The 57671-nt window shown below is 68.0% G+C and carries 9 protein-coding genes and 1 pseudogene (2 of these 10 cut by a window edge); 7 read left to right on the top strand and 3 right to left on the bottom strand.

The annotated features are described in order from the left end of the window. The 3 genes and pseudogenes from ACMGG8_RS19745 to ACMGG8_RS19735 all read left to right on the top strand — a co-directional run. A pseudogene (locus ACMGG8_RS19745) lies at positions 1 to 1438 on the top strand (TcdA/TcdB pore-forming domain-containing protein); it begins 7300 nt to the left of the window's first position. Between the two features lie 82 nt (positions 1439 to 1520). Continuing rightward, the gene (locus tag ACMGG8_RS19740; RefSeq protein WP_060839234.1) at positions 1521 to 2966 is read left to right on the top strand and encodes a TolC family outer membrane protein; all 1446 of its coding nucleotides are present in this window, start codon (positions 1521 to 1523) and stop codon (positions 2964 to 2966) included. Positions 2967 to 3044: 78 nt separating this feature from the next. Next, on the top strand, positions 3045 to 6266 hold the full coding sequence (locus ACMGG8_RS19735; RefSeq protein WP_414159958.1) for an ATP-binding protein: 3222 nt from the start codon (positions 3045 to 3047) through the stop codon (positions 6264 to 6266). Here ACMGG8_RS19735 and ACMGG8_RS19730 read toward each other — a convergent pair. From ACMGG8_RS19730 to ACMGG8_RS19720, 3 genes are all read right to left on the bottom strand, one after another. After that, the gene (locus ACMGG8_RS19730; protein WP_060839236.1) at positions 6263 to 7180 is read right to left on the bottom strand and encodes a LysR family transcriptional regulator; all 918 of its coding nucleotides are present in this window, start codon (positions 7178 to 7180) and stop codon (positions 6263 to 6265) included. The genes ACMGG8_RS19735 and ACMGG8_RS19730 overlap by 4 nt on opposite strands. 20 nt (positions 7181 to 7200) lie before the next feature. Next, entirely contained in the window at positions 7201 to 8181 is a 981-nt protein-coding gene (locus ACMGG8_RS19725) for a two-component system response regulator (RefSeq protein WP_414158234.1), read from the bottom strand. Positions 8182 to 8305: 124 nt separating this feature from the next. Beyond that, entirely contained in the window at positions 8306 to 8623 is a 318-nt protein-coding gene (locus ACMGG8_RS19720) for a hypothetical protein (RefSeq protein WP_414158233.1), read from the bottom strand. Positions 8624 to 9363: 740 nt separating this feature from the next. On the opposite strand from ACMGG8_RS19720, the gene ACMGG8_RS19715 reads away from it, so the two are divergent. The 4 genes in view from ACMGG8_RS19715 to ACMGG8_RS19700 are tightly spaced (at most 56 nt apart) and all read left to right on the top strand, a layout consistent with a single transcriptional unit that may run on beyond the window. Continuing rightward, positions 9364 to 29373 (top strand): amino acid adenylation domain-containing protein, encoded by a 20010-nt coding sequence (locus ACMGG8_RS19715; protein WP_414158232.1) that lies wholly within the window; start codon positions 9364 to 9366, stop codon positions 29371 to 29373. Between the two features lie 56 nt (positions 29374 to 29429). Beyond that, a complete protein-coding gene (locus ACMGG8_RS19710; protein WP_414158231.1) occupies positions 29430 to 44315 on the top strand; it encodes an SDR family NAD(P)-dependent oxidoreductase in 14886 nt (4961 codons plus the stop codon). Beyond that, positions 44312 to 56392, top strand: coding sequence for an SDR family NAD(P)-dependent oxidoreductase (locus tag ACMGG8_RS19705; protein WP_414158230.1), 12081 nt, complete (start codon positions 44312 to 44314; stop codon positions 56390 to 56392). Before ACMGG8_RS19710 ends, ACMGG8_RS19705 begins: the two co-directional genes overlap by 4 nt. Continuing rightward, a protein-coding gene (locus ACMGG8_RS19700; protein ID WP_414158229.1) for a cytochrome P450 crosses the window boundary here: on the top strand, positions 56389 to 57671 show its 5' portion. Its footprint extends 127 nt past the window's final position; 1283 of the gene's 1410 nt are visible here — the first part of the coding sequence; the start codon lies at positions 56389 to 56391; its stop codon lies off the right edge, out of view. Before ACMGG8_RS19705 ends, ACMGG8_RS19700 begins: the two co-directional genes overlap by 4 nt.

Genomic DNA, 57671 nt, shown 5'->3' with positions numbered 1-57671 from the left:
GCAAACCCCGGAGCGCTTGGCCGATCCCGGCAGACCTGGTGTTCGCCGGCAGCCTGATGCAGAGCGCTGGCCAGGAAGTGTTCTTCTTCTACAGCCAGCAGCACAAGGCGCTGTTCCGCCAGGAAGGGCCGGGGCAGAAGGTCCTCGACGCCAGCCAGCCGAGCGCCTTGCGCCTGGCCACGCCGACCCTGGCCAATGTGCTGCAGCTCAACGGCCATCTGCTGGCCGTGACCGAGGATGGGCGGGTGGCACGGATCGAGGCCACGGGACGCCTGAGCTATGAAGCGGTCAACGAGCATTGGCTCAAGAACCACGCCAACTGGTGGCAGGAGCTGGCCACTGTCAACGGCCGCAACGCCACCCTGGCGGTGTTCGGGGTCAAGGCCGCGGACGGCAAGACGGCATTGGCGGTGTGGTACCACAACGGCCAGGTGGTGGTGGCCGAGGCTGCGCTGCAAGGCAAGCCGCTGCAGTTCCTCGGCTTCGACAGCACAAGTGGCAGTGCGCGGCTGTTCGAGCCCGAGAGCGGCTCGCTGTACCTGCAGGCGCCGATGAGTCCGCAAGCGCTGGCGTCGGCCTTTGCCGGCGACCAGGTGCTGGAGGCCGCGGCGCAACTGCCGGCGGCCACGCGGCTGATGCCCGAGGTGCCGCTGCGCTCGGCGGTGCAGGTGGATGCTGGCTTGCGCCTGACCACGGTGCAGGGGGAAATCCTCTTGCGCGACCACGACGGCAAGGTGCAACTGGTGGCGCTCGACAAGGGCTGGCAGCAGGCGCACCTGGCCACGCTGCCCCAGGCGCTGGCGGCAGTCGCCGGGCACTGGGGCGCCCAGGGCGTGTTGACCTTGCAGGACCGCGGCGCCCAGGGCTGGTTCGATATCGCCAGCGGCCAGGTGTTCGCCAGCAGCGGCATTGCCAACGCCAGCGAGCTGCGGTTTATCGGCGTTGCCGCTGAGTCGTCGCGCTCGGCCTACGCCTTCAGTCCCACGGAACAGGCGCTGTACAAGGTCAAGGGCGGGGCGGCGCAGAAGCTCGGCCATTACGGCAATGTCCAGCGTATCGGCAGCTCGCTGCTGCTGCAGGGCGGGGGCGGTGCTCGCCGGGATGAACTGGCGCCGCCGTTGCTGGCCGGGGTCGACAGCCTGGTGCTGCACGGCGGCGGCGCTGACGACACCTATCATCGGTGATCAGTGTCGATTATCTGTTGAAGGGCTTTGCCCAGGCGGGGCTGTCCCAGGACGCTGTGTTCGAGCTGTCCTCGCGCGAGCGCCAGCCCGTGCCGGACAAGGCTGCAAACGCCGCGCTGGCGACCGTCGAAGGCCCCCGCCTGGCCAAGCTGAGCGGGGCCATGGCGGCCTTTGCCGACACCGGCGGTGCCCGTGAGCTGCTACCGCATGATCGCCAGGCGGCGCAGGCGGTGCTGGTGCCACCGTTGAGCTGACCGCAGGGGAGTTACCACAGGAGGGGCGCCCAGCCTCTCCTGTCTCCCGGCCTCCGAATCACTTCCCTATGTAGAACCCACCATGATCAACCCGATGATTTCGCGGCAGCGCGCCCTTGCCGGCTGGCTGCCTGTCTTGGTGCTGCTGGCCGTTGCCCCGGCCCAGGCCGTTCAACCGCCGCCCCAGACGCTGCCCAGCGACCTGTGGCGGGTGTACCTGGATACCCGGCAGAACAACAGCGAACTGGCGGCGGCCCGCGCCGACCAGGCCGCCCGCGCCGAGGCGCTGCCCCAGGCCCGGGCCGGGCTGCTGCCGACGCTGTCGGCCAGCGCCGACCTCAACAGCACCAGCACCTCCCTGCAACAACCGCGGCAGGACACCCAGCGCAGCAGCACCAGCTACCAGGCGGTGCTCAACCAGCCGGTCTTTCGCGTCGATCGCTGGTTCACCTTCAAGGCGGCCCAAGCCGAAGACCGGCAGGCCCGGCTGGAGCTGGCCGCGGCCGAGCAGAAACTCATGCTCGACAGCGCCCAGGCCTATTTCGGCCTGCTCAAGGCCCAGGACGCCCTGGCCGCGGCCAAGGCCGAGGAAGCAGCGCTCAAGCGCCAGCAGCAACTGGCCGAGCGAGGCCTGCAACTGGGCCTGTCGGACCGTACCGACGTGCTCCAGGCCCAGGCCGGGCATGACACGGCGCGGGCCAATCGGATCGTCGCGCAAAAGCACACCGACGATGCCTTCGAAGCCCTGGACACCCTGACGCACCAGCAGTACCAGGCGATCCAGGGCGTGCGGCACGACATGCCGGTGCTCTTGCCCGAGCCCAACGAGGCGCGGCGCTGGGTCGACACCGCGGTGCGCCAGAACCTGACCCTGCTGGCCAGCCAGCACGCCCTGGACGCGACCCTGCAGACCCTGCGCGCGCGCAAGGCCGGGCACGCCCCGACCCTGGACGCGGTGGTGCGCTACCAGACCGGCGACAACGACGGCCTGGGCTACGGCAACAGCGACATTCGCGGTAACGGCTATGGCGGCACGGTGCAGCAGCGCAGTGTCGGGCTGCAGTTGAATATTCCGTTGTTCAGTGGCGGCCAGACCCGCTCCCAGGTACGCGAAGCCCACCAGCGGATGAATCAGCGCGAGTACCTCAACGACAACTTGCAGCGTCAGGTGGTGGAGCAGACCCGCAACCTGCATCGCGGCCTCAACAGCGCGGTGGATCAGGTCCAGGCGCGACGCCAGTCGATCATCTCCAACCAGGGCGCGGTGCTGGCCTCGCAGTTGGGTTTTCAGGTCGGCACCCGCAACATCGTCGACGTGCTGGAGGCGCAGCGCCAGCTGTACAACGCCGTGCGCCAGTACAACGACAGCCGCTATGACTACATCCTCGACACCCTGCGGCTCAAGCAAGCGGTGGGCACCCTGTCGCCCCAGGACCTCAAGGCGCTTGGTGATTACCTCAAGGCCGACTACGATCCGGACCGCGATTTTCTGCCGCCGGAGTTTCCACGCCGGTTGGCAAGACGCTGAAGGGGCAGGGCAGCAGGCCGGGCCAGCGTCGACGCACAGGGATTCAGCAGTCAAAGGGGCAAGCGGTTGTACAGGTTATTGGAGTTCTTCGACGGCCACCGACGGTGCTGCTACGCCCTGGGCGTAGTGCTCGCGGTGGCGGCGGCAGTGGCGCTGGGCAACTACTACCGGCTGCAGGTCGAGGACGTCTACCAGGCCAGCCTGCAGTTGCAGACAAGGGAGCGCGCCCAGGACCTGGAACAATGGAAATCCAGCGGTTTTGCCATTGGCGCGCTGTCGATCCTGGGCCGTCACAACCCGGCGCTGAAGCGGGTGGTGCTGGAGCCCCGGCCCTCGGCCGAGCTGATGGAGCGGGCCAGCATTCCCCTCAAGACCCTGTCCATGGTGGTGGGGGCCAACCACGCGTTCGTGCTCAACCGGGACGGGGTGGTGGTGGCGGCCCATGATCATCAGGGGCGCCTGCCGCTGGGGCAGAACGTGGCCTTCCGGCCCTACTTCAAGGTGGCCCTCAAGGGCGGCACCAGTGTCTACGGGGCAATCAGCGTGACCACCGGCACCCGCATGTTCTACATGGCGGTGCCGATCTTCGAGTCGCGCACCCGACAGGACCAGGTGATCGGCGTGCTGGTGGCGCGCTTTGACGGCGAAATGCTCGATGACAGCCTGGGCAAGCCCCACAGCGACGACCTGAAGATGATCCTCTCGCCCAGCGGCGTGGTGCTGGCCGCCAGCGCCCCGGCCCTGGTGCTCAAGTCCGACCGGGCCTGGCCGTGGAACCGCTTCACCGGCGAGATCCGCCGCCAGTTCAGCGACTATCCGTTTGCCAACGGCGTGCCCGAACGGCTGCCCTTCGATGCCCGGCAGCGCGTGGTCACGCTGGACGGCCGGCGCTACGGCCTGTCCCGGGTGGAGTTCGACTGGAACGACCCCAGCGGCCCCTGGAGCCTGATCTCCCTGGGCGACCTGGATGCGCTGTTGCCGGTGGAACAGGTGCTGCTGCTCGAAGCCTTGAGCACCCTGGTGTTCCTGCTGTTGCTCTGGGGCGGCCTGCGGCGGCTGGCCGATGCCCGGCGGCACAAGCGCGACGTGGCGCAGATCGAAGAGAGCGAACAGCGCCTGGACATGGCCCTGCAAAGCGGCGCGCTGGGGCTGTGGGACTGGAACATCAGCCAGGGGACGGTGATCAACAACGATGTGTGGCTGCAGATTCTCGGCTACAGCAAGCAGGAAATGCAGCAGACCTTCGGCCATGGCCTGGAGCGCTGGGTGTGCCTGGTGCATCCGGACGACTATGGGCCGGTCATGGCCCGGCTCCAGGCCCACCTCAACGATGAAGTCGGCGAGTACCGCGCCGAATACCGCATGCGCCACAAGAACGGCCAATGGCTGTGGGTGCTGGACATCGGCAAGATCATGCAGCGTGACGCCCACGGTGCCCCGGCGCGGGTCACCGGGGTGCTGCACGACATCAGCGAGCGCAAGGCCGTGGAAACCCAGATCCAGCAGTCCCGGCGCGACGCCGAGCTGGCGACCCAGGCCAAGTCGGAGTTTCTCGACTGCATGTCCCACGAGATCCGCACCCCGCTGAACGCCATCATCGGCATGGCCCATCTGGCCCTGGACCTGCCGCTGGAACGCCAGCCCCGGGACTACCTGGAGAAGATCGACCGGGCGGCCAAAAAGCTGGTGGGCACCATCAACGGCGTGCTCGACCTGTCGAAGATCGAAGCCGGCAAGCTGAGCCTGGAGCAAGTCGGCTTCAACCTGCGGGAACTGGTGGATGACGTGCTGCTGCTGGTGCGCCAGCGCGCCGCGGACAAGGGCCTGCGCTTGCTGCTGGAGATCCCCCCGGCGCTGCCCAGCCATTACCTTGGTGACCCGCTGCGCCTGGCCCAGGTGCTGACCAACCTGGTGGACAACGCGATCAAGTTCACCGAGGCAGGCCAGGTCTGCATCGGCGTGTGCCTGATGCGCCAGTGGGACGACCGGGTGCTGCTGCGCCTGAGCGTCACCGACACCGGGGTGGGCTTGAGCGACGAGCAGCAGGCCCGGCTGTTCAATGCCTTTGTCCAGGCTGACCGCTCCATCAGCCGACGCTACGGCGGCAGCGGCCTGGGGCTGAACATCGCGAAGAAAATCGTGCAGATGATGCAGGGCGATATCGAGGTCAAGAGCCAGCTGGGGCAGGGCGCGGCGTTCCACTTCACCGTGCAGTTGCAGCTGCCCCAGGCACCGCTGGCCGGTAGCAATGGCGCGCCCAGCCGCGCACCGGGAGCGCGTCCGGTCAGCGAACATGCCCGGCTGCTGGCGGGCAGCCGGGTGCTGGTGGTGGAGGACAACCCGTTGAACCGGGATGTGTTGCAGGGCCTGCTGCGGCAGGTGGGGGTGCAGGCGGTGCTGGCAGCCAACGGCGCCGAGGCCTTGCGCCTGTTGCGCGCCGCGCCGCACTTCGACGCGGTGCTGATGGACTGCCAGATGCCGGTCATGGACGGCTTCGGCACTGCGCAGCAGATCCGCGCTTGTCCGCACTGGCAGGCGCTGCCGATCATTGCCGTGACCGCCTGCAGTCCGGCCGATGTGCAGGGCAGGGCGCTGGCGGCGGGAATGAATGACCTGCTGAGCAAGCCGCTGGACGTCGACGAACTCTATCGCACGCTGGTGCGCTGGATCAGGCAGCTGGACCTGCCGCCGGCGCCCCCCCCGGCCCGCCTGCCCGACAACGGCCCGGGGCGGGTCTACCGAGGCGTCGACCCGGTGCTGGGACTGGCGCTGGTGAACCAGGACCTGGCGCTGCAGCACAAGCTGCTGGCCGGTTTTCGCCACAGCCAGCAGTCGATCATCGAACGCCTGCGGCTTGCCGAGGCGGCCGGGGACTGGCAGGCCATCGGCTTTTTGGCCCACAGCCTGCAAGGGTCGGCCGGCAGCATCGGCGCCACGGCGGTCAGGCACGCCGCCCGGCAACTGGAGGAGCAGTGCGCGGCACGGGCCGACCTTCGACCGCCGATCGAGCACCTGGCGCAGTGCCTGGCACCGCTACTGGCCGACTTGCAGGAGCTGCCGCCGGTTTCCGACGGTCAGCCGGCACCGCCCCATCAGGCGCTGAGCGCCGAGCAACTTCTGCAGGTGGAGCGGCTGGCCAGCGTGCTGCGCGAGCACAATGCCCAGGCCCTGGCGCTGATCGATGCGCTGTGCGCGCAGCACCCGGGCAGCGGCTTGCAGGCGATTCAGGAGCAGATCTACCGGCTGGAGTTCCAGCAGGCCCATGACCTGCTGCTGGACTGGCGCGCTGCCCGGGCCTAGCCCGCGTCCCGGGTCAGGGCCTGATAGCGGGCCATGCGGTCGCTGCAGTGCTCGACCAGGCACTGATGCAAGGCGCGCAGCGACGCGGTGATGTGCGAGCGGTGCGAAACCACCAGGCTCAGCGGCGCGGCATCGGACTGCCAGCCGGGCAACAGCGGGCGCAGGCGACCGGCGAGCAGGTCTTCGACCACATTGAGCAGCGGCAGGTTGACCACGCCCTGGCCGGCCAGCGCCCAGCGCCGCGCCACGTCGCCGTCATCACAGCAGAAGTGTCCCTGCACCGGGACGTCCTCGACGCTGCCGTGGGCATGGAAGCGCCAACGACTTTCCGGCCGGCCGATGCTGTGGCAGATGATGCATTCGTGTTCGCTCAGCTGTTGCGGCGAGGTGGGCGCGCCATGTTCCGCCAGGTAGGCGGGCGCGGCGCAGGCGATGAACGAGTGCTGCTTGAGCACCGGCAACTCCACCAGGTCCAGCGCCAGGCTCTTGCCGTAGCGCAACGCGGCGTCGAAACGGCCCTTGAGCAGGTCTTCTTCCTTGTCGCTCAGCGCCAGCTTGATGTACATCTGCGGCCGCTCCTGCTTGAGCCGGGCCAGCATCTCCAGCAGCAGGTTGCGCCCCAGGTCGGAGGACACCGTGAGTTCCAGCATGCCGTCGTCGTGGCTCAGGGAGCGCTTGCCGGCGGCGAGAATCTTCAGGGCGTGCTGGGCGCTTTCCAGGTAGCGGGCGCCTTCGGGGGTGAGCTTCATGGTCCGGGTCGAGCGGGTGAACAGGCGCACGCCGAGTCGGTTCTCCAGGCGCTTGAGCCCCAGGCTGGCGGCCGCCGGAGTGATCGACAGGACGCGAGCGGCGGGGGACAGGCCCTCCAGCTCGGCAATCAGAATGAACAGCTCCAGGTCTGCGAAGTTAGGCATGGGCGAGGGTCACAGTCCGTTCAAGGGGCATGAAAGGTCTGTGCCGCATTCAGCAAGGCCGCCGAAAGCGCTTGCGGGTCACCGGCGATGCACGGCTCGAACCCCGGTTGCCGGAGCATCCGCGCCATGGCCCGGGCGTGCCGCGCGGGGAGGGCTTCGGCACTGGCCTGGAGCAGGCTCAGGTGGTAGTCCAGCGCCAGGGCGAACAGCCGGGCCGCCAGGGGCAGCGGCTCCGTGCTGTCCTGGCTGGCAGAGCCGCGCAGCAGGGCATCGGCGTGGGTGAGTTGCCAGGCCAGGTTGAGGATCGGGTCCTCGGGCTCGGCGTGGGCGAGAATCTCCTCGATCAGCAAGCGGCTGCGCACCAGGGCCTGATCGATCGCGCTGCCGGGCGGGTTGAGGCCCATCAGCGCCAGGCAGGCAGCGCTGCGAAAGGCCGCGGGGTCGCTCTGGGTCACACTGCTGTCCAGCACGATTGCCAGGGTCTCAAGCAGCGCCTCAAGGTGGATCTGCCGGTTGTCGGCCAGTTGCAGGGCCAGCGCGCCGATGAACCCGTCGCGCATGTCGGTGCCGGCCGAGGGGCCGCTGCCCGCTTGCGGGCCATGCAGGGGCTTGTTGCGGTATCCCAGTTGCGTGGCGACCCGGGCCAGCACCACCGGCGGCGAAATCGGCTTGGCAATGTAGTCGGCGGCCCCCAGCAGCAGGCCCAGGCGCTCGTCTTCGACACTGCTGCGCGAGGTCAGGAAAATCACCGGGATGGCGGCGGTCGCCGGGTGGCTCTTGAGCTCGCTGAGCACCTGGAAACCGTCCATTTCGGGCATCAGGATATCGAGGATGATCAGGTCGGGGCTGGCACTGCGCGCCAGGGCCAGGCCGCGCTGGCTGTCCTTGGCCAGCAGCACCTCGTATTCACTGGTCAAGGCATTGGACAGCAGGATCAACGATTGCGGATCGTCGTCGATCGCCAGGAGGGTATAGGGCTTGGGAGCATGCTCTGCGGGCATGACGAGGGGCCTGGAAAAAAGAGGCCGGCAGTCTAGCGTATTTGGCCGATCCAGGCCTAGCGCGCGGCCGGCAAGGTCACGGCCGCGGCCGCTTCACCGGCCGCGCCGCGACCGGCCCGGGGCCTTATTCCAGGTGATCGCACAGATGTTCGGCTTCGATGATGGTTTCGCCCAGGGAGTGGAAGTAGGCCCGCCAGAATTGCACCGCTTCCTGCGCCGCTTCCCGGTCATTGAGGCATTCGATTTCAAAGATGTCGGTGCCTTGCAGTGGCCGGGTCTCGCGCCAGAGCTGCAGCGCCGGGTCGGGGGTGTCCTGGATCCGCTGCAACAGGCGGTTTTCGTGATCCTTGATGTCGTCGAGTACATAGTCGACGAACAGGCAGTAGTCGTTTGCCGGGCAGACGCCAAAGATGTGAAAACGATCCGTGTTGGGAGTGCTCATGAAGGTCATCCTCTTTCATGATGGCAGTGTGCCAAGGCTCGATTGGCACCCAGGCCGTTAGCCTAATACCGATCCGAAAATTTTCAATTGTGAATTTTTTTGTGGCGTCGAAGAGCCTTCCGCGACGGCTCGCAACCCTTGAAACAGAGCTGCGCCGGGGGTGGCGGCAGTCTGTCGGGTGAGGTTCGGACAGGCCATGGGGCCTTGATGTGTAAAGTGTTTGCATTCGGGTTTGACAGCTCATCGGCGGCTACTACGCTCGTACCGTTGTCCTGCAGGAAGCAACCTGAACCTGCAGGCGCAAGCAGGCGATAAATACGCCCCAAGTGGTGTGAAACAACAATGACGCCAGGCAGGCATCGTTGTTGCTGACCAGCCTCAGACACTCACTGGCAATAGGGAATTACTGTGTTCAGGTACACGGATGTGTTGGCCTTGCTCTCCACCGAATCCACGTTGAACAGCCCCAACCCTGGCAATTGCGCCAGGGCCGGCGGCGGCTTTGCGCTTTTCTTCTCCCAGGCAGGCCCCCGAAGGCTTGTCGCCAGTGCCGTTGAGCGGCCGCTGGGGTCGCGCTGCAGGGCGCCCATCAAGCATTAGCTGCACGAAGAATCCGAACGCTCCCAGGTAATCCGCAACACGGCATGGCAACGCGCTGGTCGCCGCGTGCCGCGCTGACGGGATGACACGGATCAACAGTCGCCGATGACATCGGCCCAACCTGACAGGGAAGTCGCGCAGTGTCTGATAACAACCCAACCCAAGCGGGTCCACAGAGCCCTTCGTCCGCAGCCCCGGGGGCTGATCAAGCCCGGGAAAGTGCGACGATTGCCGGCTGGAACGACACCCGCCACGAGTATCCGCTGGACCTGTGCCTGCAGCAGTTGATCGAGCAACAGGTGGAGCGCAGCCCCGATGCCGTGGCCCTGTGCTTCGACGAGCAACGCCTGAGTTTCAGCCAGTTGAATCGTCGGGCCAATCGGTTGGCGCACTACCTGCGCGAGCTCGGCGTCGGGCCCGACAGCCTGGTGGGCGTGCAGATGGAGCGTTCACTGGAGCTGATGATCGCCTTGCTGGCGATCCTCAAGGCGGGGGGTGCCTATCTGCCGCTGGACCCGGGCTACCCCGAAGAGCGCCTGGCCCTGCTTATCGAAGACGCCTCGGTCGGCGTGGTGCTGACACAACAACGCTTTGCCCACCGGCTCGCTGCCTATGGCATTGAAGTGCTCTGCCTGGATGACCCCGCCAGTGAGGAGCTGCACGCCTGCGAGGATAATCCCGCGCCGGTCAACCGCCCTGAAGATCTGGCCTATGTGATCTACACCTCGGGCTCCACCGGGCGCCCCAAAGGCTGCATGCTGCCGCACAAGGCCATCTGCAACCGGCTGCTGTGGATGCAGCGTCACTATGGGGTGGGGCCACAGGACCGGATCCTGCAGAAGACGCCCTTCACCTTCGATGTCTCGGTCTGGGAGCTGTTTTTGCCGTTGCTCAGCGGCGCCTGTCTGGTCATGGCCAGGCCCGAAGGCCACAAGGACGCCCACTACCTGGTGGAGCTCATCCAGGCGCGGCAGATCACCATCTGCCATTTCGTGCCGTCCATGCTGCGCTTCTTCCTCAAGCACCCGACGGTTGGCGAGTGTCGCTCTTTGGACAAGGTCTTCGTCAGCGGCGAGGCCCTGACCCACGAGCTGCTGCTGCAGTTTCGTGCGCGGCTGCAGGCCCGTCTGCACAACCTGTACGGCCCGACCGAGGCGGCGGTGGACGTCACCTGGTGGCCTGCCGAACCGCGCCCGGACCGGCGCGTGCCCATTGGCCGGCCCATCGACAATATCCAGATCCACATCCTCGATGCCGAGGCCAATCCGCTGCCCATCGGCCAGACCGGCGAGCTGTGCATTGGCGGTGTCGGTCTAGCCCGGGGCTATCTCAATCGGCCGCAACTGACGGCAGAGAAGTTCATTCGCGACCCGTTCTGCGCAGCGCCCGATGCCCGGCTGTATCGCACCGGTGACGAGGCGCGCTTCCTCGACAACGGCGAGATCGAAGTGCTGGGGCGTTTCGATTCCCAGGTCAAGCTGCGTGGATTTCGCATCGAACTGGGCGAAATCGAAAGCACCCTCAACAGCCATCCGGCCATCAGCGACGCGGTGGTGCTGGTCCAGGATGCTGCCGGCGAAGACCCGAAGCTGGTGGCCTATGTGGTTGCCGACGGGCTGGACAAGAAGGCAGTGCGCGATTTCGTCAAGTCGCGCCTGCCGGAGTACATGACGCCCAATCGGGTGCAGTTCGTCGAACAGATTCCGGTCACGGCCCACGGCAAGGCCGATCGTCAGGCGCTGCTGGCCACCGATGGCCCGGCGCCCGACAGCCGCCGGGCCGCGACCCTGGATCCCCAGGCACTGAGCGCCTGGCTGCAGGCGTACTTCATCGAGGCGCTGGGGATTGATGAACTGGCGGTCGACGACGATCTGTTCGATCAGGGCGCCACCTCATTCACCCTGGTGCAAGCGGTGCACAGCATTCATCAGCAGTACCAGGTCACGCTGCCGGTGGAGATATTTCTCGAACAGCCGAGCATCGCTGCCGTCATCGCCTTTATCCTCGACAGCAACGCTGCGAGCGTCGACCGGCCCAGCGTGGCAACGACCTGCCCGACGCCGCCAAGCGACGCCCCGGAGCCGATCCAGCTGCAGAGGGTGGACTTTGATCCTCGCGCCTATCAACGCCTCGTCCAGGTTGCGCCGCCCAGCCTTGAACGGCTGGGGGGCCTGCTCTCGCTGTTGCGTGAGGTGACGCTGGCAGGCCAGGGCAAGTACCTCTATTCCTCGGCCGGCGGCCTCAACGCCATCCAGTGCTACCTGTATGTGGCCCCGGGGCAGGTCGAGGGCTTGCCCTCAGGCACCTGGTACTACCAGCCGCGGCTCAATCGCCTGTTGCCGATCCGCGTGCCGGCCGATCCGGGCTCGCCAGCCCTGGCCGAGGCCGGCTTTGCACTGTTTCTGGTGGCCCAGATGGCCGCCATCGAGCCGCTCTACAATCACGCCGCCCCGGCGCTGCTGGTGCTGGAGGCGGGCTATATCGAACAACTGCTGCTGTCGCACCAGGCCGGCTTCGACCTGGCCCTGGTCCCGAGCCAAGACGTGGACGCGGCATCGGTCGCCCAGCTGTGCAAGCTGGAGCCCAGCCACCGGGTGCTGCATTGCCTGATTCCCGGCGATTCGGGTGGCGCTGCAAGTGGGCGCTGCGGCCTGCGCTTCGACGACTTCCTGGCCGCCAGCAACAATGGTTTCGACCTGCCGGGCAAGGACGCGCTGGAGCGCTTGCACCAGCAACAGCGGCAGATTCGCAGTGACCTGCCGCAGCACGGGGCAGGGGGCATCGATCTGCCCGCTGCACCGATCAGCGCCGACGCCCTGCAACTGCGCGCCGCCAAGCGCCAATACGGCGACCAGGCCTTGAGCGTGGCGCAGTTGAGCCGATTGTTGAGCCTGTTGCGGGCCGGGCCGGATGCCCGTCACCTGTACCACGCCGACGCGCTGCAGGACCTGGAGATCTACCTGCAACTGGCCGCCGGCAGCGATCAGGCCCAGGCGCAGTGCCCGCCGCCCGGCCTCTATCGCTACCACGCCGACAGCCACAGCCTGAGCCCCTTGGGCGAAGGCGACCCGCTGGCGTTCAACCGCAGCTACACGCCGTTCAATCGCAAGCACGCGCAACAGGCGCGCTTACGGATATTCCTGGTGTCCGCTCGCTCGGCAGGCAACGACCCCGAGCGGCGTTATCGCCACCTGCTCCAGGCCGGACGCATCGGCCAGTTGCTGCTGGAACAACAGACCGAGTTCGGCATCGGGCTGTGCCCCATCGGTTCGATGTATTTCGACAAGGTTCGCAGCGCTTTCCACCTGGATGAACACCAGGAGCTGTTGCACAGCTTTGTCGGCGGCGCCGTCAGCCAGGGACTGCCGCCGGGCTGGCCACGGCTGGAGCTGCAGCCTGAGCTTGGGAATGAGGACGAAGCCTGGGCCGCCCACGAGCCCGAGAACACGGGGGCGCTGGCGATCATCGGCCTCAGCGGCCGCTACCCCGGCGCCGCCGACCCCCGGGAGCTGTGGCACAACCTTTGCGCCGGACGTTCGTCGATCCAGACGCTCAGCCGCCAAGCGCTGCTGCATGACGCGCCAGGCGCCGCGGATTCGCCGCAATGGGCAGTGGGCGCCCTGGCCGACAAGCAGCTGTTTGATCCGCTGTTGTTCAAGATCACCCCCGCCGAGGCGAAAACCCTGGACCCCCAGGAGCGATTGTTCCTGCAAGCGGTCTGGCATTGCCTGGAAAACAGCGGCTATACCGCTGCCGGTCTGCAGCGCCGGGCCGAGCGGGTGGGGGTGTTTGTCGGCGCGATGTGGGGCGACTACCAGCACCATCGGCCCGGCGACCAGGGCGAGCGCGCCACCTCGTTCCATTCGGCCATCGCTAACCGGGTGTCGTTCTTCAATGACTTCAGCGGCCCCAGCGTGGTGTTCGACACCTCGTGTTCCTCGGCAATGACCGCCCTGCATTTTGCCTGCACCAGCCTTCGCCAGGGCGAGTGCCAGGCGGCGATCGTCGGTGGCGTCAACCTGATCAGTCATCCGTCGCACCTGGAGCTGCTGAGCGCCTTGCAGCTGTTGTCCGCAGAGGGCCAGGCGCATCCGTTCGGTCTCCATGCCAACGGTTGGGTGGCGGGCGAGGGCGTGGGTGCGCTGTTGATCCGCCCCCTGGAGGACGCCCGCCGCGACGGTGACCGGATCCTTGGCGTGATCCGCGCCACGGCGATCAGCCACAGCGGCAAGACCTTTCGCTACGGCATGCCGAACGCCGAGATTCAGGCCGCCTCGATGCGCCGGGCCCTGGAGCAGGCGGGGTTGTCCGCCGAGGCGATTGGCTACGTGGAGGCTGCCGCGCCCGGCGCCAGCCTGGCGGACGGCGCCGAATTCGCGGCGCTGGCCAAGGTCTTCGGCCACCGCCAGGGCGACACGCCACTGCCGGTCGGCTCGATCAAGGCCAACATCGGCCACCTTGAATCGGCCTCGGCGCTGTCGCAGATCACCAAGGTCCTGCTGCAGTTCGAGCACCGCCAGATCGCCCCGACCCTGGGCTGCGTGCCCTTGAGCCCACTGATCGGCCCGGAGCACAAGCAGTTGCTCATTGCCGACACCTTGAGCGACTGGCAAGGCCCTCGACGGGCCTTGATCAATGCCTTCGGAGCCAGTGGTTCCGCCGGCCACCTGATCCTCGAAGCGCCGCCGCCTGAGGTCGCCGCGCCCGAGCAGCGCGGGCCCTGGCTGTTTCCCTTTTCCGCCGCCAGCGCCGCGCAGCTCGAGCAATTGCTTGGTGCGTTTGCCGACGACCTTCAAGCCGGTCGCCTGGGCGACGCGCGCCTTGGAGACATCAGCTACACCCTGTGCGTCGGCAGGGTTGCACTGGGCCAGCGGCTGGCGCTGGTGGCCGACAGCGGGTCCGAACTGCTGACCTTGCTCAAGGCCGAGTCGGAGTGCTCGACCCGCTGTGGCAGCGGCGCCAGAGCGGCGCCACCGCTGGCCACCGAAGCGGACCTGCGCGGCCTCGATCGGGCTGCCCTGAGCACCATCGGCCAGCGTTGGGTGGCCGGTGACACCGACCTGTCGCAGATTGCCCGCCATGACTGGCGGCGCGTGGCCTTGGCGGCGTACCCCTTTGCCGGCCTCGATTGCCATATCGCCACCGGTGCCGCCGAGGACGAGGCGGCGACGCCGGTGACGGACCCGCGCCTGCAAACGGCGCTGGAGGGCTACCTCACGCAGCACTTCTCGAAAGTCTCGGCCATACCCGAGAGCAGCATCGACCGCCTGGAAAGCTTCGACCGCTACGGCCTGACCTCGCTGATGATCACCACCCTCAACCAGCGACTGGCCCAAGCCTTCGGGGACTTGCCAAGCACGCTGTTCTTCGAGCACCAGAGCATCAGCGCACTGGCCAACTGGTTCGCTGCCCGGCACCCGTCGCGCAGTCGCCAACTGCTCGGGGTTCAAGCGCCCGCGGCCGCGGCGGCGCAGGCGGCCCCGGCCAGCCGTGCGGCACCGCGTCCCGACAGCGAGCAACGCCACGAGCACGCCGAGCCGATTGCAATCATCGGCCTGGCCGGACGCTTTCCCGGTGCCCCGGACATCGACAGCTTCTGGGACAACCTGAAGAACGCGGTCGACAGCATCAGCGAAATCCCCGGCGAGCGCTGGCAGCACCAGCCTTACTACAGCCCCGACCGTAGCCAAAAAGGCAAGATCAACACCAAGTGGGGCGGATTCATCGACGCTGTCGACCGCTTCGACCCGCTGTTCTTCAATATTTCACCGCGCGACGCCGAGCGCATGGACCCCCAGGAGCGGATCTTCCTCGAAACCGCCTGGCACACCCTGGAAGACGCGGGCTACGACCGGGCCGGCCTGCAACGCCATTACCAGGGGAAAATGGGCGTGTTTGTCGGGGTGATGCACGGCGAGTACCTGCTCTATACCCGTTCTGCCGCCGCCGACTGCACCGATGACGCGGTGGATTCCTCCTTCGGCTCGATTGCCAATCGGGTGTCCTACGTCTTCGACTGCACCGGCCCGAGCATGGCGGTCGACACCATCTGTTCCTCCTCGCTGACCGCGCTGCACCTGGCGGTGCAGAGCCTGCAACGGGGCGAGTGCCGGGTGGCGCTGGCCGGCGGCGTCAACCTGTCGCTGCACCCGAACAAGTACTTCATCCAGTCGCAGTTGACCATGTCCTCCAGCGATGGCCGCTGCCGCAGTTTCGGTGAAGGCGGCGACGGTTTTGTCCCCGGCGAAGGCGCCGGCGCAGTGTTGCTCAAGCCCCTGTCACAGGCACAGGCCGATGGCGACAACATCTACGGGGTGATCCGCGCAACGTCGCTCAACCATAACGGCAAGACCCATGGCTACACCGTGCCCAGCCCCAATGCCCAGGGGGCAATGATCGCCGAGTCACTGGAAAAGGCCGGCATGGACCCCCGCGAGCTGAGTTACATCGAGGCCCACGGCACCGGCACCGCACTGGGCGATCCAATCGAAATCAGCGGCCTGCAACAGGGCTTTGCCCGACGCAGTGCGGCCCTTGGCAGGGAACCGGCGGGGGCGCAGCAGTGCGCGCTGGGCTCGGCCAAATCGAATATCGGCCATCTGGAATCGGCCGCCGGGATCGCCGGGGTGGCCAAGGTGCTGCTGCAACTCAAGCACCGCCAACTGGTGGCGTCGCTGCATTCGAGCCGACTCAACCCGGGCATCGCCTTTGGCCAATCGCCGTTCCATATCCCGCAGCAACTGCAAGAGTGGCGTCAACCGCGGCTCAATCTGGATGGCCAGGAGCGCGACTACCCGCTGGCTGCGTCCGTGTCGTCCTTTGGTTCCGGCGGCTCCAACGGCCATGTGATCATCGCCCAGTACCTGGCGCCGGAGCGGGAAGCGCCGGTGGTCGGGCCACCGGCGATCATCGTGCTGTCGGCCCGCACCCCGTTGCAGCTGCAACAGCAAATCGAACGTTTGCAGCAGTGCCTGTTGCGGCGCGAGCGCGAAGGCCAGCTGCCGCGTCTGGCGGACCTGGCCCTGACCCTGCAGCAGGGCCGGGAGGCCATGGAATATCGCCTGGCGTTCACCGCAGCGTCCATCAGCGAGCTACAGGAGCGCCTGGCCCAGGGCCTGGAGCAATGGCTCAAGGCGCCTGAGCACTTCGGCTGCTTCGACGGCGTGCATCTGGGGCGGGTACAGGAGAACAAGGCCGCGATGGCCGTGCTGGCCCACGATGAGGACATGCAAGCGACCCTGGCGGCCTGGGCCGACAAAGGCAAATACGCAAAACTGCTGGAATTGTGGGTCAGGGGGCTGACGTTCGATTGGGCGCTGCTGGGGGCGCCCCTGGGCAGTGCCCGGCGCATCAGCCTGCCGGGGTATCCCTTTGCCCGCGAGCGGATCTGGGTGTCCGGCGACCTCCAGTTGCCGCCGCCGGTCCAGGGGCTCGGCGAAGCCCGGCTGCACCCCTTGCTGCAACGCAATGTCTCCGACCTGACGCAGCAGAAGTTCACCTCGGTATTCAGCGGTCAAGAGTTCTTCCTGCGCGATCATCGGGTGCACGAGCACAAAGTCCTGCCTGGCGTGGCCTACCTGGAAATGGCCCGCGAGGCGGTCAGTCGCTCCCTGGGGGATCAGGCACTCGCCGGAGCGGTGAGCCTGTGCCACCTGGTGTGGTCGCAACCGCTGACGCTCAGCGAGCAGGATCAGGCGCCCGTCACGCTTGAGGTGCAGATCAATGCCGTGGACGCCCATCGCCTGACCTTCGCGATTCTCCAACAGCAGACCCAGGCCCTGTGCTGCCAGGGCGAGGCGCAATGGCGGCAGGACCCCATGGAACCCCTGGCGTCACTGGCATCGCTGCAGGCCAGGATCAACGGCCCGTGCCTGGACGCCGAGGCGCTGTACCGCCAGTTCGACAGCGTCGGCATCCACTACGGCCCCAGCCACCGGACGGTCCGCGAACTGCACAGCAGCGGCGGACAGTTGCTGGCGCAGATCCAGTTGCCGCCATCACTGAAGGCCGATCACCGGCAATTTGTCCTGCACCCAAGCCTGATGGACGGCGCCTTGCAATGCACCCTGGGCCTGCTGGTCGCCGACCCGCTTGCGCAAGGCGCAACGGTGCAACGGCAGCAGACCCGGGTGCCCTTTGCCCTGGACCGGCTAGAGCACAGCGGTGCGGTCCTGGGGGAGCAGGTCTGGGCCTGGGTGCGGCCTGCGGCGCAGGCCAGCGCGGCCGGGCATTGGGTTTTCGATATCGATATCTACAACCAGCAGGGCGAGCATTGCGTTGCGCTGCACGGCTTTGCCCTGCGGGAGATGAAAGCGCCGTCGGCGCTGGAGGTGATGCTCGACGACCGCGGGCAGACGGACGCTTGCCTGCTGGAAAAATGGCAGCGGGTCGAGCCTCAGCCCCTGCCGTCCGGCGCCGCCCGGGTGCTGTTGATCGCCAATGACCCGCAAGGCCTGCAACAGTTGACGGCGCGCTATCCGCAGCGGGCGTCAATGTTGCTGGACGGCAGCGAGTCCATCGAAACGCTCGCCGCGCGGCTGCGCGAGGCCGGCCCGCTGGAGCACCTGCTGTGGCTGGCACCCAGCGTCATGGCGGCGCACACCAGCGCCGAGCAACTGATCCACGCGCAGCAGTCCGGGGTGTTGAGCTGTTTTCGCTTGATCAAGGCGTTGCTGCTCCTGGGCCTGGACCAGCAGCCGCTGGCCTGGACGCTCATCACCCGCGCCACCCTGACGGTGTTCGGCGCGGCGAGCCCGCTGCAACAGGCCACCGATGAACCCGTGGCGCCCGCTCACGCCAGCCTTCACGGGCTGATGGGGGTCCTGGCCAAGGAGTACAGCCATTGGCCGGTGTGCGTGGTGGACCTGCCGGCCGGCGACAGCTGGCCGAGCCTGGACCCCCTGTCACTGCCCGCCGATCCCCGGGGCGAGCCCCTGGCCTGTCGCGACGATGTCTGGTATCGCCCGTATCTTGCGCCCTGCCTGGTGCCGCTGGAGCGGGGCGGCGAGGGCGAAAGCCTGTATCGCGACGCCGGGGTGTACCTGGTCGTCGGCGGTGCCGGCGGCATTGGCCGGTTGTGGAGCGAACACCTGATCCGCACCCGTGGCGCCCAGGTCATCTGGCTCGGGCGCCGCCCGCAGGATGCGCGGATTGACGCCGCCATCAGTGAACTGGCCCGGTTGGGCCCGGCGCCACGCTATATCAGCGCCGATGCCGGCAACCACGCCGCGCTGCAGCAGGCAGTGACCCAGGTGCTGGCCGAGCATGGGCGGATTCATGGGGTGATCCACGCCGCGATCCAGCTGGAGGATCAAAGCCTGGCACGCATGCAGCCGCAGAAATTCGCCGCGGGGCTGGCTGCCAAGGTCGATGTCTGTGCCCGTCTGGCCGAGGTGTTCGAGCACCAGCCCCTGGACTTCATGCTGTTTTTCTCCTCGTTGCAGAGCTATACCAAGTCGGCGGGCCAGAGCAATTACGCGGCCGGTTGTACCTTCAAGAACGCCTTCGCGCAGGCCCTGGGGCAACAACGCGGCTACCCGGTGAAAGTCATCAACTGGGGCTACTGGGGTGACGTCGGCTCGGTGGCCAGCGACGACTACCGGCGCCGCATGGCCGAGGTTGGCCTGGGCTCCATCGACGGCAAACAGGCGATGCGTGCCCTGGACGCGCTGCTCGGTGCCCCGGACGACGGCGCGCCGCTGAGCCAGTTGACCTTCCTGCGCACCTGCGGGCGCTTGAGCGAAACCTTCGAGCACCTGGGGCTGGCCCGTCATCCTGGCGGGCTGTTCGGCGAATATGGCGAGGTTCGGGCGCCGGCCTATCCATCGTTGATCGGGCGCCTGCACGGCCTGCGGCCGGACAGTCGGCAGGTGCGCGGCGTTGTCGGGCAGGTGCAGGCCCAACGGGCGGCGCTGGATGAGCTGCAGGTTCGCCTGCTCTACGCCCAGTTGCAGCAACTGGGCCTGTTCACCCAGGCGTGCGAATCCCTTGCCCGGTTGCAGCAGCACAGCCCTGTGTTGCCGCTGTACCGACGCTGGTTCGCCAAGAGCCTTGAGGAACTGGCGCAGCGCGGCTATGTGCAGCTGGAAGGCGATACCTGCCGGGTCGCCAATCCGCAGCCCCTGGACCTGGAGGCACTGTGGCAGGAATGGGCGCGGCAGCAGCCGGCCTGGCTCGAACACCCCAGCCTCAAGGCCGAGGCCCTGCTGGCCGAAGCGACCCTGCGGGTCTTGCCGCAGATCCTCGACGGGCGGATCGCGGCCACCGACGTGCTGTTCCCCGACGCCTCGATGTCCAGGGTCGAGGGCATCTACAAACACAACCCGGTGTCGGACTTCTTCAACGAAGTGCTGCTCGACGCCATGCTCGAATTTGTCCGCGGCCGCCTGGAGCAGGATCCCCGAGCCTCGATCCGGATCCTGGAAATCGGCGCCGGCACCGGCGGCACCAGTGCCCGCGCCTTTGAAAAACTGCAGCCCCTGCAAGCGCAGATCGCCGAGTACTGCTACACCGACGTCTCCCAGGCGTTCCTGATGCACGCGCAGCAGGCCTATGGCCCGCATGCCCCGTACCTCAGCTACCAACTGTTCGACGTCGACCAGCCGCTGGCCGCCCAGGGCATCAAGGCCGGCGCCTATGACCTGGTGATCGCCACCAACGTTCTGCACGCCACGCCGGACCTGCGCCGCGCCCTGAAAAATGCCAAGGCCGCGCTCAAGCACAACGGCCTGCTGCTGATCAACGAGATTGCCCGCAATGGCCTGTTCACTCACCTGACCTTCGGCCTGCTCAAGGGCTGGTGGCTGTTCGACGACCCGCAGCATCGCCTGCCGGGCGGCCCGGCACTGGCCCCCCGGCAGTGGAAGCAGGTGCTGGAAAGCGAAGGCTATCGGCAGGTGCATTTCCCGGCGCTGGCCGAGCACGACCTGGGGCAGCAGATCGTCATCGCCCAGAGCAACGGCCTGGTCTGGCAGGAGCGCCCCCAGCGCGCCGAAGCGCCCCGTATTGCGCCGGTGCGGCGTGAAACGGTGGTGGCCCAGGCGCCCCTGGCACCCCGGGCGCCGCAACCGGGCATCAGCCCCGCGGCGCTGGGCGAGGTGAGCAGCAGCCGGCTCAAAGCCGAGACGGTGCGCTACCTCAAGCAGGTGATTGGCGGGCTGTTCAAGATCGAGCCCGAGCAGATCGACGCCCGCGAGGCGCTGGAAACCTATGGCATCGATTCGATCCTGGTGGTGCAACTGACCAACCTGCTGCGGGACCAATTGGCCGGGGTCAGCAGCACGCTGTTCTTCGAATACCAGACCATCGAGGCATTGGCGGAGCATTTTCTCGCCACCCAGAAAGACCGGCTGCAACAGCTGCTGGGACTGGATCCGGCGCCCGCCAGCGGCGCGCCACCGGCCAGGGCGCCGGTCGAGCCCTTGTTCACGCCGGTCCCGTCGCGCTTTGCCAAGCGTCCTCCCGAGCCGCCAGCGGCGCAGCAGCGCCACAGCGACGTCGCCATCGTCGGGCTGTCAGGGCGCTACGCCGGGTCCGACAACGTTCGCCAGCTGTGGCAACACCTCAAGGCCGGGGAGCACTGCATTGCCCGAGTGCCGGCCGAACGCTGGGACTGGCGCCGGTACTTTGACCGGACCCCGGGCACGGCAGGTCGCATCTATACGCCATGGGGCGGTTTCATTGGCCAGATCGATCGGTTCGATCCGCTGTTCTTTCACATTTCGCCCCGCGAAGCCCTGAAGATGGACCCCCAGGAGCGGCTGTTCCTGGAAGAGGCCTATCACTGCATCAGCGATGCCGGCTATACCCCGGCACGCCTGGCCGAGCGGCAGCGGGTCGGGGTGTTTGTCGGCGTGATGAACGGTACCTACAGCCACCAGTCCAGTTACTGGTCGGTGGCCAACCGAGTGTCATACCAGTTCAACTTCCAGGGCCCGAGCCTGGCGGTGGACACGGCCTGTTCCTCGTCGATCACCGCACTGCATCTGGCGCTGCAAAGCCTGGAGCGCGGCGACAGCGACTGCGCCCTGGTGGGTGGGGTCAGCCTGCTGGTGGACCCGGTGCACTACATGGGCCTGAGCGAAATGCAGATGTTGTCCCCAGGCCCGCACTGCAAGGCTTTCGGTGCCGATGCCGATGGCTTTGTCGCCGGTGAAGGCGTGGGCGCACTGCTGCTCAAGCCGCTGGCGCAGGCCGAGGCCGATGGCGACCGGATCTACGGCGTGATCAAGGGCAGCATGATCAATGCCGGGGGCAAGACCAACGGCTACACCGTGCCCAACCCCCTGGCCCAGAGCCGGCTGGTGGTGGACTCGCTGGCCCGGGCCGGGGTCGACGCCAGGGCCGTGAGCTATGTCGAGGCCCATGGCACCGGCACCGCGCTGGGCGATCCGATCGAGATCGCCGGCCTGGCCCGGGCCTTCAGCAGCAGCGGGGCAACGCCCGGGACGCAGTACTGCGCCATCGGCTCGATCAAGAGCAATATCGGCCATTGCGAAAGCGCAGCGGGTATCGCCGGGATCACCAAAGTGCTGTTGCAACTGCAGCACCGCCAGTTGGTGCCGTCACTGCACGCCGATACCGCCAACCCGCACATCGATTTCGCCAACACTCCGTTTGCCGTACAGCGCACGCTGGCCGAGTGGCCGCGGCCGCAGGTGCTGATCGACGGGGTGCCGCAGACATTCAAGCGCATCGCCACGGTGTCCTCCTTCGGTGCCGGAGGCGCCAATGCCCATGTGGTGATCGAAGAATACGAAGACCAGCGGGTACGGCCACCGAGGGTGGTCGACGAGCAACGCCCGGTGCTGATCCTGTTGTCGGCCAAGAGCGCCGAGCAGCTGGTGCAGCAAGCCCGGTTGTTGCTCGACGAGTTGGCCCAGGGGCCACTGGTCGAGGCCGATCTGCCGGCGCTGGCCTTCACCCTGCAAGTGGCGCGCGAGGCGATGGAGCATCGCCATGGCTGGTGGGTGAGTTCCCTGGCCCAGTTGAAGGCCGGCCTGGAGCAGTTGCTCAGCGCCGGCGTCACGTCGGGCCGTGGCCGGCAGAAGCCCGAGGCTCAGGCGCCGGACTTCGACATCGGCCGGGTACTCGACGCCGGGGCACAGCAACGCCTGCTCGACGCCTGGCTCGACGGCGCCGTGCTGGACTGGCAACTGATGTACCCCCAGGGCACGCCCGCGCCATTGAGCCTGCCGGGCTATCCCTTTGCCCGCGAGCGCTACTGGCAGACGCCGCTGGCCGCGGCTGGGGTGCCCGGCGCCGTCGAGGAACGCCTGCATCCACTGCTGCATCGCAACGTGTCGGACCTGCGCGGCTTGCGTTACCTGAGCCGGTTCAGCGGCAGCGAAACCCTGTTGGCCGAGCACCAGGTCAATGGCCAGGGCGTGCTCCCGGGCGCGGCGCTGGTCAGCATGATCCAGGCGGCGCTGAGCAACGCCCTGGGCGGTCCGGTGCCGGCGGGCAGGGCGCTGGTGATAGAGGATCTGGCCTGGCGCCAGCCGTTCAGCGTCGACGCGGCCAACAACGGCGAGCTGTTCCTGGAACTGACCATGCCGGCGCAGGGCGAGTACCAGGTCGGGATCTACTCCTACGACCCTGACGCCCAGTTGCAACTGCATGCCCAGGCCCGCGCCCGCTATACCGTGGTCGTGGCCCCCGGGCTTGAATTCAACGGCCTCGGTGCCCGGGTGGTGGAGGTTGAGGCCTGCTACCAGCGCTTTGCCGCCATGGGCATCGAGTATGGCCAGGGGTACCGGCGGCTGCTGTCGCTGGAGCGCCAGGACGATCAGGTACTGGCGCGGATCGCCCTGCAGGACCCGGCGCTGACTGACGGTTTTGCCCTGCATCCGGCCTTGCTGGATGGCGCCATGCAAGGCGTGATGGCCTTGCTGCTGGAAGAGCTGGGGGACACGCCGGCCTTGCTGCTGCCGGCGACCCTGGGCCAGTGCGTGCTGTTCGCCGACTGCCCGGCCGCCCTGCAGGTGCAGATACGCCGCAGCGGCAGCACCACGGACGGCCATCTGTTCGACCTGGCTCTGTTCGACGAGCATGGCCAGTGCTGTGCAACCCTCCATCAACTGGCGTTTAGGACCCTGAGCGATCACCGTCAGGGTGCCAGCACCGCGCTGCTGTGCCACAAGCAATGGGACGACGCGCTGCCGGCCACGGCGCTAGCCACGCCGGGGGTGGCGCACCGGGTGCTGAGCCTGGGCCATCATCGCGCCTTTGCCGACCTGGCCCAGGGTCTGCAGGCACGGGGCATCGGCCATTGCGCCTTGCCCGCGGCTGACTACCCACAAGCCGCGCTGGCGCTCGCCGAGCAGCTGCAAGCCTTGCTCGGCGCTGCGCAGCCCTGCCTGATTCAACTGCTGGTCCCGGCGGACGATGCCCAGGGCTATCGTGGCCTGGGCGGCCTGTTGTCCAGCGTCAGCCGTGAACAGCCGGCGTTGATCGGGCAATTGATCGAAGTGGCACCGGCGCTCGAGGCCCCGCAACTGCTCAGCGCATTGGCCGCCGAGGCCGCCGCCCCCAACGAGTGCGTCCTGCGTTATCTGGCGCAGGCGGGCACCCTGCGCCGTCAGCAGTTGAGCTGGCAACCCCAACCCCTGGACGCGGCCCCCGCGCCTTGGCGGCCAGACGGGGTGTACCTGATCAGCGGTGGCTTGGGCGGGGTCGGCGCAGTCATGGCGCAGGCGCTGCTGGCCGCGGCGCCCCAGGCCCGGGTGGTGCTCTGCGGCCGCACGCCAGCCGGCGATCCCGCCGTGCGGGCCAAGCTGGCGCAGCTGGGGGAGGCTGTCGACTACCGCGCCGTGGACCTGGCCAACGCCGCTCAGGTTGAACGCTTGATCAGCGACCTGGTCGCTGACTACGGCGCCTTGCACGGCATCCTGCATTGCGCGGGCATCACCCGTGACGCCTTGCTGGCGGACAAGCCCAGGGCGGATTTTGCCGCGGTGTTCGCGGCCAAGGTCGACGGCGTGCAGCACCTGGATCGCAGCAGCGCCGGGCTGGCCCTGGATTTCTTCGTGTTGTACTCCTCGATCGCCAGTGTCCTGGGCAACGCGGGGCAGACCGACTACGCCGCCGCCAATGGCTATCTGGACGCCTTCGCCAGCCTGCGCAACCGGCAGGTCGCGGCCGGCACGCGGCACGGCCGCACCCTGGCGATCAACTGGCCGTTATGGCTGGAAGGCGGCTTGCACATGAGCGATACGGCGCGGCGCCTGCTGGCGCAGCGCAGTGGTATTGAGGCCATGGCCAGCGCCACCGGTGTCCAGGCCTTCTATCACGCCCTGCAGCGCGATGATGACCAACTGATGGTGCTGGCCGGCGACCGGGAAAAGCTCCTTGCCTTGCTCCGGCCGCCCGCGCCAGTGGCGGTGGAGCAAGCCCCGCTGGAGGGAGAGGCACTGCTGCCCTGGCTGCGCCAGCTGCTGGCCCGGACCCTGAAGATCCGCCCGGAGCGACTGGACAACGAGGTGCCGTTCGAGCAGTACGGCATCGACTCGCTGATGATCATGGAGATGACTGCCGTCCTGGAAAAACGCTTCGGCGCGCTGTCCAAGACCCTGTTCTTCCAATACCCCAGCCTGCAGGCACTGGTTGAGCACCTGGCCACGCGGCCGATGCGCAGCGCGCCACAGACCTCGACCAGCGCACAACTGCGCACCTTGCTGGCCAGCGCCTTGCACACGCCGCCGGAGCAGATCGACGAGCAGCGCTGCTTCGAGGACTTCGGCATCGATTCGGTGCAGGTACTTGAACTCACACGTCGCCTGGAAGGGCATTTTGGCGCGTTGCCGCCGGGGCTGCTGTTCGAGTACTCCAGCCTGCATGCCCTGGCCGGCTACCTGGCCTCGACTGCGGCCCAGGCGCCTGGCGAACCGCTGCCCAGCGCCCCGGCGCCGCAACGCCGGCTGTTCGACAAACCGTGGTCGCCGCAGCCGTCGAGCGCCGCCTCGCGGGACGACATCGCCATCATCGGCATTGCCGGGCGCTACCCCGGCGCCCCGACCCTCGAAGCCTTCTGGGAGAACCTCAGCCAGGGCAGGAACAGCATTGGCGAAGTGCCGCCCGAGCGTTGGGACTGGCGCGACTACTACAGCAGCGACCGCGGGCAGAGCGGGGTGCACAACAGCAAGTGGGGCGGCTTTATCGACGGCATCGATCAGTTTGACCCGCTGTTCTTCAATATCTCGCCCCTGGAGGCCGAGCTGATCGACCCCCAGGAGCGGCTGTTCCTGCAAACCGCCTGGGCGGCCATGGAGGACGCCGGCTACAGCCGTCAGCTCGGCGCCGGAGCACCGGAGCCGATGCTGCAGGTCGGCGTCTACGCCGGGGTGATGTACAGCGAGTATCAACTGTTGGGCGCCGAAGCCAGCCTGCGCGGCGAGCGCATGGGCTTTGCCGGTTCCAGCGCGAGCATCGCCAACCGGGTGTCGTTCTGCCTCAACCTGCAAGGCCCGAGCCTGTCGCTGGACTCGATGTGTTCCAGCTCGCTGACCGCGCTGCACCTGGCCTGCCAGGATCTGCACAGCGGCCGCACGGCCATGGCCATTGCCGGTGGCGTCAACCTGACGCTGCACCCCAACAAGTACCTGATGCTCAGCAGCGGCCAGTTCATTTCCAACCAGGGCCAGTGCGCCAGCTTCGGCGAGGGCGGTGACGGGTATGTACCGGGCGAGGGCGTGGGCGTGGTGGTGCTCAAGCGCCTGGCGGACGCCGAGCGCGATGGCGATCAGATCCATGGGCTGATCAAGGGCAGCTACCTCAACCACGGCGGCAAGAGCACCGGCTACAGCGTGCCCGATCCACGGGCGCAGCAGGCCGCCATCAGCGGCGCGCTCAAGGACGCGAATGTCGATCCGGCGGCCATCAGCTACATCGAGGCCCACGGCACCGGCACCCGTCTGGGTGACCCGATCGAAATCGCCGGCCTGGCCAACGCTCTGGGACCACGGGCAGCGGGGCAGACCTGCTGGATCGGCTCGGTGAAATCCAACATCGGCCACTGCGAGGCCGCCGCCGGTATCGCCGGCCTGACCAAAGTGCTGTTGCAGCTCAAGCACGGAAAAATCGCGCCGTCGCTGCATTCCCGGACCCTCAACCCCTTTATCGACTTTGCCGCCACGCCGTTCGAGGTCAACCAGCACCTGCGCGACTGGCCACAGCCGTCCCATGAGGGGCGGCTGCGACCGCGGATTGCCGGGCTGTCCTCGTTTGGCGCGGGCGGATCCAACGCCCACTTGATCGTGGCGCAATACGCCGGCACCCGGCCGCAGCCGGAGCCCGATGGCCGGCCGCAGATGATCCTGTTGTCGGCCCGCGAGCCCGGACAGCTGCGCCAGATCGCCAGCCGACTGCTAGAGCACTTGCAGCACGCGCCGCAGCGCCTGGACGCGATTGCCTGGACCTTGCAGGTCGGGCGCGAGGCCATGGAGCATCGCGCCGCGTTGATCGCGACCGACGCCCAACAGCTGCTCGACGCCTTGCGCGGTCTGGCCGGCGGCGACGACCGTGGCTGGATCTGCGGTGACACCCAGACCGGCAGCGCCGCCCTCGAACCCTTCAAGAACCGTTCGCGCACCCTGCAACATGAGCATCTGGCCCAGCTCTACGCCAATGGCGAACTGCAAGCCCTGCTGGCGTTGTGGAGCGCCGGCCTGCGCATCGACTGGAACGCATTGCGCGCGCCGGACCGCCAGCGGCCGCAACGCATCAGCCTGCCGACCTATCCCTTCGCCACCGAGCGGTATTGGGCGCCCACGGCGGCCAAGGGCTTGCCGGCGGCGACCAGGGTCCATCCCTGGCTGCACAGCCACACTGCCACCGGCGACGGGCACCAGTTCACCTGCCTCTGCAACGGCGAGGAGCCGTGGTTGCTTGACCATGTGGTGAACGCGAGCAAAACCCTGCCCGGGGCGGCCTGCCTGGAAATCATCCGCGCCGCGGTGAGCCAGGCACGGGGGGACGGCCAGGCACGGGCCATGGTCATCGAACAGCTCAACTGGCTGGCGCCCTTGACCGTCGGGTCCGCGCCGCGGTGCCTGCGGGTCAACCTGCAAGCGCTGGACGGCCACTGGGTGGTAACCCTTCTCAGCGACGATGACGCGGGGGCGCAACCGGTGCTGCATTGTCAGGCCCGGGTGACGGGCGAGGCCGCGCCTGCGGCCGAGCGCCTTGATCTGGCGCACTGGCGCGAGCGCCCCTGGCAGCGTCGCCTCGACAGCGACGAGGTCTATCGGCTGTTCGAGGCCATGGGCCTGGCCTACGGTGCCAGCCATCGCGGCATCCGCCAGTTGCTGATCGCGCAGCAGGGCAGCCGGCGCGAGGTGCTGGCACAGCTGGACCTTGAGGGTATCCAGGCCGTTGGCGACTGCTGGCTGGAGCCCGGCATGACCGACAGCGCGCTGCAGGCCGCCATCGGCATGCTGCTGCCCCTGGACGCCGGGCCGGCGGCGCCGTTGTCGCTGCTGATGCCCTTTGCCTTGCAGCGCCTGGAAATCCTTGCGCCTTGCACACGGCAGATGTGGGCCCTGTTGCGTGGCGACCGGCACGACAGCGCGGGCCGGATCGACATCGAGCTCTGTGACCAGCAGGGGCAATTGTGCGCCCGGCTGGAAGGGTTCTGTGCCCGATCCCTCGGCCCGTTGCTGCAGCAACCACCGGCAACGCCGGTCCAGCAGTTGCTGGCACCGGTCTGGTCGGTGGTCGAGGCCCAACAGCAGGCGCGGCCGGACGGGCAGGGCGCGATGCTGATCTTCGGCGTGAGCCCCTCGCGCCATCAGGCGCTGGCCGGGCTCTATCCCCGGGCGCGCCTGGTGCCAGGCGGACCGGACAGCGCCGCGACCGAACTGCTGGCCGACGCTGAATGGGCCGAGGTGATGTGGCTGGCGCCTGCGGTGGAGGCCGACGCGGATCCGGTCGCCGCGCAACAGCAGGGCGTGCTGGCGCTGTTCCGGCTGATCAAGGCACTGCTGAACCAGGGCTACGGTCGGCGGCCGCTGCGCCTGCGCCTGATCACCGACCGCGCGGTGAGCACCGGCCCGGGCGACCCCTGCCAGGCGGTGCATGCGGCGGTGCATGGGCTGGCCGGCTCGCTGGCCAAGGAGTACCCGCACTGGACAGTGCACCTGGCGGACCTCGCGGACGAGCAGTTGGACCGCCTGGCGACAGCGCCGTTTGCCGCCCTGGCGAGCGGCGAGCTGCTGGCCCTGCGTCACGGCCAATGGCGGCTGCGCCAGCTGGCACGGGTGCAGGCGGCCTCCGTGCCGGCCCGGTTGCCGGTCTATCGGGACGGCGGGGTGTACCTGGTGATCGGTGGTGCCGGCGGGATTGGCGCGGTCTGGAGCCAGCACCTGATTCGCCAGCATCGCGCCCGGGTGGTGTGGATCGGCCGGCGCGCGCTGGATGCGCAGATCGCCGCCAAGCTCGACGAGCTGACGGCCATCAGCCTGATGCACGCAGGGCCCGCGCCGGTCTACCTGCAGGCCGATGCCACGGACCACCTGCAGTTGGCCGCGGCCCGGCAGCAGATCATCGAGCGCTTCGGCCCCATCAATGGCGTGGTGCACTCGGCCATCGTGCTCAAGGATCACAGCCTGGCCAACATGGACGAGTCGACCTTCAGCCAGGTCCTGGAGGCCAAGGTCGCCACCAGCGTGGCCCTGGCCCGGACCTTTGGCGACAGCGCCGCGCAGCTGGACTTCGTGCTGTTCTTCTCCTCGATGATGTCCTTCACCACGGCCGCCGGCCAAGGCAACTACGCGGCCGGCTGCACCTTCGCCGATGCCTTTGCCGACCAGCTTCGGGCGCGCTGGTCGTGCCCGGTCAAGGTGATCAACTGGGGCTACTGGGGCGGCGTGGGCTCGGTGAGCGACGCCCGCTACCGGGAACGCATGAAGGCCCTGGGCCTGGGCTCCATCGAGCCCGAGGAAGGCCTGCGCGCCCTCGAACAGTTGCTGGCGGGCGGACTGGACCAACTGGCGCTGCTCGCGCTGCTGCCGGGCTCCGACATCGACGCCATCGACAGCCTGGCAGGACTGCTGGGCCACGAGCAGATCCGGCTGTCCAGCCACCGCTCCGGGGCCATGGCGGCGCTGCAGGAACGGCTGGAGCAACGGCTGGCGGCACTGGTCGCGATCACCTGACGGCCCCATCACTTATTTATTCACCTACAGCAGACGCGTCACAGGGAAGTTGAAGCATGCAAACAGCCGCACATCAGACCAACGCCAGCGCCTGGGGCGAACTCGATGCACTGGCCCGTCGCCTGCTGGCGAGCCAGCTTCAGGGGCTCGAGCTACGCCGCGTCGAGGACCTGCAAGCCCTGGCGGCCCGGCACGGCCAGGTCGCCCCGGGGTACCTGGAACTATGGCTTGCCGAGAGCCTGCGCTATGTGGCCGGTGTCGACGGCGCTGACGCCGAGGCGCTGTGGCAACAGTGGCACGCGCGCTTGCCCGAATGGCGCCAGGACCCCGATCTGGCGGCCCGGGCAGGGTTGCTCGACGCCTGCCTCAAGGGCTTGCCGGGGGTGCTGCGCGGTGAGCTGAGCGCCCCTGGCGTGCTGTTTCCTGGTGGCTCGATGAGCCTGGTGGAAGGGATCTACAAGCACAATCGCATTTCCGACTATTTCAATCAGGTATTGATCGAGGCGGTGCTGGCCCACCTCGAAAGCCGCCCGGCAGACGCCGAACCGCTGCGCATCCTGGAGATCGGCGCGGGCACCGGCGGCACCACGGCAGGCCTGCTGGCGGCGCTGGAGCCCTGGCGCTCGCAGCTGGGCGAATACTGCTACACCGATCTGTCACAGGCCTTCCTGCAACACGGCGTCGAGCAGTTCGCCGCCCATCACCCGTTTTTCCACACCCGGCTGTTCGATGTCTCGCGGCCTTGCGCCGAGCAGGGGATCGACGCCGATCACTATCACCTGGTGCTGGCGACCAATGTGCTGCACGCCACCCCGCAGATCCGCCAGACCCTGCGCAACGCCAAGGCCGTGCTGCGCAAGGGCGGTTTGCTGATGCTCAATGAAATCAGCCAGGCCTCGCTGTTCACCCACCTGAGCTTCGGCTTGCTCGAAGGTTGGTGGCTGCATCGCGATGGCGCCCTGCGCCTGCCGGGGTGCCCCGGTCTGTCGCCGGCGGCGTGGCAGGCGGTGCTGGAGCAGGAGGGATTTGGTCCGGTGCTGTTTCCTGCCCGGCAGGCCCATGCCCAGGGCCAGCAGATCATCCTGGCCGAGAGCGACGGCATCGTGCGTCAGCCCCTGCCCGAGAGTCGGCCGCCCAGCGCGGCAGCCGAGGCGCTCCGCGACTCTGCGCAGCCGCCGCTGGCGGGCCCGACCCGGAGCACCACTGCGGACGGCTGGCGACAACGGGTCACGGAGTTCCTGCGCCAGCTGGTCAGCACCACGCTGAAGATTCCCGCCGCCAGGATGAGCCTGACCCGGCCGCTGGAGGACTATGGCCTGGACTCGATCCTGGTGGTGCGGCTGACCCACGCCTTCAGCGAGCATTTCGCCGCGGTGGACAGCGCGGTGTTCTTTGAAGTGCCGACCCTGGCGGCGCTGACCGAGCATTTTATCCAGCACCGCGGGGCGGAGCTTGAGCGGCTGTTGGGCCAGCCCGAGGCGCAAGGACCGCAGACCGGCGTCAGCCCCGACGCCCCTGGGCAGCCCGCGCAGGCAGCGGAGCCGGGCGCGGACACTCGCATCGCCATCATCGGCCTCGACGGCCGTTATCCGGGCGCGCAGTCGATGGGCGAGCTGTGGCACAACCTGGCGGGCGGCCAGTGCGCGGTGGCGCAGATCCCCAGCGAGCGCTGGGACTGGCGGCGCTATTTTGCCGAGGAGAAGGGGCTGCCCGGGCACCTCTATACGCGCTGGGGCGGTTTTATCGAGGGCATCGACCAGTTCGATCCGGCGTTTTTCAACCTTTCGCGCACCGAGGCCGAACGGATGGACCCGCAGGAGCGGCTGTTCCTGCAAGTGGCCTATCACAGTGTCGAAGACGCCGGCTACAACCCGGCGACCCTGCACCAACAGGGCGAGGTCGGGGTGTTTGTCGGGGTCATGAACGGCAGCTACAACCCCCTCAGCAACTACTGGTCGATTGCCAATCGGGTGTCCTACCAGTTGGATCTGCAAGGCCCGAGCCTGGCGGTCGACAGCGCCTGTTCGTCATCGCTGACGGCCATCCACCTGGCGGTGGAGAGCCTCAACAGTGGCAACTGCCGGCTGGCGATTGCCGGCGGCATCAACCTGATTATCAACCCCCGGCACTACCTGAGCCTGTGCGAAATGATGATGCTATCGCCCGGCGAACACTGCCGCGCCTTTGCCGACGAGGCCGACGGCTTTGTCGACGCCGAAGGGGTCGGCGCGGTGCTGCTCAAGCCGCTGGCCCAGGCCCTGGCCGATGGCGACCGGATCTATGGGGTGATTCGCGGCAGCGCGATCAACGCCGGTGGCAAGACCAACGGCTACACCGTGCCCAGCGCCGGCGCCCAGCAGCGGGTCCTGGAAAAAGCCCTGGCCCGGGCCGCCGTCGAGCCGCGGCAGATCAGCTACATCGAGGCCCACGGCACCGGCACCGCGCTGGGCGATCCCATCGAGATCAGCGGCCTGAGCCGGGTCTTTGCCCATGGCGGTGCGGCCCACTGCGCCATCGGCTCGATCAAGAGCAATATCGGTCACTGCGAAAGTGCCGCCGGCATCGCGGGCTTGAGCAAGGTGCTGCTGCAACTGCAGCACCGCCAGCTGGTGCCGTCGCTGCACGCGGCGCAGCCCAATCCGAAGATCGATTTCCAGGGCACGCCGTTTCGCGTACAGCAGCAACTGGCGCCCTGGGTCATGGAGGGCGCGCCGCGCATGGCCGCGGTGTCCTCCTTTGGCGCTGGTGGCGCCAATGCGTCGCTGATCGTCGAGGAGCATTGCCCCAGCCTCGACCCGCGAGTGGCCATGCCCGGCCCCTGGCTGATCCTGCTCTCGGCCCGCGACCGGCAACGCCTGGGTGAGTCGGTGCTGCGCTTGCAGGGGTTCCTGGCCGGCGAGGAGGCGGCCCGGACCGCCATGGCCGACCTGGCGTGGACCCTGCAGACCGGGCGCGACGCCATGGCCGAGCGGCTGGCGCTGCTGGTTGAATCCCTGCCGCAGTTGCAGGAGTCGCTGGCGCGCTGGCTGGCTGGCGAAGAGTCGCAGACGCTGTTTCAGGGCCATAGCGACCCCTATGACCCGGCCCTGGAGAGCGCCGACTCGCTGCCGATCGACCAGTGGCTGGAGCAACGGCAACTGAGCGAACTGGCGCAAGCCTGGGTGCAGGGCGCAGTCGTCGACTGGCAGCGGCTCTATGGGCACGGCACGTATCGGCGGCCGCAGCGGATCAGCCTGCCCGGGTATCCCTTTGCCAGGAACTGCTACTGGATGCCGGGCCTGGCCCATCCGCCAGCCCCCCATGCGGCCGTGGTCGAGGTGCCCGCCGCGCAGGACTTGAGCCAGTGCTGCTACCTGCCGGGCTGGCAGGCGCAGACCGCCGATGAACCGGCTCCACCGCCGGGGGCAGGAGCGCGGGTGCTGGTGACCCTGGGCGAATCCGCCGAGGCGACCGAGGGCCTGCTGGCAGCCTTGGCCGAGCATCCTCAGGAGCCTGGCCAGGTGCTGCGGATCGACTGCGGCCCAGGGCCGACCCGGCTGTTGGCGGCGGGCCACTGGCACTGTGGCGATGCCGATCCGTCAGGCTTCTCGTCGATTCTGCCGGCGCTGGGCACGCTGGCGCAGCTGATGGTGATCAGCGCGCCAACGGCCGGTGAACTGGCGCCCTCGGCGCTGGCCGACAGCCTGCAGCACCACGAGTTGCCGCTGCTGCGGCTGTTCAAGGCATTGTCCGCGCAAGCGAGCGACGCCCGCGGCCTGGACTGTTTCCTGTTGTCCTTCGGCCGCTACGCCTTTGCCGGCGCGCCGCAACGGGGCAACCCGCTGGGGGCGGGCATGACCGGCCTGGGGTATGCGATGGCCCAGAGCGAGCATCGGGTGCACCTGCGCACACTGGACCTCAACCTCGACGAACTGCAGAACGCCGAAAGCCGGCAACGCCTGCTGGCGCAGATCCTCGCCGAGCCGGCCTCGCAGCGCGGCGAGCCGGTCAAGCTCAGCCGCGGCGGGCGCTTTGTTCAGCAACTACGCCCGCTGCAACTGGCGGACCCTCGCAACAGCCGCTCGGCGCTGCAACAGCAGGGGGTCTACCTGATTCTCGGCGGTAGCGGGGTGATCGGGCAGGTGCTCAGCCGCCAGTTGATCGAGCACTATCAGGCCCGGGTGATCTGGCTGGGGCGCAAGCCTGCCGACCACCCGCAACTGCAGCAGAGCCTGAACGCCGGGCACCTGCGCGGCCGGGTCGACTACCTGCAGGTGGACGGCACCGATCTGGCGCAACTGCAGCAGGCCGTGGCCCAGGTCAATCAGCGCTACGGGCGGATCAATGGCGCGGTGTTCTCGGCCATGGTCTTTGATTTCGATAACAGCATCCAGCACACCAGCGAGGCGCAGTTTCAGCAGATTCTCGACATCAAGAGCCGTGGCAGCCTGAACTTCTATCAGGCGCTGGCCGAGCAGCCGCTGGATTTCCTCTGTTATTTCTCCTCCGGACAGGGCTTTGCCTTTTCCGGCGCGGCCAAGCTGTCGGCCTATGCCTGCGGCATCACCTTCGCCGATGCCTTTGCCGAGGCCATAGGCCCGGCGGCACGCTTTCCGGTCGGGGTGATCAACTGGGGGTTCTGGCGCGCTTCGCTGCAGGCCCAGGCCGTCAGCGAGCACCTGGACGCCCTCGACGATGAACAGGGCTTTGCCTGTTTCAGCCGGTTTGTCGCGCAACTGGCCAGCGGTTCGCTGCGCCGCTTGCTGTGCCTCCAGGCCTCGCCGGCCGTGCGCCAACTGATGGCCGTGCCCGAGGGCCAGCCCTTGCAGTTGCAGCCGCAGCCCTTGCTGCCCGCGGCGCTGCCGGGGATCGAGCTGGACCCTGCCGAGCACCAGCGCTTGCAGCAGTTGTTCGATCCGCAGCGACTCGACCAGTCCATTGCCGTGCTGCTGATGGTCCAGTTGCAGACCCTGGGGATCTTCATGACCCCCCAGGCGCAAAGTGCCGAACACTGGCGCCAGCAGGCCGGTATCAGCGAGCGCTTTGGGCGCTGGTGGCTGGAATGCCTGGCGATTCTGGTGGAGCACGGCTATCTGCGCCGGCAGGGCGAAGACTTTGCCGTGGCAACCACCATTGCCCGCTCGCGCCATGGAGCGATCCTCGCGGCCTGGCAAACCCAGCGCGAGCAGTATTGCGCCGACCCCGAGCGCCGGGCGCAAGTGACCCTGATCGACGCGTGCCTGCTGCAACTGCCGGAAATCCTGACCGGGCAGGTCCAGGCCACCGACCTGCTGTTTCCGGACGGTTCCATGGAAAAGGTCGAGGGCATTTACCGGCACAACAGCCTGTCGGACTTTTTCAACCGGCAACTGGCCGCCCAGGTCAGCGCACAGGTTCAACAGTGGGTGGCGGCCGAGCCCGACCACCCGCTGCGCCTGCTGGAAATCGGCGCCGGCACCGGCGGCACCACGGCGCCATTGCTGGCCGCCCTGGAACCCTGGGCCGCGCACCTTGGCGAATACTGCTACAGCGACCTCTCCCGGGCCTTCCTGCAGCACGGCGAAGCCAGCTTCGCGGCCGGCCGGCCTTACTTCACCACGCAACTGCTGGACATCAGCCAGCCCCCGGACAGCGGCCAGGGCTATGACATCGTGGTCGCCACCAACGTGCTGCACGCCACCGCCAACATGCGCAGCACCCTGGCCCATGTCCGCGCGCTGTTGCGCAGCGGCGGCTTGCTGGCGTTGAACGAACTGAATCGCAAGACCTGCGCGGCCACAGTCACCTTCGGCCTGCTCGATGGCTGGTGGCTGTATGAGGACCCGGCGCTGCGCATCCCCGGTTCGCCGCTGATTGCCGAGCCGACCTGGCTCGAGCTGCTGTGGAGCAGCGGCTTCGAGCAGGTCCAGCTGCATGTCCCGGCGTCAGTCGCCCTGGGGCAACAGATCATCACCGCCCACGGCGACGCCCTGGCGCTGCCCGCTTTTGCGCCGCCCCGGCCCGCCGCGCCGGCACCCGACAAGGAGTCCAGAGTGAACGAGCATCCTGCCAGCGGCACCCCAGCCCCCGAAGACGTTGCAGACCGACTGCAGCAGGTGATCATCGAGGCCCTGGCCAAGACCCTCAAGGCCGATGCCCAGGGCATCGGGGTACGCACGCCGTTTTCCGATTACGGCGTGGACTCGATTCTCGGAGTCGGCTTCGTCAAGCAACTGGGCAACCGGCTGGGGATCAAGCTCAACAGCGCGATCCTGTTCGAGCAGGCCACCGTGAGCAAGCTCCACCGCTACCTGCAACAGGCCCATGGCCCGCAGATTGCCCAGGCACTGGCGAGCGTTGCGAGCCCGCCCCAGGCCGCGATGACCGCGATGCTGGACAACCCGGTGATGGCCGCGGCACTGGCCGGCGGCGACACCCCAAGCCCACTGGCGCCGCCGGGTGGCGGGCCGATTGCGGTGATCGGCATGGCCGGGCAGTTCCCCGGCGCCGAAAACGTCGAGCAACTCTGGGACAACCTGCTGGCCGGGAAGAACAGCGTGCAGGCACTGGGGCCGGACTACCTGCGGGCCGATGCCTACAGCGCCGACAGACGGCCGGGCACAAGCTATTGCAACCGCGCCGGCATACTCGAGGATCGCGACTGCTTCGATCCGCTGTTCTTCAACCTCACCCCCCACGAAGCGGAGTCGATGACCCCGCATCAGCGCCTGGTGCTGCAGGAAAGCTGGAAGGCCCTGGAGGATGCCGGGTACAACCCCATGGCACTGGCCGGGCAGGCGGTCAGCCTGTACGTCGGCGCCGAGCCGGGCGGTTATCACCACGACTCCTTCACCGGCAGCTCCGAGGCCATCATCGCCTCGCGGCTGTCCTACTTTCTCGACCTCAAAGGCCCGGCGATGGTGATCAACACCGGTTGCTCGTCGTCTGCGGTAGCCATCCACCAGGCCTGTGAAAGCCTGCGCCACGGTGAAAGCCGCATGGCCCTGGCGGGCGGGGTCTATGCGCTGCTGGATCAGCGCGGGCTGATCAGCCTGTGCGCCATCGACATGCTCAGCCCCAGCGGCCAATGCCATGCCTTCGACGCGGCGGCCGACGGCACGGTGATTTCCGAAGGGGTGGCCATGGTGGTACTCAAGCGCCTGGAAGACGCCGAGGCCGACGGCGACCCGATCTACGCGCTGATCGAGGCTTCGGGGATCAACCAGGACGGGGTCAGCAACGGCATCACCGCGCCCAATGGCGAGGCGCAAGAGCAATTGTTGCGCGACACCTGGCACAGGTTCGGCATCGACCCCGCGCAGATCAGCTATGTCGAGGCCCATGGCACCGGCACCCGGCTGGGGGACCCGGTCGAAGCCAACGCCCTGATCCGCGCGTTCCGCGGCTCGACCGACGCCCAGGGCTACTGCGCGCTGGGCAGCGCCAAGGCCAACCTCGGCCACGCGGCCGCAGCGGCCGGGGTCATCGGCCTGATCAAGGTGCTGCTGTCGATCCGCCACGGCACCTTGCCGGCCATGCCGGGGTTCCAGCAGATCAACCCGCTGATCGATCTCGAACATTCGCCGTTCTACATCAACCGTCAGGCCCAAGCCTGGCAGGCCCCGGGCGGCGCGCGCCTGATCGCCGCGCTCAATTCCTTTGGCCACAGCGGTACCAATGCGCACCTGGTGATCGGCCAATACTCGAACCCGCCGATCACCCAGGCGAGCACGGCGCCGGACGCCGTCAGCCGGGTTATTCCCCTGTCGGCCAAGACCGCCGAGAGCCTGCGCGACAACGCCCGGGCCCTGGCCCAGTGGCTGGAGCGCGGCGACGCCCCGCTGAGCCATATTGCCTTTACCCTGCAGACCGCCCGGGAGCCGATGCGGGTGAGGGCGGCGCTGGTGGTCAGCGACCTGGGGCAGTTGCGCAGCGAACTGCAGCGTCTGGCCAACGGCCAGGCGCCGACGCAGGTCACCGACGCCAGCGGGCAGTGGGCCAGGCAATGGGTGGACGGTGCCGCTATCGACTGGGCAGCGCTGTGGCCGGCCGGTTCGGCCCGGCGTATTCATCTGCCGGCCTACTCGTTTGCCAAGGAGCGCTACTGGGTCGAGCAGACGCCGCATGCGCTGTTGCAGCCTGATGCGCCCGCAGCAGCACCGCTGCAGCTGCCCGCAAGTGGGCTGTTCCTGGCCCGCCCGGTCTGGCAGGAACCGCTCGGCACCTGCGTCGATGCCGAGGCTGACGTGGGCCAGTCGTTGCTGTTGTGGGTCGGCTTCAACCCGACGCAAGTGGCGCAGTTGCAAGCCTTGAGCGCTGCCGCCGGCATCAGCGGCGAAGTGCTGGCCGGCACCGGGAGTGGCCCGGCGGCCTGCTACCAGGCGCTGGCACTGGCGCTGATGCTGCGGGTGCAGGCCCTCAAGGGCCGGGTCCACGTGGAACTGATGATCGCCGAACAGACACCGCAGGATCGGCTCTACGCCGGCCTCGACGGCCTGCTGAAGACGGCGTGCCTGGAACAACCGGCGCTCAGTGCCCGTTGCCTGCTGGTCAGGGCCGAGCCCGGCCAAGGGTTGTCCGCCGCGCAACTGGCGTTGCTGCCGGCGCTCCTTGCGGCCCGCCACTCGCGCGCCAGCTCGGTATTGCAGCGCATCGGCCTGCTCGGGGAACACCAGGAGCTGCAATGGCAGGAACTGGCGGACGATGTCGCCGCCGGCGATGCCGGCGCCCGCCCGCTGTACAAAGACCGCGGGGTCTACCTGATCACCGGTGGCGCCGGGGGGCTGGGGCTGATCGTGGCCCGGGCGATTGCCGAGCAATGCCGGGAGGCGACCTTGATCCTGGTGGGGCGCTCGCTGCTGGATGCGCGCCAGCAGGCGCAGTTGCAGGCGATCCGTGACGCCGGTGCCAGCGTGGCCTATCACCCGCTCGACCTGACTGACGCCGAAGCGCTGGAACAGCTGATCGCCGGCATCTGCACGGCCCACGGTGGCCTCAACGGCGTGTTCCACGGCGCCGGCGTCAACCGCGACCGGTTGCTGGCCCTCAAGACCCCGCAGGACATGGTCGAGGTGTTCGCCGCCAAGGTGCTGGGCACCGACCTGCTGGACCGCGCCTGCCGTCACCTGTATCTGGACTTCTTCGTGCTGTTTTCCTCCTGCTCGGCGGTACTGGGCAGCATTGGCCAGGCCGATTACGCCGCGGCCAACGGTTTCCTCGATCAGTTTGCCGAGCTGCGCAACCAGCGCGTCGAACAGGGCCTGCGCTTTGGCCAGACCCTGTCGCTGAACTACCCGCTCTGGCGCGACGGCGGCATGCAGGTCAGTGCCGCCGACCAGGCCCATATCCGCCGCCAGACCGGCATGGTGCCGATGCAGTCGGTACATGGCCTGCAGGCGTTGCAACAGGGGCTGAGGGCCGGCCTGTCACGGCTGTTGGTGATCGAAGGCGATCTGGCGCAGATTCGCAGCCACTTTGGCGCCACCGAGGCGCTGGCGGCCGCGGCCGCACCGGATGTGCCGGAGCAGGCAGTCGACCGTGGGCAGCTCAAAGCGGCGATTGTGCAACGACTCAAGGCGCAGTTCTGTGCCGTCACCAAACTGCCGCCGGAGCGGGTCGAGAGCGACGCGCCGCTGGAGCAGTACGGCATCGACTCGATCATGATCATCCGCCTCAACCGGGCGCTGGAGGAGGTGTTCGCCGGCATGCCGGCGCTGCGTCCGGCAGAGCGCCTGCTGTCGAAAACGCTGTTTTTCGAGTACCACAGCCTGGAAGCGCTGAGCACCTACCTGGTGGCCGAGCATCACCGCGCCTGCCTGGTGTGGAGCGGGCTCGGCCAGGAGCCCAAAGCCGTGTCGCCCCCGGCCCAGCCGCCAGCCCCAGCCGCTCCAGCCGCTGCGGCGGCGCCGCTGGCCGCCGCCGAGCCCATCGCCATTATCGGGATCAGTGGGCGCTATCCGCAGGCGGCCGATCTCGACCAGTACTGGCACAACCTCAAGGAAGGCCGCGACAGCATCACCGAGATCCCGCCGCAGCGCTGGCCGCTCGAAGGTTTCTACGTGGACTCGGTCGCCGAGGCGCTGAAGCAGGCCCGCAGCTACAGCAAATGGGGCGGTTTCATCGACGGCTTTGCCGATTTCGATCCGCTGTTTTTCAATATCTCGCCCCGTGAGGCGGTCAACATGGACCCTCAGGAGCGGCTGTTCCTGCAGTCCTGCTGGCAGTGCCTGGAGGACGCCGGGATCACCAAGGCCGATCTGGCTCGACAGTATCAGGGCCAGGTCGGGGTGTTTGCCGGGATCACCAAGACCGGCTACGGCCTCTATGGGCCGGCCTTGCGTGAGCAGGGCCAACAGGTCTTTCCGCGCACCTCGTTCAGTTCCACGGCCAACCGGGTTTCCTACGTGCTGGACCTCAACGGGCCCAGCGAACCGGTGGACACCATGTGTTCGTCGTCCCTGACCGCGCTGCACCGGGCCTGCGAAAGCCTGCGCCGGGGCGAGTGCCGGATGGCCTTCGCCGGTGGGGTCAACCTGTACCTGCATCCGTCCAACTACGTGGAATTGAGCGCCGGGCAGATGCTCTCCAAGGACGGCCGCTGCCGCAGCTTCGGTGAAGGCGGCAACGGCTTCGTGCCGGGCGAGGGGGTCGGCTCGGTGCTGCTCAAGCCCTTGTCCCAGGCCCTGGCCGACCGCGACAACATCCATGCGCTGATCCGCGCCGTGGCGGTCAACCACGGCGGCAAGACCAACGGCTATACCGTGCCCAATCCCCAGGCCCAGGCCAGGGTGATTCGCCTGGCCATCGACCAGGCCGGGCTCGATGCCAGCCAGATCAGCTACATCGAGGCCCATGGCACCGGCACCGAGCTGGGGGACCCCATTGAAGTCAGCGGCCTGACCCAGGCGTTCGCCCAGGACGGCGTGGCCCTGGGCCACTGTGCACTGGGTTCGGTCAAAGCCAATATCGGCCACCTGGAAGGTGCCGCCGGCATCGCCGGGGTCAGCAAGGTCGTGCTGCAGCTCAAGCACAAGCAGTTGGTGCCCAGCCTGCATGCCGCCACCCTCAACCCCAACCTGCGGCTGGAGGCCACGCCGTTCTACCTGCAACAGACCCTGGGCGACTGGTGCCCGCCAGGCGCCGGGCCGCGTATTGCCGGGGTGTCGTCCTTTGGTGCCGGCGGCGCCAACGCCCACGTGCTGCTCCAGGAACACGACGAATACCGCGAGCCGCCGGATGCCGGCGATGCCGAAGTGATTCTGCTGTCGGCCCGGGACATGGCGCGCCTGGTCGACTATGCCCGGGCGCTGCTGGCCTATGTGCAGGCGCGGCCGGCGCTGTCGGGCGCCGATCTGGCGAACCTGGCGTACACCCTGCAGCACGGCCGGGAAATGATGACGGCGCGACTCGGCCTGATCGTTGATTCCCCCGCCGCGCTGGCCAGCCGGTTGCGCGGCTTCATCGACGCCCCCGACGCCTCGCAGCCCGGCCTGTACAGCGGCGACCTGCAGGGCAAGCGCCCGGCCGTCCGGGCCGATGCCGAGCGCGCGGCGGAGCACGAGCAGTGGGCCCGCAACGGTGAACTGCAGGCGCTGCTGCAGGCCTGGGTCACAGGCGAGGCCATCGACTGGTCGCAGCTCCTGGCCCGGCGCAGCGGGGCGCTGCCGTACCGGATCAGCGTGCCGGTCTACCCTTTTGCCCGGGAACGGTTCTGGTTGCCGCTGGCCCTGCCGGCAGCGACAGCGGTGGTTGCGCCTGAGCACGCCCCGGCGCCGGGCACCAGCGCCAGTGACCGCCTGAGCTATGTGGCTCGCTGGCAGGCCGAAGGGCAGGCGGGCGAGACCCCGGCCGCGTCCCTTGCAGGCAGCGAGCACCGCTGCGTGCTGATCGTCGGCGCCGCGGCGCTGCGCCCGGTGGCCGAGGCGCTCACCGCGCACTACCTGCTCAGCGCCGGTTTTGTCACCGGCGCAGGCCGGGTGATCCGCCTGGAACCGGGTACGCAAACGCTCCGTCTGGCGCCGGATCACTGGTCACTGGACGCCTCTGACGAACAGGCGCTGGAGCAATGCCTGGGCGCCTGCACGGCCATCGACTGCCTGTATTTCTTCGGCGATCACGCCGCAGCCGATCACTGGCAGGCCCAGCTCGACAGCCCGATCACCCATGAACGCCTGCTGCTACGCCTGATCAAGTGGCTCAAGGCGCACAGCACATGCCAGGCCATCGACAGTTACATCGTCAGCCAGGACAACTTCGACATCAGCGGTGACACGGTGAATGCCATGGGCGGCGGCCTGACGGGCATGGCCTATGCGCTTGCCCAGGGCGAACACCGCTTCCGGGTACGCAACCTGGACGTCGCCAGCGTTGAACTGGCCGACAACCGCCGTCGCCCGCGCCTGCTGCGACAGTTGCAGGAGGAGGGCGGGCTGGCCCGGGGCGAGGTGCTGGGCCTGCGTGACGGCGTGCGCTATCGCCAGCGCATTTTCCCGTTGAACTGGCAGCCCCAGCCGCCGCTGGCCGACGGCCGCTTTGTCACTGCGGCGCTCAAGCAGGGCGGTGTCTATGTGATTCTCGGGGGCGGCGGCACGGTGGGCAGTATCATCAGCCGCTATTTGCTGGCCGACTATCAGGCCCGGGTCATCTGGCTCGGGCGCAGTGATGCCGCCGATCCCAAGGTGCAGCAGCGGCTTGCCAGCTGCCTGCCGAAGGGTCAGGGCGGGGCAGGGCAGTTGCACTACCTGCAGGCCGACGCCAACGATCCGGCGTCGCTGCAACGGGCGGTGGCCGAGATCAAGCAGCAGCACGGGGCGATCAGCGGGGCGATCTATTCCGCCGTGGTGTTCAACCATGAAGACCCCATCAGCCGCATTCCCGAAGCGCAGTTCGACGCCATCCTGCGGGTGAAAAGCCGCGGCGGCATCGAGTTCTACCGGGCCCTGGCCCGGGAGCCGCTGGATTTCCTCTGCTACTTCTCGTCCGGGCAGAGCTTTGCCTTCTCCGGCGCGGCACGGCTGGGGGCCTATGCCGCCGGGATCACCTTCGGCGACACCCTGGTGCGCAGCCTGCGACAGCAGGCGGCATTCCCGGTAGGGGCGATCAACTGGGGGTTCTGGCTGTCGTCGCTGACCGAGCAACAGGCGCTGGACCCGACTGCGCAGCCCATGAGCCGCCACGCCGGGGCGCTGGAGGACCGCGAAGGCTTCGAGTGCTTTGCGCGCTTTGTCGAGGCCCTGCGCCACGGCCAGCTCGATCAGGTGCTGTGCATGGCCGCCTCGGCGCCCGTCCAGCAACTGATGCAACTGCAACCCCGGCCCGTGGTCCTTGGCCGCAGCGGCGAGCCCGCCACTGACGACGACGGTTGTGCCGCCTACCGCGAGGCGGCAGCGCCCCTGCTGGCGGCCCACGACCCGTTGCCGTTCGACCGCGCCCTGGCGGCCATGACCCTGGTGCAACTGCAGCGCATGGGCCTGTTCAGCCAGCCCGGGCAGTTTGCCGACAGCCAGGCGCTGCGCCGTCAGGCCGGTATCGGCGAGGCCTATGGTCGCTGGTGGACCACCAGCCTGGACCTCCTGCACGAGCAGGGGCTGGTGCAACGCCAGGGCACCCAGGTGGCGGTGAGCGAGACGCCGGACCTGGAGCCACTGGAGCAATGCTGGTGCGAGCTCAGGGATCGGTTGCTCGCCGAGCCGCAACGCCGGGCCCAGGTGGAACTGGTCGACGCCTGCCTGCAACAGCTGCCGGCGATACTCGGCGGGCGGACCCAGGCCACCGATGTGATGTTCCCCAACGGTTCGATGGACAAGGTCGAGGGCGTCTATCGCCACAACGCCTTGTCCGACTACTTCAACCAGGTGCTGGCCGGCGTGGTGCAGCAACACCTGGCGGCCTTGTCCGGCCGCGAGCCGCAGCGGCCGATCCGCATCCTGGAAATCGGCGCCGGCACCGGTGGCACCAGTTCCATCGTGCTGCCGGCCCTGCACCCCTGGCGTGAGCGGATCGCCGAATACTGCTACACCGACATCTCCCAGGCGTTCCTGATGTACGCCAGGAAAACCTATGGCCCGGCCCATCCGTTCCTGCGCTATCAGCTGTGGAACGTCGAACAGTCGCCCCAGGCCCAGGGGCTGGAGCCGGGCAGCTACCACATCGTGATTGCCGCCAACGTGCTGCACGCCACCAGCAGCATTCGGCGCACCCTGGCCCATGCCGCGGCATTGCTGCGCAGCGGCGGGGTGCTGCTGCTCAATGAAATCAGCGACAGGTCGCTGTTCGCCCACCTGACATTCGGCCTGCTCAAGGGCTGGTGGCTGTATGAAGACCCCGAGCTGCGCATCCCCGGTACCCCGGCCCTGTATCCGCAGAGCTGGGCCCGGGTGCTGGGCGAGAGCGGCTTCCACGGCGTGACCTTTCCGGCGCAATGCGCCCACGGCCTGGGCCAGCAGATTGTCGTGGCCCAGCGCGATGGCTCCGCAGGCCTGACGCTGCCGGCTGCGGCCGAAGCGCCGCAGGCCATGCCCCAGGCCCCGTGCCCGGTGCCCGTCGTTGCTGGCGGCGAGGGGCGCGAGGTGCTCAACGCCCTGGTGCTCGATGGCCTGGCCAAGACACTGCAGCTGGAGCCCGGACGGATCCAGGCCGATCAGCCCTTTGCCGACTACGGCATCGATTCCATCCTCGGGGTGAGCTTTGTCAGCCACATTGGCGAGGCGCTGGAGACGTCGCTCAACACCGCCTTGCTGTTCGACTATCCATCGCTGGAGAGCCTGGTGGGCTATCTGCTGGAGCAGTACCCGGCGCAGTGCGCACGCCTGGGCGCAGGTGCAGCGCCCCCGGTGGCCGCCATGCCCGTGCCATCCGGGCAGCAACTGGAGGCCGCGTTTCTCAGCGGCGAACTGGCAATCGAAGAATTGCTGACCCTCGTCAACCACAGCACCGCGGCCAGCCACGGCAGCGCACAGGCCACAGCCAGGAAAGGACACTCATGAGCAGCCAAGCATTTCAATCCATCATTGCCCGGCTGCAACAGGGCCAGATCAGCGCCGACGAGGCTCGGCAGCTGCTGCAGCAGCTCAAGGCGCGGACCCAGGCCAGCGCCGCCGCGCCGGCCCACGAGGACATTGCCGTGATCGGCATGTCGGGGCAATTTCCCGGTGCCGAGAATGTCGAGCGCTTCTGGCACAACCTGAGCACCGGAGCCGACGGCGTGGTCGAGCTGGGCGAGCGCTATCTGGACCTGCAACGCAGCTATTCGGCCGAGCGCCAGCCCGGCAAGACCTACTGCAAGTGGGGCGGCATCCTGGAGCAGCGCGACGATTTCGATCCACTGTTCTTCAATATTTCGCCCCGGGATGCGGAGTCGATGAACCCCCACCAGCGGCTGATCCTGCAGGAAAGCTGGAAAGCCCTGGAAGATGCCGGCTACAACCCGAAAAGCTTTCGCGACCAGGCGGTGGGAATCTTTGTCGGGGCGGAGCCGAGCGGCTATTTCCACGAAACCTTCATTGGCGCGTCCGACGCGCTCATTGCCTCGCGGCTCTCCTATTTCCTGGACTTCAAGGGGCCGGCGCTGGTGGTCAACACCGGCTGTTCCTCCTCGGCCACGGCCATTCACCTGGCCTGTGAAAGCCTGCGCAACCAGGAGGCCGACCTGGCGCTGGCCGGTGGGGTGTTCGCCACCCTGGGCGAGCCCGGGCTGATCAGCCTGGCGCAAATGGACATGCTCTCGCCCAGCGGCCGCTGCCATACCTTCGATCAGCGCAGTGACGGCATTGTGCTGTCCGAAGCGGTGGGCATGCTGACCCTCAAGCGCCTGTCCCGGGCCCTGGCCGACGGCGATCCGATCCACGGGGTGATCTGCGCCTCGGGGATGAACCAGGACGGTGCCAGCAACGGCATCACCGCCCCCAGCGGCCAGGCCCAGGAACGCTTGATCAGCGAGCTGTACCGCCGTTTCGCCATCGACCCGCGGCAGATCAGTTATGTCGAGGCCCATGGCACCGGCACGCCGCTGGGCGATCCGGTGGAAGTCAACGCCCTGGTCCGGGCGTTCCGCCAGTTCACCGGCGACACCGGCTTTTGCGCCCTGGGCAGCGCCAAGGCGCACATCGGCCATACCTCGGCGGCGGCCGGGGTGGTCAGCCTGATCAAGATCCTGCTGTCGATGAAGCACGGGCAGTTGCCGGGGCTGCTGAATTTCGAGCAGCTCAACCCGCGGATCGAACTGGCCGGCTCGGCGTTCCATATCCATCGCGAGCCCCGGGCGTGGCTCGCCAGCGCGCCGAAGATGGCCGCGCTGAACTCCTTTGGCCACAGCGGCACCAATGTGCACATGGTCATCCGCCAAGCCCCCGACCCGGTCGCGACAGCGCTCGACGACGCCACGCAACCCTGCCTGGTGCCCCTGTCGGCCCGCACCGCCGAGAGCCTCAAGCGCTATGCCCGGCGGGTGCGCCAGGCCTTGCTGGATCCGGCGCTGCGCCTGAAGGACCTGGCCTACACCCTGCAAACCGGGCGAATGGCCCAGGCCCAGCGGCTGATATTCCTGTGTGCCGACAAGGACCAGCTGCGCCACTTGCTGAATGATTGGCTGGACGGTCGCAGTTCCCGGCATTGCTGGGCCGGGCAGGCGGAGGCGGGGCCCGGCGCGCAGATCGCGCTGCCGGCCAGCGTCGACCAGGACAGCCTGCAATCGCTGGCCGTGGCCTGGGCGGCGGGCGGCACGCTCGACTGGGCCGGGTTGCATCGTCAGCACCCCGGCGACGCCCGCCGAGTGCATGTGCCGGTCTATCCGTTTGCCCGGCAGAACTTCTGGATCGCCCCGGCGCAACGGGGCGCGGCAGGCGGCGCGGCCAGCAGCGCAAGTGCGGCCGATCCCCGGCCCCTGCATCCCTTTCTCGGGCGCGACACTTCCGATTCCCGCTGCCAGCGCTTTAGCAGCGTGTTTGATGGCGAGGAGTTTTTCCTCAAGCAGCACGTGGTGGGCGGGCAACGGATTTTCCCCGGTGTCGCCCACCTGGAAATGGCCCGGGCGGCGGTGGCGATGGCCACGGGGGGGCACTCTGCGTCCTTCACCCAGGTGGTGTGGCTGCGGCCCTTGATCATCGGCGCTCGGCCCCGGCAGGTGGATATCGAGCTGATCCGGGACGAGGACGCGCAACTGCGTTTTGAAATCTCCAGCCGCGAGCTGGACCCGCTCTCCGCGCAGGCCACCGGCGAGCCCTTGCTGCACAGCCAGGGGCTGGTCGGTCTGGCCCCGTCGCCGCAGCCGCCGCAGGTCGATCTGGCGGCGCTCAAGGCACGCATGAACGGCGGCCAGCTCAGCGCCCGGCAGTGCTACGACGCCTATCGGGTGATGACCTTTGAGCACGGTCCGGCCTACCAGGGCCTGCAATCGGTGGCCCTGGGCCACGGCGAGGTGCTGGCGCAACTGCAAGTGCCCGACTGCCAGCGCGACAGCCTGGCGGACTACGTGTTGCACCCCGCGCTGATGGATTCGGCGCTGCAGGCCGCCATCGCCCTGAGCCTGGGCGCCGAGGTGGTGCTCAGCGAAGACGAGCGCCAGCATTTGCCGTCCCTGGCCCGGCCAACCCTGCCGTTTGCCCTGGAAGGCTTGCAGGTCCTGGAGCGCTGCAGCGAACGAATGTGGGCGCGGGTGAGCTATGCCGAGCGCCGCGCCGACCAGCAGGCCGACAGCGGCTTGCAGCGTTTGAACATCGAGCTGCTGGATCAGCACGGCACCCCCTGCGTGGTGATGCAGGGATTCACCTCGCGGGTGCTCAACCCCGTGGATGCCCCGGCCGACAACGCGTCCGAGCCGCCGCAGACCCTGTTGTTCCAGCCCCGCTGGCTGGAGCAGGCGGCACCGGTGGGGGCGCCAGCGGACGTGGGCCAGCGCCTGATCCTGCTCAGTGGCTTTGACCCGCAGATCGCCGCCCAGGCGCAGCAGCAACTGACCGCCCAGGACCCCAGGTGCCGTTGCACGGTGCTGGAGCCTGTCGAGGCCGATTGCGCTGCGGACTATCAACAGCTGGCCCTGCTGCTGTTGCAGCACATCCGTCCATTGCTGGCTGGCAGCGGCCGGCGTTTGCTCCAGCTGGCGGTGCACGACCCGGCCGGTGACCGGCTGGTCGGTGGCCTGGCGGCCATGTTGCGCAGCCTGCAGTTGGAGCTGCCGGAAGTGACGGGCCAGGTGCTCGAACTGGATGACCAGCAGGCGCTGGTGCAACGCCTGACGGAGAATGCCGCGGCCGCCGAGGTGGGGATTCGCTACAGGGACGGCCGGCGTCAGGTGCAGCACTGGCAGCCTTGTCCGCCGGTGGATCTGGCGATCGATGCGCCGTGGAAGGACCGTGGGGTGTACCTGATCACCGGCGGCCTGGGCGGCCTCGGCCGGCTGTTCGCCCAAGCCATCGCGGCCAGTGTCAGCGGTGCCACCTTGATCCTCACCGGCCGTTCGCCCCTGGCGGCGCACAGCCTGGCCGGGCTGGATCCGGGGCGCAACCGGATCGAGTACCGGCAACTGGATGTCAGCGACGCACCGGCGGTCCAACGCCTGATCGACGCCATCGTCGCCGAATACCGGGGCCTTGACGGCGTCTTGCACAGCGCCGGGGTGATCCGCGACAGCCTGCTGATCAACAAACAGGACGACGAACTCCGGCAGGTGATGGCCGCCAAGGTGGCCGGGACCTGCAACCTCGACCGCGCCACCGCCGGCCTGGCACTGGATTTCTGGATCGGCTTTTCCTCGGGCACCGGCGTGGTCGGCAATGTCGGCCAGGCGGACTACGCGGCCGCCAACGGGTTCATCGACCGCTACGCCGCTTACCGCCAGCAGCTCACCGCCCGGGGACTGCGCCGTGGCCTGAGCCTGGCGATCAACTGGCCGCTGTGGAAAGACGGCGGCATGCAGGTCGATGCCGCCACCGCGCAGCACATGGCTGACAGCGCTGGCCTGCAGGCGATGCCCAGCAACGCCGGGATTCATGCCTTGCGCCAGTGTGTGGCGCTGGCATTGCCCCAGGTGCTGGTGATGCACGGGCAGCCTGAGCCGATTAGCGCCCTGGTGACCGGTGCTCCCCGGGCCTCGCTGGCGCCGGTGGCCGCTGCCTCGCCGGCGGCGCCCTTGACTGACACCCTGTTGCGGGCACTGACCGAGCTGGTGTCGGCGCAGATGAAAATCCCTGCCGGCGATATCCGTGCGGATGTGGAGTTCAGCCAGTACGGTTTCGACTCCATCAGCCTGACCACCCTGGCCAACACCCTGAAACAGCAATGGCGGCTCAGCCTGGCGCCGACGATCTTCTTTGAACACGCAACGCTGGGGCGTTTCGCGGCCTATCTGCAGCGCGAGCACTCGGCGGCGCTGGCCGCCAGGTTTGCTGTGCCGACCGCCACGCCGACCACGCCGCCCCGGCCGCAATCGGCTCAGGCGGCCCCGCGTCCGCAACCCGACGCCACCCTGGCGCGGCCGACAGCGCCCGCCACCCTGGAGGATGACGAGATCGCGGTGATCGGCATCAGCGGCCGTTTTCCGATGGCCGAGGACATCCAGCAGTTTTTCCACAACCTCAAGGACGGGCGCGACTGCATCAGCGAGATTCCCGCCAACCGCTGGGACTGGCGTGAGTACTACGGCGACCCGCACCGCGAAGTGGACAAGACCAACGTCAAGTGGGGCGGGTTCATCCACGGCGTCGATCACTTCGACCCGCTGTTCTTCGCCATCTCGCCACGGGAAGCGCAGTTGATGGACCCGCAGCAGCGCCTGCTGATGACTTATGTCTGGCTGGCCATCGAAGACGCCGGCTACGCCCCCTCTGAGCTGGCGGGCAGCGACACGGGGATTTTCGTCGGCACCGGGGTGACCGGCTACAGCAGCCTGATCGCCAAGGCCGGAGTACCGGTGGAAGGCTACAGCGCCACGGCGATGGTGCCTTCGGTCGGCCCCAATCGCATGAGTTTCCTGCTGGACTTCCACGGCCCCAGCGAACCGGTGGAAACCGCCTGTTCGTCGTCACTGGTGGCGATCCATCGTGCGGTTCAGGCGATGCGCAGCGGTGATTGCGCCATGGCGGTCGTGGGCGGGGTCAACACCCTGATCGCGCCCGAGGCGCAGATCAGCTTCAGCAAGGCCGGGATGCTGGCCCTGGACGGGCGCAGCAAGACCTTTTCGGCCCAGGCCAACGGCTACGCCCGGGGCGAAGGCGTCGCCATGATAGTGCTGAAGAAACGCGCCCAGGCCGAGGCCGACGGCGACCATATCTACGCGCTGGTGCGCAGCACCGCGGAAAATCACGGCGGCAAGGCCAACTCGCTGACCGCGCCCAACCCCCGGGCCCAGGCCGAGCTGTTGAAGGCGGCCTACCGCAAGGCCGGGGTCGATCCGCGCAGCGTTGGCTACATCGAAGCCCATGGCACCGGTACGGCGTTGGGCGACCCGATTGAAATCAACGGCCTGAAAATGGCCTTCGCCGAACTCAGCCAGGAACTGGGCGGCGCGGCACCGGGGCAGGGGTACTGCGGCGTCGGTTCGGTGAAGTCGAACATGGGCCATCTGGAACTGGCCGCGGGGATTGCCGGGGTGGTCAAGGTGCTGCTGCAACTCAAGCACCAGACCCTGTTCAAGAGCCTGCATTGCGAGCAGCTCAATCCCTATATCGAACTTGCCGACAGCCCGTTCTATGTGGTCCAGCACACGGGGCCATGGGCCGCCATCAAGGACCCTCAGGGCAATGAGTTGCCGCGCCGGGCCGGGGTCAGCTCGTTCGGCTTTGGCGGGGCCAATGCCCATGTGCTGCTGGAGGAATACCGCGCGCCCCAGGCGCCGCAGACGCCCGTGACCCCGGGCGCCAGGGCGTTCCTGCTGTCGGCCAGGACCCCGGAGCAACTGCAAGAGTCTGCCCGGCGCCTGGCCGGGCACCTTGCTGCGGCGCCGCTCGCCCACGGCCCGGAGGCCCAGCGCTACCTCGATGAGCTGGCCTACACGCTGCAAGTGGGCCGCGAGGCGATGCAGGAGCGACTGGCGCTGCTGAGCGACTCCCCGGGGGATCTGCAACGCCAGCTCGAGGCGTTCGCGGCCAGCGGCGAGGCGCTCTATCGCGGTACGTGCGAGGGCGACAACCCGGCGCTGGCACTGTTTCGCCAGGACGAGGACATGGCCACCGTACTGGCGGCCTGGATCGAGCAGCGCAAGTACCCCAAATTGCTCGAACTCTGGGCCCGGGGGTTGAACATCGAATGGCGGCGCTTCTACCCCGGGGAGCGTCCGATGCGCCGCCTCAGCCTGCCGGGTTATCCCTTTGCCGAGGAGCGTTACTGGGTCACCGACCTGGCCGCGGCGCCGCAAGCCAGCCAGGGCCCGGCAGCGGCCTGGTTGCACCCGCTGCTCGAACGCAACACCTCGGACTTGCATCAGCAGCGTTTCAGCAGCCGCTGGCAGGGCGACGAGAGCTGGTTTGCCGACCATCGGGTCAAGGGCCAGGGCACCTTGCCCGGGGTCGCGTACCTGGAAATGGCCCGGGCGGCGATCGCCCGGGCGCTGCCCGGGCAGGCGGCGGACAGCGCCTTGCTGCAGTTGCGCAACATCGTCTGGTTGACGCCTTACACACCGACAGCGCCCCACGGCGAACTGCACATCGACCTGACGCTGCAGGCGTCGCAGGTCGACTTCAGGATCTACTCCCGGGCCGAGGGCGTGGAGCTTGAGCACTGCAAGGGCAGTGCCCGGGCGGGGGCGGCCAATGCTGTGGCGGCGCTGGACCTCGCCACCCTGTGCGCCGGGCCCTGGCAACGCAGCGTCGACGCCGCCGAGCTGTACGCGCGGTTCCAGGCGCTGGGCATCGACTACGGTCCCGGCCACCGCGGTGTGTCCCAGCTGTGGCTCGGCGAGGGCCGGGTGCTGGCCCGGCTGGAACTGGCGCCAGAGCGGCTGGAGGGCGATTGGGTGTTGCATCCCGGCATGCTCGATTGCGCCGTCCAGGCCTCCATCGGCCTGCTGCTGCAGCGTGACGCCACGGGGGACACGCTGCTGCCCTTTGCCCTTGAACAACTGAACATCCATGGGCGCTGCCAGCCGTCGATGTGGGCCCTGATCAGCCTCGACAGCCGTCACCCGGGCAGCGCCGTACAGCGCATCGATATCCAGGTGTGCGACGCCCAGGGCCAGGTGGCCGTGGCGCTGCATGGATTCAGCTCGCGGCCCCTGCGCGAGGGGCGCGCCGCGCCGTTGCTGGCCGGCAACGATCAGCGGTTGCCCGCCGGCTTGAGCCTGCTGGCAGCGCAATGGTTGATCGCCGAGCGTTCGCCGCGGACGCTGGAAGACGTGCCGACCCTGGCCATCGGCGCGTCCGGCGAGTACCGCCAATGGCTGGCCGGGCTGTACCCGCAGATCGAGTTCATGGAGCCGCTGGCTGGCAGCGTGCCAGGCATCGCCGCGCAATTGGGCGCCTGTGCCGCATTCCAGCGCCTGATCTGGCTGGCCCCGGCCGAACACGCCAGCCTGACGCTGTTGCGCTTGATCAAGGCGCTGTTGCAACGGGACCTCGGCCAACAGCCCTTGCAGCTGCAACTGCTGTTCAACGCCAGCGTCGCGCTGCGCGCCGATGAGCCCCTGGACCCCGAGCAGGCCGCCTGCCACGGGCTGGCCGGTGCCCTGGCCAAAGAACAGGCCCTGTGGCGGGTTGAACTGCTGGACCTGCCGCCGGGCGCACCGGCGCTGCCCCAGGCCCTGCCCGAGCCGGAGCTGGCGGGCGAGTGCCTGGCCTGGCGCGACGGCGAGTGGTTCTGCCAACGCCTGTTGCCGCTGGCCGAGCCTGGACCGGCAGCGCCTGGCGCGGTGGCTTACCGCGAAGGCGGGGTGTACGTGGTGATCGGCGGCGCCGGAGGGATCGGCCAGGTGTGGACACGCCACCTGATCCGCCACTGGCGTGCGCAGGTGGTCTGGCTCGGCCGCCGCGCCGCGGACGAGCGGATCGATCAGGCCCTCGCGGAGCTGGCCTCACTGGCCCGGCAGCACCATGCCGCACCGCCGCGCTACATCCAGGCTGACGCCACGGACATCGGGCAACTGACCCGGGCCCGGCAGCAGGTGCAGGAGGCCTGTGGGCCGATCAATGGCTGGGTGCATTCGGCCCTGGTGCTGGACGATGGGCGGCTAGCGCAGCTGGACGAGGCGCGCTTCAGTGCGGTTTTCGACGCCAAGCGCCTGAGCAGCATCGCCCTGGCGCAGGTGTGTGCCGCGGCGGACAACCCGGCACTGGACTTCGTGCTGTTTTTCTCGTCGATGATTGCCTTCAGCCGCGCCGCCGGCCAGGGCAACTACGCCGCCGGCTGCGCTTTTGCCGACGCCCTGGCCGCCACGCTCGATCAGCGTACCGGCTGCCCGGTCAAGGTCATCAACTGGGGCTACTGGGGTTCGGTGGGGGTGGTCGCCGACCCTGGCTACCGGGCGCGAATGGCGGCCCAGGGCCTGGGTTCCATCGAACCGGAGGAGGGCATGGCGGCGCTGGACCGGTTGCTGGCCAGCCCCTTGTCCCAGTTGGGGCTGATCAAGTTGCGCGAGCCCCAGGCCATTGCCGGGATCCACAGCCAGTGGCAGCTCGATTGCTACCCGGCGCAGCCGTCACTGGCCCGCGACAGCTGGGCGCCGGTGGCCCTGGGCGCTGGTGCGGCGCCGGCGCAGCACCCGGCGGCCGGCGAGATGAACCGGCTGTTGCTGGCGCAGACCTTGGCCTGCCTCGGCGAACTGGCGGCGGGCGGGCCGCTGACGGAGCAGCGGATCGCCGCCGACCCAGCGGTGGCCGCCAATCTGCTGGCTCGGCCGTTCTATCGCCGCTGGCTGCGCGCGAGCCTGGAGTTGCTGGTGCAGAGCGCCGATATCGATGAACAGGGCCGGGTGCTGTCGGCGCTGCCGGATCCGGCGGCGCTGTCGCAACAGTGGCAGCAGGCCAGCGAAGAGTGGCGCCGCGACGCCGATCTGCAGGCGCAAGTGCAACTGCTGCAGACCTTTGTCCAGGCCCTGCCGTCGATCCTGCGCGGTGAGCAGTCGGCCACCGCGGTGATGTTCCCGAACGGCTCGATGGCCCTGGTGGAGGGCGTCTACAAGAACAACCGGGTCAGCGACTACTTCAATGCGGTGCTGGGCGAGGTGGTGGTGGATGTGGCCCGGCGCCAGGCGCAGAACGGCAGGCCGCTGCGGATCCTGGAGATCGGCGCCGGTACCGGCGGCACCACTGCCGGGCTGATCGAGAGCCTGCGGCCGTGGCAGCAGGGCATCGCCGAATACTGTTACACCGACCTGTCCCAGGCGTTCCTGCAGCATGCCCAGACGCAGTTCCTGCCCCTGGCGCCTTACCTGCGCACGGCGATTTTCGATGTCGGCAAACCCTGCGCCGAGCAAGGCATTGCCCTGCAGCACTATGACCTGGTGATTGCCACCAATGTGCTGCATGCCACCCCCGACCTGCGGCGCGCCCTGCAGAACGCCAAGACCGCGCTGCGCCACGGCGGCCTGTTACTGCTCAATGAAATCAGCGACCGCTCGCTGTTCACCCATTTGACCTTCGGCCTGCTCGAAGGCTGGTGGCTGCACCACGACACGGCCCTGCGCATTCCCGGCTGCCCCGGCCTGTACCCCGAGCGCTGGCGACAGCTGCTGCAAGCCCAGGGTTTCGACGGCATTGCCTTCCCGGCGGCGGCCAGCCATTCGCTGGGGCAGCAGATCATCGTCGCCGCCAGCGACGGCGTGGTCTGCCTGCCCGGGAGGGCTACCGAGGAGCCGACGGCGCTTGAAGCCCAGGCCCCAGTCCCCGTTGCGCAAGCCGAAGGCACGGATGAGGGCGCCGATCAGCTGCTGGCCGGGCAATGCCGGCAGCTGATCATCGAGGTGCTGTCGAAACTGCTGAACATGGCCCCCGAACGGTTGCAGCACGACACCGCGTTTGATCGCTACGGCATCGATTCGATCTTGCAGATCAGCCTGATTCAGGCGCTGGAGCAACGCATTGGCGAACTGTCGCGGACCATTCTGTTTGAACACAACACGGTCAATCAGCTCACCGGCTACCTGCTGGCCGAACACCGTGCGGCGTTGGTCGGCCATTTTGCCCCGGTACAGGCTCAGCCACCGGTGGCGCCGGCGCCCGTGGTCATGCCTGCCGCTGCGGGGCCGGACCCGGTCATGCCGACAGCGTCGCACTCTGCCAGGGTCGAGGCGCAGCCTCAGCCGCTGAACCGAGACATTGCGATCATCGGGGTCAATGGCCGTTACCCGATGGCCGCGGACCTGGAGTGCTTCTGGGACAACCTGCGCAGCGGTCGCAACTGCGTCACCCAGGCCGACGGCCAGCGCTGGTCAGGTGCCTTGAAGGAAAATGCGGACTATTACGGCGGCTTCCTCGAACAGGTCGAGGCCTTTGATCACCAGGTGTTCGGGATCAGCGACGACGAAGCCCGGCACTTTTCGCCCGAGCTGCGGCAGATGCTCGAGGTGGCGTGGCTGACGTTCGAGAGCGCCGGCTACAACCGTGATGCCCTGGCCCGTTTCCAGCAGGACGCAACGAGCGCCGTCGGGGTCTTTATCGGGTCGATGTACAACGCCTCATCGTTGCGCGACAGCGCTGGCGAACACGCGGCGATCCGGGCCAATGTCACCGACTGGCAACTGCCCAACCGGATTTCCCACTGTTTCGATCTCAAGGGCCCGAGCCTGGCGGTGAACACCGCCTGCGCCAGCTCGATGTCGGCGATTCACTTGGCCTGCCAGAGCCTGTTGCAGGGCGAATGCGCCATGGCCATGGCCGGCGGGGTCAACCTGATCCTCGACCCCTCCCGCTACCAGACCCTCAAGCTGGCTCAGTTTCTCGGCAGTTCGCCCTTGAGTCGCGGCTTCGGCCTGAGCGACGGCATGTTGCCGGGCGAGGGCGCCGGTGCCGTGCTGCTCAAGCCCCTGGCCGCGGCGCTGGCCGACGGCGACCGGATCCACGGGGTGATCAAGAGCACCGGGCTCAACCATGGCGGCGGCCAACTGCAGTACTCGGCGCCCAACACCCGCCAGCAAGCCCGGCTGATCGCCGAGACCATCCAGCGCGCGGGCCTGCTGCCGGCACAGATCCACTACGTGGAGGCGGCGGCCAACGGCTCGGAGCTGGGCGACCCGATAGAAGTGGCGGCGTTGAAAAAAGTCTTTGCCGAGCTGCCTCCGGGCAGTTGCGCGCTGGGCACGGTGAAATCCAACATCGGTCACCTGGAGGCCGCGTCGGGGATATCCCAGCTGACCAAGGTGCTGTTGCAACTGCAGCATCGGCAGCTGGCTCCCTCGATCAATGCCGAGCCGCTGAACCCGCATATCCGCCTCGATGGCAGTGCCTTCCACCTGCAACAGCAGGCCGCGCCCTGGGCCGCGGACGACAGCGGCCAGCCGCGCCGTTGCCTGATCAACTCCTTTGGCGCGGGCGGCACCTACGCCAGCCTGGTGCTGGAGGAGTACCAGGACACTCGACCTAGGTTGCGCGGGAGTGCCGGCGAGCAGTTGCTGATCGTCGCCGCGGCCAGTCGGGGCAGCCTGTTGGCTTATCTGAAAAAACTCCAAGCCTTTATCGATAGGAATTGTCCTATCGATTTATCAGATCTGGCCTACAGTTTAGCCCTGCGTGAACAGCGTCTGGCCCACCGCGCCGCGCTGGTGGCCACGGACAGGGAGCAAGTACGGGCACGGCTGGCGCAGTTGCTGACGGGTGGGGCGGGCGATGGCTGTTGGCTATCTGCGCCGACCGGGATTGAAGAGATCGAGCCGCAAATCGCCTCGGGGTCATTGGCACAAAGAGGCCAGGCCTGGTGTCGCGGTGCCGATCTGCAGAGTTCGACGCTGTATCCGCAGGGCGGCAATCGCATGACGCTGCCCGGTTATGAATTCGAGCATCCACTGACACCGCCGAAGTCCGGTTCAAGCTCTTCTGCGCTGTTTTCCAGCGATCTGTACCGGCGCATCAGCGGCGGCGAGCTGGACGTCGGGCAATTTGCCCAGTTGCTCACCCGCTCAACCAACGAACAGGGAATGTTATGAGCCAGATTCAAGACACCAGGGTGCCCGCGCCGGAGCATGTCGACGCCACCGCGCCCGCGATCAAGGCGCCCCGGCCGTTGGCGGCCGGGATCAAGCTCAAGGATGGCTTTGCGGTCATGCCCGGCAAGATCCCCTTGCTCGGGCACGTGCACCGGATCGGTAGGGACGCCCTCGGCGAACTGCGCCAGGCCGAAGCAGCGTGCGGGCCGATCTTCTGGACCTATTTCGGCACCCAGTTGCCGGTGCTGCAGATCATGGACGAGGCCGGCCTGGCGATCCTGCAGAACAAGTACACCGACAATTCCTACCTGCGCGAACAGATGCCGGTGATTACCGGCGAGGCGATGAACGCCTTCGATGGCCCGCGCCACCGCAATGCGCGCAAGGCCAGCACCGATGCCTTTACCCCCAAGGGGCTGACGCGGGCCCAGGTGGGCCAGTTCATCATTGAGACCATCGAGCAGCGGCTCAAGCACTGGAGCCGGGAAAACCAGCTGGCGATCTTTCCGCAAACCAAGGACATCGCCCTGGAAGTGGTGTTTCGCATCCTCGGCATCCAGACCCACGAGCTGGCGCTGTGGCGCCACCAGTACGAAGAATTCTTCCTCGGCATGATTCCGCTGAAGGTCAATCTGCCCGGCTTTCCGGCATGGCGCTGTCGCAAGGCGCGGGGCTGGCTGGAGCAGCGGGTGGCGCAGATTGTCGCCACCACCCGGGCCAACAATGACCACGACAGCCTGGTGGGGGCGATGATCTTCGGCCGCGACGAGCACGGCAACGGCATGTCCGAAGTGGAACTGGTGCACAACATCCTTGGCCTGGGGTTCGCCGGTTCGGAAACCACCGCGGCGGTGATGGCCTGGTCCGCGCTGATGCTGTCGCAGCATCCGGACATCTGGCAGGCGTTGTGCGAGCAGGCGGCGGGGCTCGATGAGATGCCCGTGACCCACGAAGAACTGATCAGGCAGGTGCCGCTGGCGGAAGGGATCTTCCGCGAAACCATGCGCCTGTACCCGCCGGCCCCCTTCGAGATGCGCAAGGTGCACACCGAGTTCGAGCTGATGGGGCGCAGGATTCCCGCCGGTGTGATGGCCGGGGTCAGCCTGCTGCATGTGTCGCGCAACCCCGAGCGCTACCCGGATCCCGACACTTGGCGGCCGCAGCGCTGGCTGGGCCTGGACCGGGCGCTGAACCAGGTGGAGACCTGCCAGTTCGGCGGTGGTCCCCATGCCTGCCTCGGGCGGCACGTGGCCGCCCTGGAAATCACCCTGTTCATCGC

Origin of the sequence: Pseudomonas sp. BNK-45, from assembly GCF_047456255.1 — a bacterium.
GTDB lineage: Bacteria > Pseudomonadota > Gammaproteobacteria > Pseudomonadales > Pseudomonadaceae > Aquipseudomonas.
The sequence above is the reverse complement of the archived record's forward strand: the minus strand, read 5'-3'. Positions and strand labels throughout refer to the sequence as shown.

Coding starts and splice junctions, on each gene's coding strand:
- ACMGG8_RS19710 (WP_414158231.1), top strand. CDS start 29,430: ATGCAAACAGCCGCACATCAGACCAACGCCAGCGCCTGGGGCGAACTC.
- ACMGG8_RS19725 (WP_414158234.1), bottom strand. CDS start 8,181: ATGCCCGCAGAGCATGCTCCCAAGCCCTATACCCTCCTGGCGATCGAC.
- ACMGG8_RS19730 (WP_060839236.1), bottom strand. CDS start 7,180: ATGCCTAACTTCGCAGACCTGGAGCTGTTCATTCTGATTGCCGAGCTG.
- ACMGG8_RS19705 (WP_414158230.1), top strand. CDS start 44,312: ATGAGCAGCCAAGCATTTCAATCCATCATTGCCCGGCTGCAACAGGGC.
- ACMGG8_RS19740 (WP_060839234.1), top strand. CDS start 1,521: ATGATCAACCCGATGATTTCGCGGCAGCGCGCCCTTGCCGGCTGGCTG.
- ACMGG8_RS19720 (WP_414158233.1), bottom strand. CDS start 8,623: ATGAGCACTCCCAACACGGATCGTTTTCACATCTTTGGCGTCTGCCCG.